This is a genomic window from [Clostridium] hylemonae DSM 15053, assembly GCF_008281175.1.
GTDB classification, from domain to species: domain Bacteria; phylum Bacillota; class Clostridia; order Lachnospirales; family Lachnospiraceae; genus Extibacter; species Extibacter hylemonae.
In genome coordinates, this window is the sequence record NZ_CP036524.1 from 919116 (window position 1) to 976786 (window position 57671).

At 50.5% G+C, this 57671-nt stretch carries 51 protein-coding genes, 4 tRNA genes, 3 rRNA genes and 1 riboswitch (2 of these 59 cut by a window edge); of the genes, 42 read left to right on the forward strand and 16 right to left on the reverse strand.

What is annotated here, in order from left to right:
• The 8 genes from LAJLEIBI_RS04315 to LAJLEIBI_RS04350 form a co-directional block, all read left to right on the forward strand.
• A protein-coding gene (locus LAJLEIBI_RS04315; protein WP_006445047.1) for a sugar ABC transporter ATP-binding protein crosses the window boundary here: on the forward strand, positions 1-578 show its 3' portion. It extends 955 nt beyond the left edge of the window; only the last 578 of its 1533 coding nucleotides appear in the window; its start codon lies beyond the left edge, outside the window; its stop codon occupies positions 576-578.
• Positions 571-1569, forward strand: coding sequence for an ABC transporter permease (locus tag LAJLEIBI_RS04320; RefSeq protein WP_006445048.1), 999 nt, complete (start codon positions 571-573; stop codon positions 1567-1569). The genes LAJLEIBI_RS04315 and LAJLEIBI_RS04320 overlap by 8 nt, the downstream gene beginning before the upstream one ends.
• A gap of 18 nt (positions 1570-1587) precedes the next feature.
• A complete protein-coding gene (locus LAJLEIBI_RS04325; protein ID WP_006445049.1) occupies positions 1588-2574 on the forward strand; it encodes an ABC transporter permease in 987 nt (328 codons plus the stop codon).
• A 22-nt stretch (positions 2575-2596) separates the two neighbouring features.
• Positions 2597-3649, forward strand: a complete 1053-nt coding sequence (locus tag LAJLEIBI_RS04330) for a 2-hydroxyacid dehydrogenase (RefSeq protein WP_006445050.1) — start codon at positions 2597-2599, stop codon at positions 3647-3649.
• A 30-nt stretch (positions 3650-3679) separates the two neighbouring features.
• Complete coding sequence (locus LAJLEIBI_RS04335; protein WP_006445051.1) at positions 3680-5170, forward strand: FGGY-family carbohydrate kinase; 1491 nt, start codon at positions 3680-3682, stop codon at positions 5168-5170.
• A 29-nt stretch (positions 5171-5199) separates the two neighbouring features.
• Positions 5200-6099: a class II fructose-bisphosphate aldolase gene (locus LAJLEIBI_RS04340; protein WP_006445052.1), complete on the forward strand. Its 900-nt coding sequence runs from the start codon at positions 5200-5202 to the stop codon at positions 6097-6099.
• Positions 6100-6118: 19 nt separating this feature from the next.
• Positions 6119-7183, forward strand: coding sequence for a zinc-dependent alcohol dehydrogenase (locus LAJLEIBI_RS04345; protein WP_006445053.1), 1065 nt, complete (start codon positions 6119-6121; stop codon positions 7181-7183).
• A 138-nt stretch (positions 7184-7321) separates the two neighbouring features.
• A complete protein-coding gene (locus tag LAJLEIBI_RS04350; protein WP_006445054.1) occupies positions 7322-8242 on the forward strand; it encodes a sugar-binding transcriptional regulator in 921 nt (306 codons plus the stop codon).
• A 97-nt stretch (positions 8243-8339) separates the two neighbouring features.
• On the opposite strand, the gene LAJLEIBI_RS04355 is transcribed toward LAJLEIBI_RS04350, so the two are convergent.
• The gene (locus tag LAJLEIBI_RS04355) at positions 8340-9896 is read right to left on the reverse strand and encodes an ABC-F family ATP-binding cassette domain-containing protein (RefSeq protein WP_006445055.1); all 1557 of its coding nucleotides are present in this window, start codon (positions 9894-9896) and stop codon (positions 8340-8342) included.
• A gap of 220 nt (positions 9897-10116) precedes the next feature.
• On the opposite strand from LAJLEIBI_RS04355, the gene LAJLEIBI_RS04360 reads away from it, so the two are divergent.
• The 9 genes from LAJLEIBI_RS04360 (at position 10117) to LAJLEIBI_RS04395 (ending at position 18771) form a co-directional block, all read left to right on the forward strand.
• Positions 10117-12198 carry a molybdopterin-containing oxidoreductase family protein gene (locus LAJLEIBI_RS04360; protein WP_006445056.1) on the forward strand — a complete coding sequence of 694 codons (2082 nt, stop codon included), beginning with the start codon at positions 10117-10119 and terminating at the stop codon, positions 12196-12198.
• Positions 12188-12649: a 4Fe-4S dicluster domain-containing protein gene (locus LAJLEIBI_RS04365; RefSeq protein WP_006445057.1), complete on the forward strand. Its 462-nt coding sequence runs from the start codon at positions 12188-12190 to the stop codon at positions 12647-12649. The genes LAJLEIBI_RS04360 and LAJLEIBI_RS04365 overlap by 11 nt, the downstream gene beginning before the upstream one ends.
• Positions 12627-13211: a molybdenum cofactor guanylyltransferase gene (gene mobA, locus LAJLEIBI_RS18315; protein WP_006445058.1), complete on the forward strand. Its 585-nt coding sequence runs from the start codon at positions 12627-12629 to the stop codon at positions 13209-13211. Before LAJLEIBI_RS04365 ends, mobA begins: the two co-directional genes overlap by 23 nt.
• A gap of 1 nt (position 13212) precedes the next feature.
• Positions 13213-14412, forward strand: coding sequence for a molybdopterin molybdotransferase MoeA (locus LAJLEIBI_RS04370; RefSeq protein WP_006445059.1), 1200 nt, complete (start codon positions 13213-13215; stop codon positions 14410-14412).
• Positions 14394-14870, forward strand: a complete 477-nt coding sequence (mobB, locus tag LAJLEIBI_RS04375; RefSeq protein ID WP_006445060.1) for a molybdopterin-guanine dinucleotide biosynthesis protein B — start codon at positions 14394-14396, stop codon at positions 14868-14870. Before LAJLEIBI_RS04370 ends, mobB begins: the two co-directional genes overlap by 19 nt.
• Positions 14857-15606, forward strand: a complete 750-nt coding sequence (locus LAJLEIBI_RS04380; protein WP_006445061.1) for an acyltransferase domain-containing protein — start codon at positions 14857-14859, stop codon at positions 15604-15606. The genes mobB and LAJLEIBI_RS04380 overlap by 14 nt, the downstream gene beginning before the upstream one ends.
• Positions 15607-15691: 85 nt before the next feature.
• Positions 15692-17002 (forward strand): ABC transporter substrate-binding protein, encoded by a 1311-nt coding sequence (locus LAJLEIBI_RS04385; RefSeq protein WP_006445062.1) that lies wholly within the window; start codon positions 15692-15694, stop codon positions 17000-17002.
• Between the two features lie 75 nt (positions 17003-17077).
• Positions 17078-17956 carry a carbohydrate ABC transporter permease gene (locus LAJLEIBI_RS04390; RefSeq protein WP_006445063.1) on the forward strand — a complete coding sequence of 293 codons (879 nt, stop codon included), beginning with the start codon at positions 17078-17080 and terminating at the stop codon, positions 17954-17956.
• Positions 17956-18771, forward strand: a complete 816-nt coding sequence (locus LAJLEIBI_RS04395; protein WP_006445064.1) for a carbohydrate ABC transporter permease — start codon at positions 17956-17958, stop codon at positions 18769-18771. Before LAJLEIBI_RS04390 ends, LAJLEIBI_RS04395 begins: the two co-directional genes overlap by 1 nt.
• Here LAJLEIBI_RS04395 and LAJLEIBI_RS04400 read toward each other — a convergent pair.
• Positions 18754-20427, reverse strand: a complete 1674-nt coding sequence (locus LAJLEIBI_RS04400; protein ID WP_006445065.1) for a DUF4091 domain-containing protein — start codon at positions 20425-20427, stop codon at positions 18754-18756. The two genes, LAJLEIBI_RS04395 and LAJLEIBI_RS04400, sit on opposite strands and share 18 nt — an antisense overlap.
• Positions 20428-20684: 257 nt before the next feature.
• On the opposite strand from LAJLEIBI_RS04400, the gene mutY reads away from it, so the two are divergent.
• Positions 20685-22448 (forward strand): A/G-specific adenine glycosylase, encoded by a 1764-nt coding sequence (mutY, locus tag LAJLEIBI_RS04405; RefSeq protein WP_040436002.1) that lies wholly within the window; start codon positions 20685-20687, stop codon positions 22446-22448.
• A 65-nt stretch (positions 22449-22513) separates the two neighbouring features.
• On the opposite strand, the gene LAJLEIBI_RS04410 is transcribed toward mutY, so the two are convergent.
• The 5 genes from LAJLEIBI_RS04410 to LAJLEIBI_RS04430 all read right to left on the reverse strand — a co-directional run bounded on the left by LAJLEIBI_RS04410 (position 22514) and on the right by LAJLEIBI_RS04430 (position 26140).
• Positions 22514-22936 carry a bacteriohemerythrin gene (locus LAJLEIBI_RS04410; RefSeq protein ID WP_006445067.1) on the reverse strand — a complete coding sequence of 141 codons (423 nt, stop codon included), beginning with the start codon at positions 22934-22936 and terminating at the stop codon, positions 22514-22516.
• Between the two features lie 37 nt (positions 22937-22973).
• On the reverse strand, positions 22974-23642 hold the full coding sequence (locus LAJLEIBI_RS04415; RefSeq protein ID WP_040436004.1) for a phosphatase PAP2 family protein: 669 nt from the start codon (positions 23640-23642) through the stop codon (positions 22974-22976).
• Positions 23643-23743: 101 nt separating this feature from the next.
• Positions 23744-24562, reverse strand: coding sequence for a glycerophosphodiester phosphodiesterase (locus LAJLEIBI_RS04420; protein ID WP_006445069.1), 819 nt, complete (start codon positions 24560-24562; stop codon positions 23744-23746).
• 24 nt (positions 24563-24586) lie between these two features.
• On the reverse strand, positions 24587-25504 hold the full coding sequence (locus LAJLEIBI_RS04425) for a diacylglycerol/lipid kinase family protein (RefSeq protein ID WP_006445070.1): 918 nt from the start codon (positions 25502-25504) through the stop codon (positions 24587-24589).
• A gap of 27 nt (positions 25505-25531) precedes the next feature.
• Complete coding sequence (locus tag LAJLEIBI_RS04430) at positions 25532-26140, reverse strand: TetR/AcrR family transcriptional regulator (RefSeq protein WP_006445071.1); 609 nt, start codon at positions 26138-26140, stop codon at positions 25532-25534.
• Between the two features lie 188 nt (positions 26141-26328).
• Between LAJLEIBI_RS04430 and LAJLEIBI_RS04435 the strand changes: the two genes are divergently transcribed.
• Both LAJLEIBI_RS04435 and LAJLEIBI_RS04440 read left to right on the forward strand, forming a co-directional pair.
• A complete protein-coding gene (locus LAJLEIBI_RS04435; protein WP_006445072.1) occupies positions 26329-28485 on the forward strand; it encodes a Tex family protein in 2157 nt (718 codons plus the stop codon).
• Positions 28486-28520: 35 nt separating this feature from the next.
• Positions 28521-29387 (forward strand): YitT family protein, encoded by an 867-nt coding sequence (locus LAJLEIBI_RS04440; protein WP_040436005.1) that lies wholly within the window; start codon positions 28521-28523, stop codon positions 29385-29387.
• Positions 29388-29406: 19 nt separating this feature from the next.
• Here LAJLEIBI_RS04440 and LAJLEIBI_RS04445 read toward each other — a convergent pair whose 3' ends face one another.
• The 4 genes from LAJLEIBI_RS04445 to nadA are packed head-to-tail and all read right to left on the reverse strand — an operon-like array spanning position 29407 to position 32682.
• Positions 29407-29598 carry an HTH domain-containing protein gene (locus LAJLEIBI_RS04445; protein ID WP_006445074.1) on the reverse strand — a complete coding sequence of 64 codons (192 nt, stop codon included), beginning with the start codon at positions 29596-29598 and terminating at the stop codon, positions 29407-29409.
• A 12-nt stretch (positions 29599-29610) separates the two neighbouring features.
• Positions 29611-30468, reverse strand: coding sequence for a carboxylating nicotinate-nucleotide diphosphorylase (nadC, locus tag LAJLEIBI_RS04450; protein ID WP_334291272.1), 858 nt, complete (start codon positions 30466-30468; stop codon positions 29611-29613).
• On the reverse strand, positions 30443-31762 hold the full coding sequence (locus LAJLEIBI_RS04455) for an L-aspartate oxidase (RefSeq protein WP_006445076.1): 1320 nt from the start codon (positions 31760-31762) through the stop codon (positions 30443-30445). Before LAJLEIBI_RS04455 ends, nadC begins: the two co-directional genes overlap by 26 nt.
• A gap of 14 nt (positions 31763-31776) precedes the next feature.
• Positions 31777-32682: a quinolinate synthase NadA gene (gene nadA, locus LAJLEIBI_RS04460; RefSeq protein ID WP_006445077.1), complete on the reverse strand. Its 906-nt coding sequence runs from the start codon at positions 32680-32682 to the stop codon at positions 31777-31779.
• Between the two features lie 219 nt (positions 32683-32901).
• Positions 32902-33027, forward strand: a riboswitch (FMN riboswitch).
• Positions 33028-33182: 155 nt separating this feature from the next.
• On the opposite strand from nadA, the gene LAJLEIBI_RS04465 reads away from it, so the two are divergent.
• A complete protein-coding gene (locus tag LAJLEIBI_RS04465) occupies positions 33183-33818 on the forward strand; it encodes an ECF transporter S component (RefSeq protein ID WP_040436007.1) in 636 nt (211 codons plus the stop codon).
• 131 nt (positions 33819-33949) lie between these two features.
• Here the strand turns inward: LAJLEIBI_RS04465 and LAJLEIBI_RS04470 are convergent, their stop codons facing one another.
• Both LAJLEIBI_RS04470 and LAJLEIBI_RS04475 read right to left on the reverse strand, forming a co-directional pair.
• Positions 33950-34693: a DUF134 domain-containing protein gene (locus LAJLEIBI_RS04470; RefSeq protein WP_040436008.1), complete on the reverse strand. Its 744-nt coding sequence runs from the start codon at positions 34691-34693 to the stop codon at positions 33950-33952.
• Between the two features lie 105 nt (positions 34694-34798).
• Positions 34799-35170, reverse strand: coding sequence for a VOC family protein (locus LAJLEIBI_RS04475; protein WP_040436009.1), 372 nt, complete (start codon positions 35168-35170; stop codon positions 34799-34801).
• 105 nt (positions 35171-35275) lie between these two features.
• On the opposite strand from LAJLEIBI_RS04475, the gene LAJLEIBI_RS04480 reads away from it, so the two are divergent.
• The 21 genes from LAJLEIBI_RS04480 to LAJLEIBI_RS04580 all read left to right on the forward strand — a co-directional run bounded on the left by LAJLEIBI_RS04480 (position 35276) and on the right by LAJLEIBI_RS04580 (position 54565).
• Positions 35276-35890, forward strand: coding sequence for a YcxB family protein (locus LAJLEIBI_RS04480; protein ID WP_187120306.1), 615 nt, complete (start codon positions 35276-35278; stop codon positions 35888-35890).
• Positions 35891-35902: 12 nt separating this feature from the next.
• Positions 35903-36328 carry a tRNA (adenosine(37)-N6)-threonylcarbamoyltransferase complex ATPase subunit type 1 TsaE gene (gene tsaE, locus LAJLEIBI_RS04485; RefSeq protein WP_006445083.1) on the forward strand — a complete coding sequence of 142 codons (426 nt, stop codon included), beginning with the start codon at positions 35903-35905 and terminating at the stop codon, positions 36326-36328.
• Positions 36316-37020 carry a tRNA (adenosine(37)-N6)-threonylcarbamoyltransferase complex dimerization subunit type 1 TsaB gene (gene tsaB / locus LAJLEIBI_RS04490; protein WP_006445084.1) on the forward strand — a complete coding sequence of 235 codons (705 nt, stop codon included), beginning with the start codon at positions 36316-36318 and terminating at the stop codon, positions 37018-37020. The genes tsaE and tsaB overlap by 13 nt, the downstream gene beginning before the upstream one ends.
• Positions 37017-38051, forward strand: a complete 1035-nt coding sequence (locus tag LAJLEIBI_RS04495; protein WP_006445085.1) for a threonine aldolase family protein — start codon at positions 37017-37019, stop codon at positions 38049-38051. The genes tsaB and LAJLEIBI_RS04495 overlap by 4 nt, the downstream gene beginning before the upstream one ends.
• Positions 38052-38068: 17 nt before the next feature.
• On the forward strand, positions 38069-38512 hold the full coding sequence (gene rimI / locus LAJLEIBI_RS04500) for a ribosomal protein S18-alanine N-acetyltransferase (protein ID WP_006445086.1): 444 nt from the start codon (positions 38069-38071) through the stop codon (positions 38510-38512).
• A 105-nt stretch (positions 38513-38617) separates the two neighbouring features.
• A complete protein-coding gene (locus tag LAJLEIBI_RS04505; protein ID WP_006445087.1) occupies positions 38618-38845 on the forward strand; it encodes a hypothetical protein in 228 nt (75 codons plus the stop codon).
• A 14-nt stretch (positions 38846-38859) separates the two neighbouring features.
• Positions 38860-39765, forward strand: coding sequence for a ribonuclease Z (locus LAJLEIBI_RS04510; protein WP_006445089.1), 906 nt, complete (start codon positions 38860-38862; stop codon positions 39763-39765).
• A gap of 14 nt (positions 39766-39779) precedes the next feature.
• Complete coding sequence (tsaD, locus tag LAJLEIBI_RS04515; protein ID WP_006445090.1) at positions 39780-40808, forward strand: tRNA (adenosine(37)-N6)-threonylcarbamoyltransferase complex transferase subunit TsaD; 1029 nt, start codon at positions 39780-39782, stop codon at positions 40806-40808.
• A 30-nt stretch (positions 40809-40838) separates the two neighbouring features.
• Positions 40839-41564, forward strand: coding sequence for a 2-C-methyl-D-erythritol 4-phosphate cytidylyltransferase (gene ispD / locus LAJLEIBI_RS04520; protein ID WP_006445091.1), 726 nt, complete (start codon positions 40839-40841; stop codon positions 41562-41564).
• 88 nt (positions 41565-41652) lie between these two features.
• Positions 41653-41738 (forward strand) — tRNA-Ser (locus LAJLEIBI_RS04525).
• 196 nt (positions 41739-41934) lie between these two features.
• The gene (locus LAJLEIBI_RS04530) at positions 41935-45369 is read left to right on the forward strand and encodes a collagen binding domain-containing protein (RefSeq protein ID WP_006445092.1); all 3435 of its coding nucleotides are present in this window, start codon (positions 41935-41937) and stop codon (positions 45367-45369) included.
• A gap of 192 nt (positions 45370-45561) precedes the next feature.
• Positions 45562-45651: transfer RNA gene (locus tag LAJLEIBI_RS04535), tRNA-Ser, on the forward strand.
• Positions 45652-45970: 319 nt separating this feature from the next.
• A 16S ribosomal RNA gene (locus tag LAJLEIBI_RS04540) occupies positions 45971-47513 on the forward strand.
• Between the two features lie 90 nt (positions 47514-47603).
• Positions 47604-47721, forward strand: a 5S ribosomal RNA gene (rrf, locus tag LAJLEIBI_RS04545).
• Between the two features lie 51 nt (positions 47722-47772).
• A tRNA-Ile gene (locus tag LAJLEIBI_RS04550) sits at positions 47773-47846 on the forward strand.
• A 31-nt stretch (positions 47847-47877) separates the two neighbouring features.
• Positions 47878-47950: transfer RNA gene (locus tag LAJLEIBI_RS04555), tRNA-Ala, on the forward strand.
• A 372-nt stretch (positions 47951-48322) separates the two neighbouring features.
• A 23S ribosomal RNA gene (locus LAJLEIBI_RS04560) occupies positions 48323-51213 on the forward strand.
• The 16S, 23S and 5S rRNA genes sit together here with 3 tRNA genes alongside, the layout of an rRNA operon.
• Positions 51214-51468: 255 nt before the next feature.
• A complete protein-coding gene (locus tag LAJLEIBI_RS04565; RefSeq protein WP_006441225.1) occupies positions 51469-51981 on the forward strand; it encodes a ferritin in 513 nt (170 codons plus the stop codon).
• A gap of 24 nt (positions 51982-52005) precedes the next feature.
• Positions 52006-52236: a hypothetical protein gene (locus tag LAJLEIBI_RS04570; protein WP_006441226.1), complete on the forward strand. Its 231-nt coding sequence runs from the start codon at positions 52006-52008 to the stop codon at positions 52234-52236.
• Between the two features lie 25 nt (positions 52237-52261).
• Entirely contained in the window at positions 52262-53656 is a 1395-nt protein-coding gene (locus LAJLEIBI_RS04575) for a DUF6612 family protein (RefSeq protein WP_050765437.1), read from the forward strand.
• 189 nt (positions 53657-53845) lie between these two features.
• On the forward strand, positions 53846-54565 hold the full coding sequence (locus LAJLEIBI_RS04580; RefSeq protein WP_006441228.1) for a LytR/AlgR family response regulator transcription factor: 720 nt from the start codon (positions 53846-53848) through the stop codon (positions 54563-54565).
• 126 nt (positions 54566-54691) lie between these two features.
• Here LAJLEIBI_RS04580 and LAJLEIBI_RS04585 read toward each other — a convergent pair whose 3' ends face one another.
• The 3 genes in view from LAJLEIBI_RS04585 to LAJLEIBI_RS04595 are tightly spaced (at most 33 nt apart) and all read right to left on the reverse strand, a layout consistent with a single transcriptional unit that may run on beyond the window.
• A complete protein-coding gene (locus LAJLEIBI_RS04585) occupies positions 54692-55792 on the reverse strand; it encodes a DUF917 domain-containing protein (protein ID WP_006441229.1) in 1101 nt (366 codons plus the stop codon).
• Positions 55793-55810: 18 nt separating this feature from the next.
• Positions 55811-57097 carry a cytosine permease gene (locus tag LAJLEIBI_RS04590; RefSeq protein ID WP_006441230.1) on the reverse strand — a complete coding sequence of 429 codons (1287 nt, stop codon included), beginning with the start codon at positions 57095-57097 and terminating at the stop codon, positions 55811-55813.
• Positions 57098-57130: 33 nt separating this feature from the next.
• Positions 57131-57671, reverse strand: partial view of an amidase family protein gene (locus tag LAJLEIBI_RS04595; RefSeq protein WP_006441231.1) — the 3' portion only. 902 nt of this gene lie beyond the right edge of the window; the window shows 541 of its 1443 coding nt (coding positions 903-1443); the start codon falls outside the window, past its right edge; its stop codon occupies positions 57131-57133.

Consider the following 57671-nt stretch of genomic DNA (forward strand, 5'->3'; position numbering starts at 1 on the left):
CCATAACGAAGTGCAATACGCGGACGATGATTGACCGGGGAATGATCATGACTCCTGAGAAACGGGCAGACGGCATGTTTAAGGCGCTGTCTCTCGTGGATAATATCTGCAATCTGTTTTTGAAAAAAGAACTGGCAGGCAAAGGCCCGGGATTGGTAAAGCAGGGAAAAAGCAGGGAATTCGCGGGGACTGTTCTTTCGGAAAATGATGTTAAATACAATACTCCGGGGCAGTCCATATCCAGTCTTTCCGGAGGAAATATCCAGAAGATAATTATCGGCCGTTCTATCGCCATTGAAAATATCAGTCTTCTGATTTTAGATGAACCAACGAACGGAATCGACGTCGGCGCGAAGTTTGAGATATACCAAAAGGTGCGCCAGCTTACAGACAGCGAAGAGGAGACAAAGCGGATCGGAGTTCTGTTTATTTCATCGGAGATCGACGAACTGTTGAATGTCTGTGACAAAATATATGTATTTGCCGACGGAGATATCATACAGGGCTTTGAACGGAATGAATTTGACAAACAGAATATCCTCAGTGTGGCAGTTAGGGGGAAAAAAATCGATGGGTAAAAATACTTACATAAGAAAGAAGAAAGGGATAAAAGAGCAGTTGTCCAGAGTATTCCTGCTCATTGCGCTCGTGGTGATCGCTCTTATCTTTCAGGCGGTACAGCCAAGGTTTCTCATGCTGAACAATGTGATGAACCTTCTGGCGCTCAGCAGCATTATAGGCGTACTGGCGCTCGGCAATATGATACTGATGGCGGCAGGGGAGATGAGCTTTTCCATCGGAGCCCAGTGTACGGTCATCGGAGCGGTATTCGGGAAGTTTCTGGCAGCCCCGGATTCTAACAATATGTTTCTGGCGTTTCTTATAAGCGTTGCGGCATCGGCAGCTATCGGCCTGTTCCTTGCCTTCTGTACGATCCGGATCGGTGTGCCTACCTTCGTGTGTACACTTGCGCTGGCCACTGTTGTGGACGGATGCTCCCAGCTTCTCAACGACGGGACTACGCTTTATTCCAAGGACTGGCCAGACAGCTTTAATATAATGCAGATGCGCATCGGCGGAATACTCCCGGCAGCAGTGGCCGTATTTCTCGGTCTTGCCGTGCTGACGCACCTCGTCTATGAAAAGACGAGATTTGGCAGGCATCTGTACGCGGTGGGATCTAACCCTACAGCGGCCAACAATTCCGGTATCTCCGTGCCGGGAATGAAGGTGTGGGCGTTTGTGATCAGCAGTGTGTTCTGCGGACTGGCGGGAATGATAGCGGCTTCTTACAACAACAGCGTGTCTCTGACTATGGGCTCAGAACTTTTGATGCCTGCTATCGCGGCCACCATGCTCAGCGCCACGTTCCTTAAGCTTGGCAAATATAACGTTCCCGGGACGGTGCTGGCAGCCATTCTTATGATCGTGATCCAGAACGGCGTCATCAGCGCAGGGTACCCGATCTACGTAAAAGATATCGTGCAGGGGCTCCTGCTGACGGTCGCGGTCGCGATCATCGCGCTGATCAAAGAAGACGGTCTGCCGAGCGTAAAGCTGGAGAGCTGACGGAAGGAGGAACATAAGATGGCGGATAAAAATAGATCAAAGCCGGAATTTTTCGGCGGAATGTTGGCACGGCGCTGGCTGCTGTTCTTTACAGCGGCAACGGCAATTGTATTTGGGATCATCTCTCCCGCGTTCCTGCAGGTCACCAACTTGCTGAATATATTGAGCAACGCCTGCATCGTGGGTGTTATGGGGGTGGGACTTACCTGTATATTTGCGACAGGGGAACTGGACTTTTCGGCAGGGGCGCAGGTGTCTCTGGCGTCCTGTCTGATGGCGGTCATATTAGGAAGGACTTCCTTTCATAATTATATCGGGGCGGTACTTCTTACACTTCTGGTCCTTGGCCTTGTTGGAATATACAATGCATTTCTGCATGTGAAGATCGGGATCCCGGCTTTCATTGCAACGCTCGGGACATCGTATCTTGTCAAAGGAGCGGCAAAAGCGCTTACTAACAGTAAAAATGTAAACAATCTTTCGGCATGGCCGAAGGAGTTCACGTTTATGGGACAAGGGTATCTGTTCGGTATCATCCCGATGCCGGTCGTGATACTGGTGATCGCGGGGGCGCTGATCCTGTTCTATACAGAGTATACGAGGGCCGGAAAATATCTTTATGCGGTAGGGGCAAACCCGACGGCCTGTGATTACATAGGAATAGACGGCAGGATGCAGAAGGTGAAAGGGTTTGTTATCACAGCTGTCTTGTGCGGGCTGGCAGGGATCATGCAGGGGTCTCAGATGAATGCCGCATCCCCTACGCTTGGGGAGAACATGTTTGTCCCCGCTCTGACAACCGTATTCCTGGGCGCCGCCTATGGGAAGATCGGGGTGTTTAATGTGCCGGGGACACTTGTCGGCGCCGTGCTGTATGCTCTGATCAATCAGGGGCTTCTGATGATCACAAGCGAGCTGTGGCTTAAGAATTATGTACAGGGCGGGATGCTTCTGTTCGCGCTCATCATGGTGGTGGTGATTCGGTCAAAAGGACATAAAAAATAAAGAGGCAGGAGGAGAGAAGAAGATGACAAAAATAGTATTTGTATCTGAAGGGCTGATTACAAAACAGGATCTGGAAGTAAGAGGCATTCCTCAGATGTTTGACGAATTTAAAGAATACGGGGTCGAGTATGCGTTTACAGAGGATCTGGGCGCGCTCAATAAAGCGGGCGGGAACATGCGGGAGGCGAATCTGCGGCTGGAGAAAGAAGGGCCGGACTGGGTGGAACATACTCCGCAGTTCCTGGAGTCGATCAGAGATGCGGATATAATCATCATGCATTATTCCGGCGCGGACAGACGGTTTTTTGAAGCGGCACAGCGGTTGAAACTGCTCTGTGTCATGAGAAGCGGAGTAGAAAATGTAGACATGAAAGCGGCCAAGGAGCACGGCGTTACTGTATGTGCATCACCCGGGCGTGCGGCAGAACCGGTAGCTGATTTTGCGGTAACTTTAATGCTGGCCCTGATGCGAAGACTGCCCCGGAACGATATGGGGGGAAAAGGGGAATGGAAGGATTCTGTGATGGGTCTGGAAGGAATGATGAAAAATTCCACGGTAAGCCTTCTGGGATTTGGCGCCATCGCCCGGAAGGTGGCAAAGAGACTGCAGGGATTTGGATGCAGCATCATAACCTACGATCCGTGGGCGGACCCGGAAACAGCAAAGAAAATGGACGTGGAGATAGTAGGCACGATAGAAGAATTATTCCAGAGAGCCGATTTTCTCTCGGTACATGCCAGGCTGACCCCAGAGAATCACGGGATGATAAATGAGCGGCTTCTTACGCTGATGAAACCGACGGCATATTTGGTCAACACAGCGAGGGCCGGCCTGATCGACGAAGAGGCGCTTATAAAGGCGCTGGAAGAACACGTGATAGCGGGCGCGGGCATCGATGTATTTTCGGATGAGCCTCTGCCGGACGGACATCCGTTTCTGAAGCTGGACAACATTATAGCCACACCTCATGTGGCGGGAAACGGCGGAGACTTTATCCTGAGGTCAATAGAAAGTCCGCTCAATGAGATCCGGCATTATTTTAAGGAGGAACCATATTCCTATAAGATGAATTAGTATGGAAGAGCTGTTCTAAAAGGTGAGACGATGGAGAAAAAATATTTTTTAACAATAGACAGAGGACAGTCGGAGATTAAGGCGGCATTTTACACTGTAAATGCGGAGGTCGTCTGTTTGGAGTCGCGCAGGTGCCAGCCGATCAGAAGTCTGAAGCCGGGCTGGGCTGAGCAGGATATGGAACTGATGTGGGAGCAGGCCGCGGCGGCTGTCCGGGAGCTGTTCTGCAAAAGCGGTATCAGCCCGGAGGAAGTGGCGGCAGTCTCGTTCTCCGGACAGGGCGGCGGCAATTTTCTTGTGTCGCAGGACGGGGAAGCCGTATATCCTGGCGTCCTGTCTATGGACAGCCGTCACGAAGAGGTCATGGACCACTTTGAGACTCAAAAGGAGGCAGAGATTCCGAGGACCGCGGCATTTATGCTCTGGCTGAAAGAAAAGGAACCAGAAGTATTTAAAAAGGTCCGGTGGATCCTCGGGAGTAAGGACTGGATCCGGTACCGTCTGACAGGGAAGGCGAATGCAGATATGTCCGACCCGCCGGCACCGGTGGATCTGGATACCGGAGAGTATTTAACCAAGTGTCTGGAAACAGCGGGGATTGCAGAATGTATCACTATGCTTCCGCCTCTCGTATATGCCAGTGAAATATGCGGCGCAGTGACAGAAGAAGCGGCAGAGCTGACCGGACTTGCAGCGGGAACACCTGTTGCGGCAGGCGCCCATGATATGATCGCCTGCTCTATCGGAAGCGGGGGAAATAAACAGGGTCATCTTGCTGTCATTATGGGTACGCTTGGCATCAATATTGCCGTGCTGGACGCAGCGGCAAGGCTTCCGGCAGTACAAGTCCCGGGTGAGAGCTTTCTGTTTGGGGGGATCACAAGGGAAATAAAGACTGTCACCACATCCATCGGAAGCGGATGCAATACCATGAACTGGTTGTTAGATCTGATGTTTTCCGGGGAAGAACAGGAGGCAAAAGAGAAGGGAGTCAGTGTGTTTGAACTTCTGGAGAAGCGGCTGGCGGAAAAGAAAGAGAGCAGCATTGTATTCCAGCCCTATCTGCTTGGGACATTTTACAACAGTTCCGCCAGAGCCGGGATTCTTGGAATGACATCACATACAACGAAAGAAGATATCCTGCTCGCTCTTTTTCAGGGAATCTGCATCACCATGTGCATAGAGATACGCAGACTGGAAGTTCGGACACAAAAGTTTCGGGAAATATGGATGACAGGAGGCGGAAGCCAAAGCAATATCTGGGGACAGATGTTTGCAGATGTGCTGAAGCGCCCTGTGCATATCGGGAAAGACCGGGAGACAGGCTGCCGCGGCGCGGCCATATGCGCCGGTGTGGCGCTTGGATATTATACTTTACAGGACGGATTTCCGGAACCTGTGCGGGAAAAGACTTATTATCCCAGGGAAGAAAAGGCTGCCTGGTATGAAGAACAGTTAAAGCTTTATCAGGAAGCATATGACATGTCGGTTGATTTTTGGAACCGGCAGAAGGAACTGTAAGCGAAAATGAAATACAGGAGGTATAGAGTATGTTAGTGACAATGAAAGAAATTTTAGACAGAGCCAATGAGGGAAATTACGCGGTGCCGGCGCCGGTAGTGCAGACAGAATTAAACGCCCGTACAGCGATCAAGTGTGCGGAAGAGATGAATTCTCCGGTCATTCTGCTTGTCCCGCTCATTTTTGATTATGATGTGGATCTATTCGGAAGATACCTGAAGGCCCTGGCCGAAGCGTCGAAAGTTCCGGTGGCGGTCAATCACGACCACGGTTCGGATTTTGAGTCGGCGGTGGCGTGTATCCGCGCAGGTTTTTCCTCTATTATGGTAGACCGCTCGGAACTTCCTTTTGAAGAGAATGCTGCCCAGGTGAAGGAACTGGTTAAGGTTGCCCATGCGGCAGGCGTCAGTGTGGAAGCGGAGCTTGGTCATGTGGGAAATGCCAGCAATTATGAGGCGGACAGAGATGCGGCTCTGACAGAACCGGAACTTGCAAAACGGTTTATAGAGGAGACCGGGATCGACTGCCTTGCAGTGGCCATCGGTACGGCCCACGGCGCCTATGATAAAGGGCAGATTCCATATCTTGACTACGACAGGCTCGAGGAGATAAAAAAGGTGACGGGAAACTTTCCTCTTGTGCTGCACGGTGGTTCAGGGACTGGTGATGAAGGCCTTAAAAAAGCTGCCAGGATGGGAATCAATAAGGTGAACATCGGATGCGAACTTTTTGCGTCTGCCATTGAGGCCATTGAAAATGCAGATACATCCGGAAGCGGCGCTTATGGTTTTGCCAACATTATAGAAGAAGGGTACGGCTCGCGCCTGAAGCATTTCATCACTATACTTGGATCGGAAGGTATGGCGTGGAAGGCGGACAATACAGTCAGGAGAAAGAAAGTAGAGATAACAGAAAACACTATATTATAAAGCAGAAAGAAGGATCAAGATGAAAGGTTTAGTATTATATGAACGCGGAAAGACAGAGATCCGGGAAGTACAGAAGCCAGAATGCGGTGACAGGGATATTCTTATTAAAGTGGAATCAGCAGCTATCTGCGGCGGTGACGTACATTTTTATAATGGCGCGCTGCCCTGTCTCGGTGAGTATCCTATCATTCTGGGACATGAGTTTGCTGGAACGATCGCCAAGATGGGTCCGCATGCCGACACGTACTGGAAAGTGGGAGACCGGGTCATATCGGAGAATACAGCCTCCGTATGCGGCCGGTGCCCGGCCTGTGAGAAGGGAAACTTTGTGAACTGCCCGGAGAGGGAAACATTGGGATGCAGTGTCGACGGGGCCTTTACGCAGTATGTTAAAATCCCCGGGGATCTGCTGGCAGTATATCCCAACTGTCTGTTCCGTCTGCCGGAAGAGATCCCCATGGAGACAGCGCCGCTGCTGGAGCCTGCCGCCAATGCATATATGGCGGTCGTACAGGAAGGACAGATGATGCCGGGGGAGAACGTGGTAGTGTTCGGAGCCGGCGCGTTGGGACTTTTCAGCGTCCAGATGGCGAAGATAGCGGGGGCTGCCAAGATCATACTGATCGGCATGCCGTCCGATGAGGAATCCCGGTTTCCGTGCGGGCGTAAACTGGGGGCGACCCATACCATTATAAATGGGGAAGGTGTCGATCTTGCGGCAGAGGTGGAGAAAATCTGCGGTATGAGCGGCGTGGCTTTATGTATAGATGCCGCCGGCGCGCCCGCCGTATTAAAACAGGCGGTGGAGATCGTCCGCAATGACGGGATCGTGGTGCGCATCGGTATGAACGACAAGCCTTATGGATATGGTATGAATGAAGTGAATGTCAAATCTGTCAGTATAACAGGCCATATGGGTTACAATACGACATCCTGGAGAAACGTTATCAGCCTTGCGGCAGCAGGCAAACTGGACCTTGCGTCCCTTGTCTCTCACAGATTACCGCTTTCGCAGATCAAACACGGGTTTGAATTACTGAAAGACCAGACGGCGATTAAAATTGTCATAGACCCGGATAATTAAGAAAAGTCAAAGTGTTTCCAATTATTAGGAGATATGATATAATATCCCCAGATATTATGACGGTATAAATAGGCTGCCGCTTTTGAAAATAACAGGAGAGGGAAGAGAGTGAATGAGATGTCCCCGAATCGTTTAGATATGAAAGTTCAGGTTGCAAATATGTATTATAGGCAGAACCTGTCACAGCAAGAAATTGCAAAAGAACTGAATATTTCCAGAACTACTGTATCAAGGATACTGAAGAACTGTATTGATGAAGGAATCGTATCTATTCATATTAAGAATACTTCCATGTATCAATATGAACTGGAAAAGAAGCTGGAGAAGAAATATGGGTTAAAGCATGTCTGCGTGGTCAATGACAAGAATGACAATGAGCTGATACTGAAAGCGATCGGAGAGTCCACAGCAGATTATCTGAAGAACGCAGTCAGCGAAAATGTCCGTATCGGAGTTTCAGCAGGGACGACGATCGCAAGCATAATTTACCGCCTGCAGGCGATCGACCGTTATAACATTGATGTATTCCAGATGCAGGGGGATGCAAGCCACCAGATGAGCAACTGCTCTTCCTTTCTGGCGATCGACCTGGCAAAGATATTAGGGGGGATCCCTCATGCCATGCATGTGCCGCTTCTTGTGCATACAAAGGTGCTGCGTGATCTTCTCCTGGAAGAACCCTTCAACAAAAAGCATTTCCAGGAACTTGCCAATCTGGATATCGCGATCGTGGGCCTCGGACTTCTGGATGCCATCCTTCCTAATACGAGTGATACATGGTACAATTTTACGGCGGATAAGGAGGAACTGCGCAGTAAGAATGTGGTGGGAGATATATGCGGAACCTTCATTGATTATGACGGAAACCTGTGTGACGCAGATATACAGGACCGGACGATCGCGATTCCGTTAGAACAGCTCAGAAAGATACCACACTGTATTGCGGTGGCTTTCGGAAGAAATAAGAAGTATATCGCCAAGGCGGCTATCAAAGGCGGGTATATCAATGTTCTCATGATCGATGAGGGACTGGCATGTGCGCTGCTGGAAGAGGATTGATGTTAAAAATTAAGTAAAAAATATTTGAAGAGATCACAGAGAACGCTGTTATTTAAGCGCTCTCTGTTTTTTTGTCCCATACAATGGACTGGACGGCCTACACGATCCTGGTCGTCCATTTGCTGCAGTCCCAGACATCATTGACAATGTCCTGGTAGAATTCAGGCTCATGGCAGATGAGGAGCAGCGTTCCGCGGTATTCTTTTAAAGCGGCCTTCAGGGCGTCCTTTGCGTCTGTATCTAGATGGTTCGTAGGCTCGTCCAGAAGAAGGACGTTGGTCTCCCGGCCGATCAGTTTGCACAGGCGCACCTTTGCCTGTTCACCGCCGCTTAACACCCGTACCTGGCTTTCAATATGCTTTGTGGTCAGGCCGCACTTGGCAAGGGCGGAGCGTACTTCATACTGAGTGAAGGAAGGGAACTCCTGCCAGATCTCCTCGATACAGGTCCTCTTATTGTTGTGGCCTCCCTCCTGTTCAAAATAGCCCGGAGCTATATTTTCCCCTGTTTCACAAGTTCCGGAAAGGGGAGGGACAAGCCCGAGGATGCTTTTGATCAATGTGGTTTTTCCTATGCCGTTGGCGCCGGTCAGGGCGATTTTCTGTCCCCGCTCAATGGAGAGAGTCAGAGGGGCGGACAGCGGTTCATCGTATCCGATGACAAAATCCTTTAGTTCAAAGATATATTTGCCGGGCGTGCGTCCCGGACGGAAGTGAAATTCCGGCTTCGGACGTTCCGACGCCAGTTCGATGACATCCATCTTGTCCAGCTTTTTCTGCCGGGACATGGCCATATTGCGGGTGGAGACGCGTGCTTTATTTCTGGCTACAAAGTCTTTTAACTGACTGATCTCCTGCTGCTGCCTTTTATAGGCAGCCTCAAGCTGCGCTTTTTTTACCGCGTATACTTTCTGGAATTCCTCATAATTACCGACATACCGGTTCAGCTCCTGGTTCTCCACGTGATAGATGATGTTGACGACTTCATCCAAAAACGGGATATCATGGGAGATAAGGACAAAGGCATTCTCGTATTCGTTCAGATAACGTTTCAGCCAGTTGATATGTTCTTCATCCAGATAATTGGTAGGCTCGTCAAGGAGCAGGATGTCGGGTTTCTGAAGCAGAAGTTTGCCGAGCAGGATACGGGTTCTCTGTCCCCCGCTCAGGTCGGTGACGTCTCTGTCCAGTCCGATTTCCAGAAGTCCAAGTGCACGCGCCACTTCGTCCACTTTTGCGTCGATGACATAGAAGTCGTGCATGGTAAGAGTATCCTGGATGACACCGAGTTCCTCCATCAGACTGTTCATGGTCTCTTCATCCGCGGATCCGAGTTTATCGCAGATATCATTCATGCGCTCTTCCAATGCAAAGAGGTATGAAAATGCGGATTTTAAAACATCGCGTATGGTCATTCCTTTATTCAGCGCTGTATGCTGGTCCAGATAGCCGATGCGGACATCCCTGGCCCATTCTATCTTGCCGGAATCTGGCGTCACTGCGCCGGTCACAATATTAAAAAATGTTGATTTGCCTTCCCCGTTGGCGCCGACGAGGCCGATATGCTCCCCTTTCAGCATACGGAAAGATACATCGTGAAAGATGGCGCGGTCTCCAAATCCATGGGAAAGATGCTCTACAGTTAAAATGCTCATGTTGTTGTACTCCTTTACTGCCGTTTTGAGTGAACGGCAGTATCAATATAACATATTAAAACACGTTCCTCAATATTTTTTGGCTCATAGATACCATCTATATGTGAAGCGGTTGATCGGTATAATCAATTTGACGCTGCAAAGACATGAAAGATATAATCATGATATTCTGGGACAGGTTTGTAACTTTGGCGGTGGCTGAAAGAAAGTAGAGGTAAACATGTCAGAAACAAAAATAGTTAAAACAGCCTGCGGTATCTGCGGTCCCTGCTGCCAGGCAGACGCATATGTGAAGGACAAATTGCTCGTGTCCGTAGAGGGCAGCAGGAATGTGAAAGGCCAGTCCGGTGGATTATGTGCCAAGGGGATGGCGGCAAAGCAATACGTTTATAATAAGGAGCGCCTACTCTATCCGATGAAGCGCGCCGGAAAAAAGGGAGAAGGAAAGTTTACAAGGATCACGTGGGATGAGGCGTATGATATCATAGCGGAAAATCTGCTGAAAGTGAGAGATACATACGGCGCCAGATCGACGGTATTTTATACCGGTTATCCGAAATGGTACCGCCCTGCCCTCCTAAGACTCGCCAATGCATATGGTTCTCCTAACTATTGTACGGAGTCCAGCACGTGTTTCCAGGCGGCGGCGCTGGCGTGGCGCTCCATCTACGGCAATCACATATGCGGGCCGGATCTGGCGCATGCCCGTTCGGTGCTGCTGTGGAGCTCTAATCTGTACCACTCCAACACGGCCATGAGCGGCATATACCAGGGATTGAAAAAACGGGGGGTAAAGATCATTGATGTGGATTCCCGGCGTACGGTCACGGCCAATGACGCGGACATTCATCTGCAGCCTGTTCCGGGAACGGACGGCGCTCTGGCTCTTTCCATGGCCCATGTCATTATAGAAGAAGGGCTGTGTGACAAAGCGTTTATTGACAACTATGTGTATGGATTTGAGGAGTACCGGGAGTATGCGGGCCGTTATACACCGGAAAAAGCAGCGGTCATCACCGGGGTGGATGCGGGGCTGATCCGGAAAGCGGCGAGAATGTATGCGGAGAACGGGCCTTCCGGTATTCTGTTTTCCGCTTCACCTATCGTACATCATACGAATGGCGTCCAGAATTACCGCGCCGTTTTTTCTCTGCCGGCCATCACGGGGAATTACGATGTAGAAGGCGGCAACTGTTCTATGGCGGGAATTACTTCCCCCTGTAATGAGTTTGGGAAGGTCAGACGATATGAGAAAGAAGAAGCGATCGGCCAGAGAGACTTTCCTGTCTGGTTTGATCTGTCCTGCGATGAGGCGCAGTGTACAAGGCTTGCAGACTATATCATGAAGGAAGAGCCTTATCCGGTCAAGGCGTTATTCGGTATGGGACTGAACCACCGTATGTGGCCGCAGCCGGAGTATGTGGAGCAGGCGCTGATGAAGCTGGATTTTTATGTAAATGTGGAATTATTTATGTCAGATTCCTGTAAAGCGGCCGACCTCGTGCTGCCCGCATGTACATCCTACGAGCGAGAGGAGGTCCACTGCCTGAAAGGCGGCCGTTTCTTTTTCTCCAACAAGGCGGTCGAACCTCTGGGAGAGTCTGAAAATGATATTGAGGTCATCATGGAAGTATTAAAGAGGATGGGACTGCGGGACGAAGTGCTGGAGAAGGGATACGACAATTATATGCAGTATATTCTGGAACCGTCCGGATTGACGCTTAAAGAATTGAAAGACAGCCCCGAAGGTTTGCAGGGCAGGCATTTGCGAATGCCGTCCTTTAAAAATTATGAGAAGGAAGCGTTCCGCACGCCTTCCGGTAAGATCGAATTAAAGTCCCTTGTACTGGAACGGTACAAGGACAGCCACGGATATGAGGGACTGCCTGTCTATCGGGATTACAGAAAGGAGACGGCCGTGGACAGGAAGAGATATCCCTTTATTCTGAACACAGGCTGCCGCAGGCCCCAGTACTTCCATTCAAGGGTGTACCGTGTGCCGTGGCTGGACGCGCTGCAGCCGTCCCCTCTTATCGAGATGCATCCGCTGGATGCTGAGAAATGCGGGCTTAAAGAGGGGGATACTGTTATCATCCGCTCTCCGGCCGGCGCAGTGACAGGAATGGCTGCCTGTAATATCAACGGAGATCCGGGTGTTGTATACATGTACCATGGAGACGGCAGAGGGGATGCCAATGAACTTATTGATAAAGATTACCTTGACCCAATATCCGGGTTCCCTGGATATAAGAGTTATTTCTGTAATGTAGAAAAAATGGAGGAACAGCCGCATGAGTTATAAATTCCGATTTGACGAGAAAAAATGTACCGGCTGCTTTGCATGCCATACGGCCTGCCTGGATGCCCACTATGGGCCGGGAGAGGAAGGCATAAGCCTCCGTTCCATAAAAAGGATCGTGGCGGAGTCAAAAAGTTTTCAGAAGGATGTCTGCCCGGGCTGTATACACTGCGGCGCCTGTGCGCGGGCCTGTCCGTGCGGCGCGCTGTTAGCGGACGAAGACACCGGGATTGTACTTGCAAGGCGGGCTCTCTGTTCCGGCTGCAGGGCATGCGAGAGTGCCTGTCCGGTGCAGGTGATCCGGTTTGACCGTGAAGGGAAGATCGTGAAATGCGACGGCTGTCTTACACGGCTTAAAGCGGGCCGCGAACCTGCCTGTGTGCGGGCATGCCCGACGGGGGCTGTGACGGTGGAAGAGGAAAGGGAATCCGATGAAAGAGAAACAGATGGATAATACACTGGCCGGTTATATTCTGGCCGGAGGAAAAAATACCCGCATGGGCGGCAGAAAGAAACTGTTTCTAAAGTACCGGGGAAAGCAGTTTTATTTATGGCTAAAAAATGGCCTCAAGGCTGCCGGCGCGCTGTATGTGTCTGTGGAGGAGTATGCGCCGTATGAAGGCCTGGACGCGGTCCTTGTAAAAGATATATATAAAGGTACCGGTCCCATCGGCGGAATCTGCACGGGGCTGAAATTGTGCCAGGAGGACGCTCTTCTCGTGGTGCCATGTGATATGGTCCCGGTACCGGACCGGCTTCTTAAGGACCTCATGGAGATATACAGAAGAACAGGGAGACCGGTCTGCCCGTCGGCGGGAGACCGGCTGCTGCCGCTTCCGGCAGTATACAGTAAAGAGATGCTGCCTGCAGCGGAGGAGCTCATAGCAGAAGGAAACTGCCGGCTGTGCGGCTGGTGGGAAAGAAGCCTCGCCGGCTGTGAGATTCTTCCGCTTGAGCATACAACCGTGAATAATGTGAATACAAAAGAGGATTATAAGAGGCTGGAGGGTCAATAGGTTGGTTACATTAGAAGAAGCGCAGAGAATACTGAACGCTCACGTGAAACAGACAGAAGGGACAAAGGAGTGCAGCCTGTCGGAAGCTCTTGGAAGACGGATCGGGGAAGATCTGGCGGCAAGGACGGACCAGCCTCCGTTTCCAAGGTCACCTCTGGACGGTTACGCAGTACGCGCCGGGGACATCCGGGGGGCCTGCGCGCAAAACCCCGCGGTACTTAATGTGGCAGGAGAACTTCCGGCAGGTGTTCCCGCTGTACAAAGCCTCGGCCCGGGACAGGCGGTGAGAATCATGACCGGCGCTCCCATACCTGAAGGCACGGATGCGGTCATACGGCAGGAAGATACGGATTATGGAGAAGAGAAGGTTCAGATATACCGTTCTGTCAAGCCATGTGAGAATATCTGCTTTCAGGGGGAAGACTATAGAGCAGGAACCCATATCATCCGAAACGGCGAGCGGATGGATGCGGTGAATATTGCGCTGGCGGCCGGCATGGGATACGAGAGAGTAAGAGTGAGGAAAAAGCCGGCTGTGGCAGTGCTCACGACAGGCAGTGAGCTGCAGGAGCCGGGCAGGCCGTTAAGGCCCGGAGCGGTCTACGATTCCAACCGGTATCTCGTGGAGGCAAGACTGCGGGAGTGGGGCATTACGCCGTTCTATGCGGGAAGGATAGAAGACGACGCAGGAAAGGCGGCCGGCTGCCTTGCGCGGATAAGTAAGGAAGCGGACCTGATCATCACGACCGGGGGAGTGTCAGTGGGGAAGATGGATATTATGCATGATGTCATAGAACGCCTCGGCGCCGAAAGGCTATTCTGGAGAGTGAAGCTGAAGCCCGGTTCCCCCGCCATGGCGTCCGTATATGAGGGCGCCGTGATCATCAGCCTGTCCGGCAACCCTTTCGGGGCGGCGGCCGGCATGGAGCTTCTTGTGCGGCCTGCCCTTTATCATATGACAGGCGACAGCGCGCTTGCCCCTGTGCGGCAGCAGGCTGTCATGGAAAATGGGTTCCCTAAAAAAAGCGGCAGCAGGAGATTTGTCAGGGCGGTGTGGGCATCCGGTATGGTCCGTGTACCGGAGGGATCGCATTCGTCCGGCTCGCTCAGTTCTATGAAGGGCTGCAACTGCCTGATCGATATTCCGGCAGGCAATGAAGGATTGTGTAAAGGAGACAGTGTATGGATAATACTGCTGTAGGCAGACCGTATATATACGCGGTCAGCGGATTTAAAAATACAGGAAAGACGACGTTGATCACGAAGCTCATACCGGAGCTTAAAAGCAGGGGATATAAGGTTGCGGTGATCAAACATGACGGACATGACTTTGAGCCGGACGTACCCGGCACAGACAGCTTCAGACACCGCATGGCCGGCGCCTTCGGAACAGCTGTATATTCTTCCGGAAGAATGATGGTCACGAAAGAATGTTCCGGTGTCACGGAACATGAGATCGTACAGGCATTTCCGGAGGCAGATATTATTCTGCTGGAAGGCCTGAAAGACAGTACGTATCCGAAATACATCTGTGATCATCCCCGTAACATACCGGATGTAAAAGCGGTCGCAGATACGATAGAAAGTAATATGAAAATCACGAGGAAAGAGGATACAGGAGACGGTCATGACGAAAAAGGAGTTAATGGAAGGAATTAAACTTCCTGCGGACGCTCAGCGTATCGTTGAGACGTACGATATGCAGCGGGCAGAGTATATCAGTTGGAAGGAGTTATTTTACCGCGATACAGAGCGTTTTCTCGGCAAGAGCCGCGAAGAAGAGGGGACGGATCAGCTTCTGCTGTATCTCTACGTTTCTTTTGCCGCTGAACGATATGAACAATTTAAAAAACGGGGGATAACAGACAAGGTATATTTTGATACGTTTTATGATTTTACGATCTGGTACCGCTGTTGTCTGAAGAGACGAGGCGTGAGAGGACTGATGGAAGAAGGGTGGCTGAGCCTGCCGCTTCAGATGCGTATCTTCCGGCTTGGAAGGCTGCAGTTTGAGACGGGGGACGGTGTGCTTCACGTACATATTCCGGAGGGAGAGCCGCTGGCGGAGAAGGCCTGCGACGATTCGTTCTCTCAGGCGGACAAGTTCTTTGACGCGTCCTATACGATGTACGACTGTGACTCATGGCTGTTGTCTCCGAATCTGTCCTGCGTACTGGATGAGGAAAGTAATATCATGAAGTTTCAGAAGCGTTTCCGGATCCGGAAGGTGACCTATCCGTACCGCCAGGCGGAGGAGCGTATCTTTGGCGAAGTCCTGGCTGACAAAGAAAAGTACCCTGAAGAGACCAGCCTGCAGAAGAGGGCCAAAAAATATGTGCTGGCGGGAAAGGACCTTGGAATAGGGTACGGTGTCATTTATAGACAACACCAATAAAGACATGTGAAATATCAATTTGTGATTATGGCATGGCGATTATATACTGATAGAGTAATAATTTGTTATTTTATGGGAGGTAATTATGAAGATACGAAAGAGATCAGCGGCAGCGATTGCTGTAGTTTTGTGCCTGTCCTTACTGGCCGGCTGTTCAGGCGGTGATAAAAAGAGCGGGTCTTCTTCAAAAGAAGACGGCAGGACGACCCTTACATTCTGGTGTCACGACAATGAACCGTGGGTAAAAGCGTACAAGGAGATGGCTAAAAAGTTTGAGGAGGCCAATTCGGAGTATAAGGTGGAGGTACAGGAGTATCCTTACGAAGTGTATAATGACAAGATCCAGACGGCGCTCACTTCCAGTACATCCGGGCCGGATGTGATCGCAGTGTGGGGCGGCATGGCTCCGAATTTTATCAAGTCTGATGCCTTATCAGAAGTTCCGGCGGATCTGTCAAAGGAAATGGATGAGGATTATATGGAGCCTACCGTGGGCATCTATCAGAAGGACGGCAAGTATTATGGCGTGCCGATGGAATTTAACCTGGAATACGGCGGAATGATCGTAAACAAGAAGCTGTTTAACGAAGCGGGCATTGCCTATCCGGAAACGTGGGAGGAACTTCGCAGGACGTCAAAGGAAGTGTCTGAGCAAAACGGGGATATCGTTGAAGTGAAGGGGTTCGAGATGATAGATACCGATGCGCTTATCTGTAACTATCTGGCGATGATCCTGCAGCAGGGAGGACAGTACCTGCAGGACGATGATTCCGTCAACTTCGCGACACCGGAAGGCATAGCGGCAATGAATGAGATTCTCAGCATGGTGAAGGACGGAGAATGCGACCTTGAGAATCTGACGGCGGATGAATATTGCTATAATGACGTCTATCAGGACAAAGGTTATATGTCATCGGTAGGCTCCTGGGCCATCGGTGAAGGTACAGACTCTTATGACCTGACATACGGGGAAGATTTTGAGTATGTACAGGTTCCCCAGTACGGCGAGAAGATGGCGTTCGCGTCTGAGACAGGGTGGGGCATCATCGTGCCGGAAAACGGTAAGAATAAAGATGCCGCATGGGAATTTGTCAAGTTCTTCAGCCAGCCGGAAAATCTGGTACAGCACAATATCGCCTGCAACCAGCTTCCGCCGAGAAAATCGCTTCTGGACAGCGAGGAGTATAAAGAAGCGATGCCAAATGTCACATTCCTTCTTGATATTCTTCCGAGCGGACAGTGGATGGGACCTTACAACACTTCTGATATGAGAGATGTATTTAACCAGACGTTTATAGACCTTTGCCAGTCCGATGACCCGGATGTGGAAGGCGCTTTAAAAGAAGCATCTGAGAAGATCACGAAAGAGTGCCAGATCGGCTATTCCATGGATTAGGAAAGGGGCGGCAGAGAATATCCCATCGGGATTCTCTGCCCTTTTTGCGTCGATAATGAAGAAGGAGTCCGTTATATGAAGAACAATCGGTTTGTGGCGGCAGTATTAGTGCCAAGTTTCCTGTTTTTATTTATATTTACTGCGTTCCCGGTAGTTTATGGCCTGGGAATTTCTTTTTTTGACTACAACCCTGCAAGTGCGCAGAATATCTTCCTTGGTCTGGAGAATTACAGACGGCTTGTGCAGGATGAGGTATTCTGGCAGGCGGTGAAAAATACGGTGTTTTTCGGCGCGGCTGCGGTGTCTGCCAACATCATCATAACGTTGTTTCTGGCTAAGATCATATCGGTACTTCCGTGGAAGAGGTGGAAGACCTTTTTCAGGACGATCCTGTTCATTCCGTGTATCGCCCCTGTTGTAGGTACGTCAATGGTATGGAAATATGGGATCCTCGGAACAGACGGAGGCATTCTGAACCGGATCGCGGGATTCTTTGGCATGGCGCCCAAAAACTGGTTTCTCACTACACTGCCGCTCATGCTCCTTATTATCGTGTATACACTGTGGGCAGACATCGGTTACAACGTGGTGCTTTTTACAGCCGGCATAGAAGGAGTGCCGAAAGAATTTGACGAGGCGGCTGCCATTGACGGGGCAGGTCCGGTGCGCCGGTTTCTCTCGATCAAGCTGCCGCTGATGGGCCGTACGTTTGCGTTTGTCGCGATCATGACCATGGCCAATTATTTCCAGATGTTTGCGCAGTTCCGTATCTTCGCTTCAAAAGGGGGCATGAACAACACGGCCATGGTACTTACGAATTACGTGTACAGGACAAGCTTTATCAGTTTTGACATGGGATATGCGTCCGCCATTGCGGCCGGGCTGTTTGTGATCGTGTTTGTGGTGGCGATGATCCAGAATAAGATGATGCGGGCAGATTGGAGTTATGAATAATGAAGAAAAAATACCATTATATGATCGTTACGTTTCTCGGACTGTTTTCGGCGGCCATGATGTATCCGATGGCGTGGATGCTGATGATCTCGTTTAAGTCGAACGCAGACATCCGCACGAACAAGACAAAGTTTTTTCCGGAGGAGTGGACGCTGGAAGGGTATAAGACCGCGTTTGAAAAGGCTCCCATCGGGCATTGGTTTGCGAACAGCATATTTATCACGATATTTATTACGGCAGCGGTCATAATCACGAGTACACTCATAGGATTTATATTTGCAAAATATCAGTTTCGCTTTAAGAAGCTGCTGTTTGTCCTGCTTCTTGCGACGATGATGGTCCCTCCTCAGGTGACGATGATCCCAAGGTATCTCATGGTTCAGAAGATGCATCTGTTCAATACGAAATGGGCTCTGATCGTCCCGGCGCTCGTGAGCGCGTTTTCCATCTATCTGGCCAGGCAGTTTATCGCGGATGTGCCGGACAGTCTGTGTGAGGCCGCAAAGATGGACGGGGCCGGGCCGCTCAGAATATACTGGAGTGTGATCCTGCCCAATATAAAACCAGCGGTCGGCTCCATCGGCATCTTTACGGCGATGGCAAACTGGAATGATTATCTGAATCCGCTGCTCATGCTGAACGACATAGACAAAATGACGCTGCCGCTCGGGCTTGTCATCTTCGACAGCCAGAGGACGGTGGATCTGTCCGCCACAATGGCCGCGGCAGCGATGATAATGATGCCTATGATCGTCATATTTATCCTGTTCCAGAAGCAGTTCATCAAAGGAATGACCTTAAGTGGTATGAAGTGATGATCGTGAGGCGATCTCCCTGTTGATCCTGCTGCGGAGCTGGATGAGATACATATCTGACTTCGGGTACCGTTTGAAAGTCAGCGGTTCCGCCAGGCTTTCCTCAATGAGTTCCATGACATACTCCCTGCTTGTGAGAGATTCCAGCAGCCGGCACGCCCGCAGGTCGCAAAGTCCTTCGTAGTGGACCATCATACGTATGGATTCTTCCGGCCTGCCGTCTTCGCCCGGATAGACGAGGAAAGGGTCTCCGGCAGGAAAGCCGCCTCCGGCGTCTGTCGTCTCGTAAGGATTGATGTGCTCCAGGGAGAACTGGCTGTTGTAAAAGTTGTAACCCCAGTGCAGTATCCCGATGATATCATACTTGTATAACTGAAGTCCGTAGATCCGGTTGCGCAGTGACGGCATGGACATAAACCGGTTGCTCACTTCGAGATACTGGCCGACACAGTAGTACGTCCACATATCGGTGAGCCCGTGCTCCAGGAATTCATCGATCTCGTTATTTCCGGGGATTGGCTTGTCGACGAGCCCGTGGCGGTAGAATTCATAACTGGATAATGCGTCAAACGTGTGATACCCTTTCAGCAGGTCAGCCACAGACTCTTTGGCCTGCCGGTATGTATCCAGATCGTCCGGCCGTGGTTCGTCCGACAGATGGAAGTAGGTGACCGTGTCAATGCCCCACTCCTTAAGCCTGGCGGTCAGCTCAGGCAGAAAGGCGTGCAGGAACCGGGTGTATTCCCCGACTGCAGGCGTATGCCAGCCAAATATCTTTTCTTCTTTTCCGTTTACATCCGCCATGATCTTTGGCGGATATTTTGCGCCCCACTGTGAAAACAGATGACACATTTCAAAATATTCTATGCCGCATTCGAGGCAGAGGTCTACCCAGCGTTTCAGACGGCTGAAATCGAACCGGTACGTCCCGTCGTCCACTGTGATACCGATAAGCTGCACCGTTGTTCTGTCTCCGCCGAAAGCGGTGTCAAGTGCAGGCGTAAATAAGGGGGTCAGCATCATATTGCAGCCCCGGTCTGTGTATTCCAGGAAGAAGTTTTTCAGTATAGCCCAGTGCTCTTCGGAGAATACGGGTACGTGGTAATAATCAGCGAGACAGTCGGCGTGCAGCCATTCCGTGTGCATGATCTTCTGTTTTGGCAAAGCGACATCATATACAGTGACAGAAGCCGCGGCGCTGCACAGTACCTCTCCCTCTTTTACGAGGGCGATCTCGACAGGGTAGACGCCCGGCGCCGTCTCTTCAGGCACTTTAATATCGAGCCAGAGGCTTCTCCACATACCGGGGAAGATGAATGTGGTATTGTCGGATAACTCTCTGAGCAGATCAGGGTACATACCTGATGTCGTCCTAAGATAGTTGTCGTCTGTCTCCGGATTGCAGGCGCGCCCCACAGGAACATTCAGTACATTGCGCACCCGGATGCAATGTTTGAGCGGGGAATGGATGACGACCTCGGCCGCTGTCTTGAAAAAGGTGCCGGATGCAGTGCAGGCGGCCTGAAAGGATACGGTCTCTCCCTTGAGCGTACTTAACAGAAGGCATTCCGGCTGATAGACAGGAGTCTCGTCGGGGAAGACCTTTGCAAGTGAGCTGAGCAGTTTTATTTCATAGGATGGTGTCTGTGGATTCATTTGGCTGAAGCCTCTCTTTCTTTTTTAGTCTCTGTCAGGCAGATCGCTTATGAGCATATTATACCATGCCTTTTGGCATGTTTCGGGGCAAACGGGGGATTTATATATAGAAAATGATGATATACATATAGAAGATAACTATGCAAATTCAGGAAGAATATGATTGTGTATTGGCGGGACCGCGCGGTCTGTGCTAGAATGGAGTGCGTAAGTCTAAACGGAGCAGTCTGAAGAGAAAAAAGCAGGAGAGTGATCTTATGAAGTACGAACGGATACAAAAGGGAACATTTCAGGAGCGCCCGAACCGTTTTATCGCACATATAGAAATCGATGGGAAGAAGGAGACGGTCCATGTCAAGAACACAGGGCGCTGCGCGGAACTGCTCACACCCGGAGCGGAAGTCTACGTGCAGAAGTCGGACAGCCTTGAGCGCAAAACAGGATGGGATCTGATCAGTGTGAAAAAGGGAGAGCGGATGATCAATATGGACTCCCAGATACCGAACCGGATCGTAAAGGAATGGATGGAAGAAGGCCATTTTGTAAAGGACATAAGCCTCATACGCCCGGAGTATACGTACCGGAACTCAAGGATCGATCTGTATGTGGAAGCAGAAGAGCGGAAGATTTTAGTGGAAGTAAAGGGAGTAACACTGGAGGAGGGCGGCGTGGTGCGCTTTCCGGACGCTCCGAGCGAGAGGGCTGTCAAGCATGTGGAAGAGCTGACGGAGGCTGTGAAGGAAGGGTACGAAGCGTATGTGTTCTTTGTCATACAGATGAAGGACGTGCGGTATTTTACTCCGAACATGGATACGCACCGTGCGTTTGGCGAGGCGCTGCGCAGGGCGGCCAGGGCCGGCGTCCGTATTGTGGCGTATGACTGTGACGTGGAAGCGGACCGTATTGCCATAGCCGGAAACGTACCGGTCATTCTCGGGGAACCGCTCCTTTATGAGCTGGCCCGGCCTCTCATCAGCTGGTACCGGGAAAACAGGCGTGACCTGCCGTGGAGAGAACAGCCTGACGCGTATCATGTATGGGTATCGGAGATCATGTTGCAGCAGACGAGAGTAGAAGCCGTAAAGCCATATTATGAGCGTTTTCTGAAAGCGCTTCCCACGGTCCGCCATCTGGCTGAGGCAGGGGAAGATACACTTCTGAAGCTCTGGGAAGGGCTTGGGTACTACAACAGAGTGCGCAACATGCAGAAGGCTGCGCAGCAGATTATGGTGGATCACAACGGAACGTTTCCGGACACATATGAACAGATTCTTTCACTGAAAGGCATTGGAAGTTATACGGCAGGCGCTGTCAGTGCATTTGCGTTCGGCCTTCCAAAACCAGCCGTAGACGGAAATGTGCTGCGCGTCGTATCCAGAATTCTGGCAAGTGAAGAAGACATTATGAAGCAGAGTGTCCGCGCGGATATTGAGAGGAAGCTGGAAGAAGTGATCCCGGCAGACGCCGCCAGTGACTTTGACCAGGGACTGATCGAACTCGGCGCCATCGTATGTCTGCCGAATGGGGAACCGAAGTGTATGGAATGCCCGGCCCGGAGTCTCTGCAGAGCCCGGAAGCTTGGTATAGAGAAAGAGCTTCCGGTGAAGAAAAAGCAGAAAGCCCGCCGCGTCGAAGAGCGGACGGTGTTTATCTTCCGGGACGGGGAGAATGCGGCGGTGAGAAAACGGCCGGGCAGGGGGCTGCTTGCCGGAATGTATGAGTTCCCCAACGTAGAGGGAAAGCTCACGGAAGCGGATGCGCTGAACTACAGCAGGGAGATCGGACTCTCCCCGCTCCATATCAGGAGTCTCGGGGAGGCGAAACATATTTTCAGCCATGTGGAGTGGCATATGACGGGGTATCTCATACGCGTGGATGAACTGGAAAATTCCTGCACGGAAGATTTTCTGTTCGTGCATCCGGATGAGGTGCAGGAGAAGTATCCTGTGCCGGCGGCATTTGAACAATATACGGCATATATCAATATACGGCTCGGACAGGACAAATACAGGGCCGAATAAGGCAATAAAACAGACTGCGGTGTACGCAGTCTGTTTTTATACGGAACATTCCCGTTTGTATGCTGTTAGAGTCTTTCGTTGTTTCCGCGCATGAACTTATACTCTGCTACAGAGCGGTCAAATCCTTCGATATGCACGTAGAACCATTTTACAATGTTTTCTTCTACTTTTTCTACGAAGGCCTCTGACGGACCTTCCTCTTCCTGAAGCATCTCCTGGAGTTCATTGATCGTCTGCTTAAATATTTCATGCTGTGCCTTGTGTTTCTCATATCCCGGATACTCTATATCCTGCTGGAGCTGTTCTTCCGCTTTGAAATGGTAGTCCGTATAGTCTGACAGATAATCAAGCGTCTTGATGGCTGTCAGTTTCTCGTTGCCGCTCTCGCAGCTTTCGAGCAGTCCGTTCATTCTTTCGATCAATTCTTTGTGCTGAGTGTCGATCATTTCATTTCCTGTTACCAGGTTTTCACTGAATTCTGCATACATAATAATCTTCTCCTTTTTATTGTGTTAAGCCGTCCGTTCAGACAGGCTGATGGGAAAGCTTTGGCGCTTTTTTCTCCTGGGTCACATACACGAGCGGATAGATGACGCATGCCATCGCTGCGGCCGCGATCACATCAGTCACGGAGTGCTGTTTCAGGAACATGGTAGATAAAATAATTAAAAATGCCATGATATAAGTAGCGTACTGTACTGTTTTGTGTTTCTTGAGCGCGCTGCTGTGTGATACGGCAATGGTAACTCCGATGGAGTTAAACACGTGGATACTCGGCAGAACGTTGGTGGGAGTATCCGTCGTATAGAGTCTCTGCACCATATGTACAAAGACGTTGTCTCTCTCGAAAACGACCGGCCTGAGATTCAGGCCATTCGGGAACAGTGTACATATGATGAGAAAAATGGTCATTCCTGTAAATAAAAACGCTGTAAGCTGGTAAAATCCCTTTCGGTCGGTAAAGAAAAAATAACCGATCGCCAGTGCGATAAAGAAAAACCAGAGCACATAGGGAACAATAAAGTATTCCACAAAAGGAATGTAGTCGTCCAGCGGAGAATGTATCACATAAAAATGACTGGTCACATGATTTTCCAGGTATATAAACCACGGCATATAAATAAACGCGTACAAAAATACCCATGCGTGCCTGTATTTTTTAATAAAATACTTTACCTTATCCCAGGCTTTCATTCTTATTACCCCTTTTACTTTTTCAGCCAATAAAATATATTCTTGGTTCAACACGGATTATAACATGAAAAAAAAGAATCAACAACAATGTTCATTATTTGTTAATAATTTTCATTCTGTTTTTCAAATATCTGCATGTCGTAGCAGCGTATGCCCTCCTCGAGCGCGGCTTCCGTGCGCAGCGTCCAGACGGCGACAGGGGTATGTGCCAGGGCGCGCAGGACGGACACACTGAAAGCCGGGAGGTCTGCCAGCTTGTAGGAGATAAAGTCGGGACGGCCGAGAGCGTTGGTGAGAAGGTGGCGGACCATGAACCGCAGCACCCACGGTTCCTTGCTTTTCTTTTTGGTCAGATTGTCCGACAACTGTCCCCGCAGCACTTTTGGCGCATGAAGGCGGAACCACCGTATACCCATCGTGTTGAAGGACTGGACGAGAAAGGGACCCTTATAATTCTTAAGCGCGTCGTATAAGGCAGAGCAGATGGCGGTGGACGACGAAGGGATCTTCATCTCTATGAGCAGCGGTACCTGTCCGTTTACAAGGGAGAGAACATCCGTGAAAAGGGGAATATGTTCCTTCGTGTCCAGCAGGTGGTATCTGCCCAGTTCTTTATATGTGAGATTTTCCACAGATTCACTGCTTTTGCAGACGCGCATCAAGTCGTCGTCGTGGAAGACAGCCAGCTTTCCGTCGCGGGTCAGATGCACATCCAGTTCGATCCCATATCCTTTTTTCACGGCAGCACGGAAGGCCGGCATGGAGTTTTCCGGTATGCCCCGCGCCGCACAGTGATATCCGCGGTGCGCAAAAAGGGTATGTTCAAAACGCTCCATCTGCTCCCTGGCGGAGGTGCGCGGCCAGACGAGATAAAGATAGAGTATGACGATGAAGATGAATATTACAAGTATGAGATACATGGCGGCAGCGTCCTTTTCTATGATTTAAGATAAGATGATCCTCACTTTCTGCGGCTCCAGTGAAGCGGACATATGTCTTTGAAGAAAGATAGGTTCTCCGTCTGTGTGGACGGGAAGCGCGGTCTCACTCACAAAATCCACTTTTCTGCATGTGAATATGTGGATCCCCCTGAAGCGGACGTGGCGGCCGCTAAATGCAGTGGGAAGAAGAGCGAGCGCTTTCAGCTTGGGCATATTGGCGATCACGATGACATCAAGGATATCGTCCGACGGGTCTGCGGCGGGGCAGAACTTAAAGCCTCCGCCTTCGTAACGCTGATTCATGGCAGCGGCAAAATAGACAGATTCAAATTCCATCTTCCGGCTGTCATCGAGCGTGACGGTCATTTTCCGCGGCTTCAGAGACATCATGAGACTCAGCGCGACTCCTGCGTAGGACAGTTTGCCGAGTCCTATTTTGTTTAAGAGCACTTTCAGCCGGGAGACCACGACCTGATGGCAGACACCGGCGTCGAATCCGATGCCGGTGCTCACGGCAAAGCGGCGCTTTTTCTCCTGGTAGGACATGGTCCCTACATTAATATATGTATATTTGGACGGCGTCAGAATATGCGAAAGCGCGGTCAGAGCATCCGTGGACAGTCCAAGACCGCGGGCAAAGTCGTTGCTCGAGCCGATCGGAATATAACCGAAGGTCACCAGACTCAGATCGGCGATCCCGTTCATGACTTCGTTGACCGTGCCGTCTCCGCCGAGTACGATGAGCGTATGTGCTTTCAAGTCGCTGGTCAGCTCTCCTGCGATGGCGGAAGCGTGGCGCTGGTATTTCGTAAAATATACTTGGTAATCTGTGCCGCGTTCTTTTAAGGAACGTTCGATCTCTGCCCAGACTCTGTGTCCCAGTCCGGAACGGGCATTCGGGTTAACGATGAAGGTATACATAGCAGCCTCCTGAAGTATTGGGTAAGTTTACAGGGCTCCGTCCAGATAGGTTTCCAGTGAGCGGCGCATATTGCCCTCAAAATCTGCGCTGCCGTTTTTAAGGCACCATTCAAATACATTGCCGATCACGATCATCCGGATATCGGTTGTGATCTCATCCAGACTGAGACGGGGCGTGACGACCCCCGCCCGGACCGCCTTGTCCAGGTAGTTGCGTACCGTCACGATCGGATAGGGGCGTTCCGTGCGGATCAAAGGGTTTAAAGACTGGTTTTTTGGCGTATAATAATTAGCCATAAACTCCACGCCCAGTTCCCGGCAGTAAGTCACATAGTTCAGATATACATGGACGATGGTGGTCTTCGCTTCAGCCGTGCTGGCCGGGAGATCGAGGTAATCAGGGTTGATGCTCGGCTGCTCTTCGATATAGTAGGAGAGCAGATCATCTTTTGTCTTGAAGTGATGATAAAAGCTGCCGTTTGAGACGCCGGCCTCCTCACATATGTTTTTGATGGAGAGAGCTTCATAGCCCTGTTTTTTCAGGATCGACTTTGCGGCGCAGAATATGCGGGCCTTTGTTTCCTTCGATTTGAGCTGCTGTTTGGACAGCTCCTGTGTTTCATTTATCTCATTCATGGTGTAGAATAATCCCTTCTTAGAATATATGTATGTCCTGGTCCAAGTATAGCATAAGAGTCCTGTTTTTACAATGAAACAGAGTGAACTCTGTATTGCAAATAAAGCATAGGTGCGGGTTGAAATGCGCATTCTTTTCGATTACAATATAGCATAGCGTTTATTTAAGATAAAGGGGAATACAGTGAATGGATATTAATCAAAAAATAACAGAAGAGTTGGGCGTCAAGAGATGGCAGGTGGATGCTGCGGTCAAGCTGATCGATGAAGGCAACACGATTCCGTTTATCGCCAGATACAGAAAGGAAGTGACCGGAACGCTGGATGACGAGCAGCTCCGCCGGCTTTTTGAACGGCTCACTTATCTGCGCAGTCTGGAGGAAAAGAAAGAACAGGTACTTTCAAGCATCGAGGAACAGGGAAAGCTGACGGATGAGTTAAGGAGGCAGATACTGGCTGCGGAGACACTCGTCGTCGTAGAGGATCTGTACCGCCCATACCGCCCGAAAAGGAGAACACGGGCGACGATCGCCAAAGAGAAGGGACTGGAGCCGCTGGCTGACCTTATTATGCTTCAGAAGCTGGAAGGTCCGCTGGAGGAAGAGGCAGCGCTGTACGTAGATGTGGAAAAGGGCGCCGGCACGGTGAAGGAAGCGGTGGACGGCGCGAAAGATATCATAGCCGAGCGCATATCCGACGAGGCAGACTACCGTATATGGATACGGAAGCTTACGTTCCAGAAGGGACGTATCGTATCTGCGGCAAAGGATGAAAAGGCAGAATCTGTATATGAGATGTATTATGATTTTGAGGAGCCCGTCGGCAGACTGGCAGGACATCGTGTGCTGGCGCTCAACCGCGGGGAGAAGGAAAAGTTCCTGACGGTCAAGGTTGAGGCCCCGGAGGAAGAGATCATCCGTTATCTTGAAAAGAAGACGATCGTTTCGGACAACCCGTATACAGCTCCGGTGATCAAAGAGACGGTGGAGGACAGTTACCGGAGGCTGATCGCGCCTGCGATCGAACGTGAGATCAGGAATGATCTGACAGAGCGGGCGGAAGACGGAGCCATCCAGGTGTTCGGGAAGAATCTGGAGCAGCTTCTCATGCAGCCTCCGATCGTGGGCCGGACCGTGCTCGGCTGGGACCCGGCGTTCCGCACAGGCTGCAAGCTGGCTGTGGTGGACCCGACCGGCAAGGTGATCGGTACGACGGTCATCTATCCGACCGCGCCGACAACACCGCAGAAGATACAGGCGGCCAAGGATCTGCTCAAGAAGATCATCAAGAAATATAACATATCGCTCATATCGCTCGGCAATGGGACGGCATCGAGAGAATCGGAGCAGGTCATCGTGGAGCTTTTGAAAGAGATACCGGAAAAGGTACAGTATGTCATTGTAAACGAGGCCGGCGCGTCTGTCTATTCCGCCAGCAAGCTGGCATCGGAGGAGTTCCCGAAGTTTGACGTGGGGCAGCGCAGCGCCACTTCCATCGCGAGGAGGCTTCAGGATCCGCTTGCGGAACTCGTTAAGATAGATCCGAAATCCATCGGCGTCGGACAGTATCAGCACGACATGAATCAGAAGAAACTGAGCGAGACGCTCTCCGGCGTGGTAGAAGGCTGTGTGAATAAGGTAGGAGTGGACCTGAATACAGCATCGGCCCCGCTGCTGTCCTATATCTCGGGAATTACAGGGACGATCGCCAGGAATATTGTCACCTACCGGGAAGAGAACGGTAAGTTTACAAGCCGCACCCAGCTGCTTAAGGTGGCCAAGCTTGGCCCGAAAGCATATGAGCAGTGTGCAGGATTTATGCGGATTCAAAATGGGGATAATCCGCTGGACGGCACGAGTGTACATCCGGAATCATACGAGGCGGCAGAAAAGCTGCTCAAGAAGCAGGGATTCTCCACAGAGGACATCAGAGGCGGCAAGCTTACCGGCCTGTCATTTACGATCAAGGATTACGGGAAACTGGCCGGGGAGCTCGGCGTCGGCGAGATCACACTCAGGGATATCGTAAAAGAGCTTGAAAAGCCCGGACGGGACCCGCGAGATGAGATGCCAAGGCCTATTCTGCGGACGGACGTGCTGGAGATGAAGGATCTGACGGAAGGGATGGTCCTTAAGGGCACGGTGCGCAATGTGATCGATTTCGGCGTGTTTGTCGATATCGGAGTACATCAGGACGGTCTTGTCCATATCTCTGAGATCACGGATAAGAAGTTTATCAAGCATCCGCTGGAAGCAGTCAGTGTCGGAGATATTGTGGATGTGAAAGTAATGAGCGTAGACCTTAAGAAGAAGCGGATCCAGCTGACGATGAAGGGTATATCTTAAAGAGGCTCAGGAAAGTGTCATTGGGGGAAATGAAAATGAAGAAAAATATGAAAATTGTACTTGGGGTGTTGGCAGGCAACGCGATCCTGGCACTGGCCGTGGCGGCGTTTGTTGTGCCTCATGGGATCATCATGGGCGGGGCGACCGGTATCGGCCTTGCGGTAACCCACTATGTGCCGTTAAACCTGTCAGTCGTGATCTTTATCGTAAATGCCATATTGTTTGTACTTGGCGCGTGTATGCTCGGCAGAAAGTTCGCGCTCACGACGATCATCAGCACGTTCGTGTATCCGGTGTTTCTGGAGATCGCAAGAAAGATACCTGGTGTGGACAGTCTGACGGATAATATACTGCTTGCAACTGTCTATGGAGGGCTGCTTCTCGGCCTTGGGATCGGGCTTGTCGTACGGCAGGGAGCGTCCACGGGAGGCACGGATATCCTGGCGCTTGTGCTGAACAAGTTTCTGCACGGTCCGGTGGCGGTGTTCATGTATATTGTAGATTTTACCGTGCTCGGAGCGCAGATATTCTTTTCGGATTCGGAGCAGGTACTGTACGGTGTTCTGGCTCTTATGCTGATGACGATGGTCATGAACAGGGTAGTGCTTTTCGGACAGACACAGATACAGCTTTTTATCATATCGGAAAAGCATGAGGAGATCAGGCAGAGAATACTCAAGGATATGAATGTAGGCGCTACGATGGTCCATATTGAGACCGGGTACGGGAAAGAGCAGCAAAAAGGCGTGCTCTGTGTCATCCCCCACCGGAAGCTTTATGCGGTGAATGATACGGTCAGCAGGATCGACGACAAGGCATTTACGACGATCACACAGATAAAAGAGGTGAAAGGCCGCGGCTTCACCATGGAGCGTGTGAGCTACCATGGAGAAGACCGTTAGACCGCGCCATTCCTGCGCGTCAATTCTGTTCTAATCTGAGATATCCGTTTGTGGTGGCGATGATCGTATGGTTCGCGGCGCGCAGCAGCGCGATGTCCTGTACGATGACCTGCCGGCTCACTCCGAAGTGTGAGGCGAGCCGGCTGCCGGTCACAGGCGTGCGGTCTGAAAGCATATCTAATATATTTTCCCGTCTTTCCTTTCCTGTCATGTGATGGGCCTCCTATTCCCGAACCGGAGTCAAATTCTTCAACGAGATATCCATGATAGGGGCAGAGTGGGTCAAAGCCCCGGAGGAGACATAATCTACACCGATCTCCCGGATCTCCTTCAGCCTGTCCAGCGTCACATTGCCGGAACACTCGGTCTCTGCGCGGCCTGCGGCTGCTGCTACTGCCTGTTTCATCGTCTCGTTATCCATGTTGTCCAGCATGATGATGTCGGCGCCTGCATCCAGTGCCTCCTTGAGCATATCGAGGTTCTCTACTTCCACTTCGATCTTGCGCACGAAGGGCGCGTATTCTTTTGCCATACGGACCGCTTTGGCCACGCCGCCCGCGGCTCCGATATGATTGTCTTTGATCAGTATCCCGTCGGAAAGATTATATCTGTGGTTACATCCGCCGCCTACCTTGACTGCGTATTTTTCAAAAGCCCGGTTATTCGGTGTTGTTTTTCTCGTATCCAGCAGTTTTGTGCCCGAGCCTTCCAGTTCTCTTGCCAGCTGGTTTGTGAATGTGGCGATTCCGCTCATGCGCTGCAGATAATTGAGGGCAGTGCGCTCGCCGGAGAGGATGGCCCTTATATCACCGGTGACGATTCCTATGATCTGTCCTTTTTTAACCGGGTCCCCGTCTTTACATTCCGTCTCGAACAGGGCGGTCTCATCTAAGAGTTCAAACACACGCCTGAAAACGGGGAGACCGCATATCAGGCCGTCTTCTTTGCAGATGAGTTCGGCCCTGCCGGGACAGGCGGCGGGCATCACCGCGTTTGTGGTCACATCCTCACTCGTAATGTCTTCTTTCAAAGCATTTAAAATGTATTCGTCTATATTAATTTTCATCGTTACACCATTTATCATAAAATTGTTCATCCCTTCTTTTGATTTCGTTCAATATCAGTTCCCTGTCCTCCCTGCGGCGCGCCTCAGGATCTGCATAGGCAGTAAGGCCGGTAAAGACCGGAGCGGGAGGATGGGGGATGCTGTCGATGCGGGAGGCGAGATATGCGGCGCCGCGTCTGGCGAAGACGAGACTTTCAAGCAGTGAATTGCTCGCCAGGCGGTTGGCTCCGTGTACCCCGTTGCACCCCGCCTCGCCGACCGCAAACAGATGACCGCAGGATGTGCGCGCGAAGGAATCTGTACGGATCCCGCCCATAAGATAATGCTGTGCCGGCGTGATAGGGATCCTGTCCTTCGACAGGTCGTACCCTTCTTCAAGGCAGCGTTCATATATATTCGGGAAGCGGTGTATGATCTGTTCTTTCGGCATATGTGCCAGTGATAAATACACATAAGGAGAATGAAACTTGTCCATCTCCCGGCGGATGGCCTCCGTCACCACGTCTCTTGGCTTCAGTTCGTCTACAAAGCGCTGCCCCGCGGGATTCAGGAGAATGGCCCCTTCTCCCCTCACAGACTCTGAGATCAGAAAACGGCGGCCTTCTCTGTGGGAATAAAGCGTTGTAGGATGGATCTGTATATAGTGGATGTTCTCCAGTTCGATGTTGTGCCTCAGCGCGAGCGCCAGGCTGTCCCCGGTTATATGGCGGAAATTGGTGGAATTGGCAAAGAGCCCTCCGAGTCCGCCGGTTGCGAGAAAGACGGCTTTGGAAGACACCGTAGTTATGGCTTTGCCTTCCTGCCGCACAATGATCCCGGCGCAGCGTCCCTCCTGCAGAATAAGGTCTGCCATAGCCGTGTGAGGCGCGATCGTTATGTTGGGCCTCTCTCTGGCGCAGGAGATGAGCTTCCCTGTTATTTCCTGCCCTGTGACGTCCTTGTGATAGAGGATGCGGCATACGGAATGGGCACCCTCTTTCGTGTAAGCCAGTTCGTCTCCGCGGTGTTCAAACTCCACACCGAAGGAGATGAGCCTGCGGATGATGTCAGGAGACTCCTGTATCATGATCCGCACCGCTTCTCTGTTATTTTCATAATGTCCCGCCCGCAGCGTATCCTCAAAGTAGCTGTCATAATCCTCGTCGGATCTGAGGACGCAGATGCCGCCCTGGGCGAGGTAAGAGTCACTGTTTTCCACGTCGTCTTTTGTTATCATGAGAATGCGCAGGTGTTCCGGCAGGGACAGGCCGGTAAATAGCCCTGCCGCGCCGGTGCCGACAATGACGACGTCATAATATGGTTCGATCATAGTACACTTCCTTATCACTGCGCCAGTTCCAGCATGCGTTCCAGCGGCCGGGCTGCCTTTCTCCTTGTCGCTTCGTCAAGCTCAACGGCGTGCTCCATATGCTCAAGGGCAAAGGCGACTTTTTCAAGGGTGATCCGCTTCATATCGGTACAGCACTGGTGTCCGTGCGCCGGATAGAAGCGCTTCCGGGGGTTCCTGTCTCTCAGTTCCTTGAACACACCACCCTCGGTACAGATGATAAACTCATCGCAGCTGCTCTCGGAGGCATATTTGATGATGCCGGTCGTGCTTCCCGCGTAGTCTGCCAGAGCCACAGCGTCCGGCGTGCACTCGGGATGGATCAGAACGAGAGCGTCCGGATGCGCCTCCTTCGCATTGCGGATGTGGGCGGCAGTGATATCCTTATGTACATGACAGTAGCCGTCGTTAAAGATGAAATGCTTGTCCGGCAGACCGGCGGCGATAAACCGTCCAAGGTTGGCGTCCGGTATAAAATAGATATGTTTGTTCGGCAGGGCGCTCACGACATCCATCGCATTGGCGGAAGTGACGCATACGTCGGAATATGTCTTGAGCAGGGCGGTGGAGTTGATATAGCAGACAACGGCCAGGTCGTCGTACTCTTCCCTGCATTTCTGGATCTTTTCAATGTCCGCCATGTGGGCCATCGGACAGTCGGCCGCGGCATCCGGCATGAGAACTGTCTTGTCTGGATTAAGTATCTTGGCGCTCTCCCCCATGAAAGAGACACCGCAGAACACGATGACGTCTGCATCCGCAGAGGCGGCGGCTTTGCTCAGGTAATAGGAGTCGCCTATATGATCGGCAGCCTCCTGTACATCATCATTGACGTAATAGTGCGCAAGGATGACAGCGTTTTTTTCTTTTTTTAATTGTCTGATTCGTTCTAAAGTAGTCATAGTCCGCTCCTTCTTATGTACCCGGCTGCGACGGTTCCGGGCAGATTCAAAACATACTATTACACAAAAAGAAATATATGTCAAGTCAAGTGACAAGACATATGACAAAACAAAGATGAAACGCGGTCTGAACATCGTATCATATACCGGATACTTAATATTTTTGAAAAGACTTGTATAATACAGAGCGATGGAGTATAATATTCTCGAATTGAATAGAAATTCTTCAGGGGTCGGGTGCAATTCCCAACCGGCGGTAAAGTCCGCGACCCGCGCCAGCGATGGCACGGCTGATTTGGTGCGATTCCAAAACCGACAGTAAAGTCTGGATGAGATGAAGAAATGTGCAGCAGTGACTGTTGAATGTAGTAAGGACCCCGGTTTAGCCGTGGTTTTTTTGTTTTCACGGGAACATGCATCCTCTGTTGCTGCCGCCATAGTTCCATGAAGATTTTCTTTCTTTGAAACAGAATTTAATAAACGAAAGGGAGAGAAAGAAAATGAGTACAGATGTAATGAATAATGTAAATGCAAGGACAAAGACAAGAACAAAGGTGAGAACAATAGCCCAGGTCGGTATGCTCGGGGCGATAGCGACCGTTTTGATGCTTTTTGAGATACCGCTTCCTTTTGCGCCGGCATTTTATCAGATCGACTTCAGCGAGGTGCCGGTACTCATAGGGTGCTTTGCCATGGGACCGCTTGCGGGAGCGGCTGTTGAATTTATCAAGATCATGCTGAACTTTGCGATAAACGGAACGATCACCGCCGGAGTGGGAGAGGCTGCGAACTTTCTTATCGGCTGCGCGCTCGTGATTCCGGCAGGACTGATCTACAGAAGGAAACGTACGAGGACAGGGGCGGTTGCCGGAATGGTGTCCGGAACAGTGATCATGACAGCGGCAGGCTGTTTTCTGAACGCTTTTATTCTGCTGCCGGCGTATGCAAAGGCGTTTGAGATGCCGATAGATGCCCTTGTGGGAATGGGCAGCGCCATCAACAAAAGTATCACGGATCTGTTCACTTTTGTACTGTTTGCAGTGGCGCCGTTCAATCTTCTGAAAGGCGTGCTCGTTTCCATGATCGTACTGCTCATTTATAAGAAGATCAGTCCGATCTTAAAGATGAATATGTAAGCCGCAGTCTGTTCTTGTTATAAATAATGCGCCGATTTGTAAACTTAAGATCAGGATGAAAAAAAGGAACACCTTTCTGCCGGTGTTCCTTTTTCATGTGCATTGTTCTGTTCTGCCGGTCCGGCTGATCTTCAGTGGTTCCCGTGTTCTTTGCAGCCATGGCTGCCGCACTTGTGCCCTTCTTCACCGTGATGGTGGCTGCACATCGTATCCGGGTCATAGGACAGTGTACCTGCAAGGAATGACGCTGCCTGCGCGTCTGCCTCTCCGACGGCCCCCGGGTACAGGTCGATGCCTGCCTCGGACAGCGCGTTTCTCGCGCCGCCGCCGATCCCTCCGCAGATAAGCACGTCTACGTTTAGATCAGACAGGAGGGCGGCGAGCGCCCCATGTCCCTGACCGTCTGTGCTCTTTACTTCAGAAGAGATGATCCTGCCGTCTTCTGCTTCGTAGATCTTAAACTGTTTTGTGTGGCCAAAATGCTGAAATATCTGTCCGTCTTCGTATGTCACTGCAATCTTCATAATATCAGCTCCTTTATCATCGTTTATTTTCATATGCCGGCTACCGGAATATCCGTCCCGGCTGTCTGCGCAGACGGTATAATCGCCGCCGCTGATATCGAGATATGTCCCCTCGACGAGAAAGCGCGCCAGCTTTTTGCGTGCCTGTGTGTAGAGAGACTGTACGGTAGCCCGGCTTACGTGCATCTGCACCGCGCACTGTGCCTGTGTCATGCCGCTGTAGTCCATGAGGCGGATCGTTTCAAATTCTTCCACGGACAGATTGATGCCGTTTCTTGGACTTCCCGATGCCGTAAAGTGAAGGCAGCGGGGTATGCTGCCGACGCGGCGGGATTTGCCTGGTCGTGCCATTGGATACTCCTTTCGCCGCCCAACCGCTTATCATACGGAAGGGGTGTTATCATTATATTACGATGATTATTGACATATGTCAATAATAAAACGGACAATATGATATTATTCTCCGCACGGACAGATCTCGATCCAGTAACCGTCGGGGTCCTCTATAAAATATATACCCATCTCTGTGTTTTCAAAGCATACGCAGTTCATTTCTTTATGGTGCGCCAGCGCCTTGTCAAAGTCGTCCACACGGAATGCGAGGTGTGATTCGTTGTCGCCCAGGTTATAAGGGCGGTCCATGTCGCGCAGCCACGTGAGCTCCAGCAGGTGGGGTGTTGTGTTATCTCCCATAAATACGAGTCTGAAGCTGCCGTCCTCCGCCTTTTTTTCCCGCGTTACCGTAAGTCCGAGCGCATTTTTATAGAAATCAACAGATTTCTCAAGGTTCAGGACATTGATGTTATTGTGATAAAATGTAAACTTCATATAGTAATCCTCCTTTGATTCATTGATATGCAAATAAGTATATCATTAGTGGCAGAAGAAAAAAAGATGTGTTATACTGTTTCAAAAGGACAGGGGGTACAAAAGATGTCTGTGAAAGTAGAAGTTAAGCTGGATGCGGAATCCATGGCGGATTTTATGATCTATCATATTTACACTAGCGGCGCGGGTGTCGCCGCGCTTGTGCTCGGAATGCTGAATGTGGGGCTGACGATCGCCTTTGTCATGCGGAGGCAGTTTCTGCTGGCAGTCGTGTTCTTTCTCTTTGTGCTCCTCGTATTTGTAGTATTTCCTGCATTTATAAGAAAAAAAGTGGTGAAGCAGATGCAGAATTCCAGACGTCTTGAGGAGACGGTGACATATGAGTTCATGGATGACGGAATTATGACGACTACAACGGAAGACAGCGGAAAAGCTTCATGGAGCAAGTTCAAGAGAGCTATATCGAGAAAGCAGATCATCTTTTTGTATGATGCGCAGAAGCGCGCGATCATTCTGCCCGTCGCGCAGCTCGGGGACAAATACACGGATATCGTAGATATGATATTTGCCCATATGCCCGCGCCTGCGGTCAGGATCCGCCGGGCGGACGGCAAGAAGATGAAGGCGGCAGGTCCGTCGAGAAAAGCGGAGAAGATGAAAGCAGAAGTGAATGAGAATGAGACCCGGGAACCGGAAGAGGGGAAAGGACCGGAGCAGTAGAAGGGGAATGCAATGATATCAGTAAGTTACAGCGAGAAAGACACATATGAACTTGGGCGCAGTATGGGAGAAAAAGCCTGCCCGGGCAAGGTCTTTACTTTGATCGGAGACCTGGGCACCGGAAAGACCGTTTTCACGAAAGGGCTTGCGGCAGGGCTTGGCATTAAGGAACCTGTCAGCAGTCCGACTTTTACGATCGTGCAGGTATATGAAGAAGGGCGTCTGCCCTTCTATCATTTTGATGTCTACAGGATCGGCTGTGTGGAAGAGATGGATGAGATCGGATACGAGGATTATGTCTATGGAGACGGAGTGACTCTGATCGAATGGGCGGATCTGATCGAGGAGATTCTTCCTGAACATTACACGGAGATCAAGATTGAAAAAGATCCGGAAAAGGGATTTGATTATCGGAGGATTGACATATGCGAATATTAGCACTAGACAGTTCGGGGCTGGTCGCCAGCGTCGCTGTTGTCGGGGAGGAGCAGACGGCGGCGGAATATACGGTGAATTATAAGAAGACACATTCTCAGACGCTTCTGCCCATGCTCGATGAAGTGGCCAAAATGATCGAGCTGGACATGGATACGATCGATGCCATCGCAGTGGCGGGCGGGCCGGGATCCTTTACCGGACTGCGGATCGGTTCGGCCACAGCGAAGGGACTGGGGCTGGCGCTTCATAAGCCGCTCATACATGTACCGACGCTGGAGGGGCTGGCGTACAATCTGTACGGGACGGCGGGGATCATATGTCCGATCATGGACGCGAGAAGGAACCAGGTGTATACGGGCCTTTACAGGACGGAGCATACGTTTGAAGTGGTGGAAGACCAGATGGCCGCCGCGGTTGAAGAACTGGCCGCCCGGCTCAATGCCGCCGGTGAAAAGGTCACGTTTTTGGGCGACGGGGTGCCTGTGTACAAAGAAATGCTGGAAGAGAAGCTGACTGTTGAGCATTATTATGCGCCGGCGCATATGAACCGGCAGAGAGCGGCCTCCGTCGGAGCGCTCGGTATGAAGTATCTGCTGGAAGGCAGAAGTGAGACTGCGGCTGAACACCGCCCGGATTATCTCAGAGTGTCCCAGGCGGAACGGGAGAGGAAAGAGAGGTTGAAGGAATCATGATTATTTTTGAATGTGACTATACGGAAGGTGCCCATCCGGAGATCTTGAAGAAAATGGAAGAGACAAATTATGTGCAGACACCCGGATACGGTGTGGACTGCTACTGTGAGAGCGCCAGGGAGAAGATCAGAAAAGCCTGCGGCTGTGAGACGGCGGACGTACACTTTCTCGTCGGGGGCACTCAGGCTAACTTTACGGTCATCAGTTCGATCCTCCGCCCGTTCCAGGGTGTGATTGCGGCAGAGAGCGGACATATCAACGTGCACGAGACAGGGGCGGTGGAAGGTACCGGCCATAAAGTCCTGACGCTTCCAAGTGAGGACGGAAAGATCACAGCGGCCCAGGTACGCCGGATGTATGAGGAGCACTGGGACGATGTGACCCACGAGCACATGGTGCAGCCGGGCATGGTGTACATTTCCCATCCGACAGAGAACGGGACGCTGTACAGCAAAGAGGAACTGAAAGAATTATATGAGACATGCAGGGAGCGGGATCTGCCGCTTTTTCTGGACGGCGCCCGTCTCGGGTATGGAATCGCGTCTGAGGCATCTACGCTGACGCTCAGGGACATAGCGTCACTGACAGATGTATTTTATATAGGAGGTACAAAAGTGGGAGCTTTGTTCGGGGAGGCAGTCGTTATTGTCGATCCGGCGCTTAAGAAGGATTTCCGCTATATGATCAAGCATAACGGCGGAATGCTTGCGAAAGGGAGACTGCTCGGCATTCAGTTTGACACGCTCTTTACAGACGATCTGTATTACAGGGTGGCGGAGCATGCGGACAGTCTTGCCATGCGTCTGAAGAAAGCATTTCAGGAGAAAGGATACGGCCTGCGGTACGATTCCTATACAAACCAGCAGTTCCCGGTCCTTCCGAACGATCATATGGAAAAGCTGGCAAAGGACTATTCTTTCAGCTTCTGGGAGGCTGTTGACAAAGAGCATACGGCGGTCCGGTTCTGTACAAGCTGGGCTACGAAAGAAGAAGCGGTCTTGCAGCTGATCGAGGATATACAGAATCTGTAGGATAGGAGGCGGTCTACATGGTTACAGTACGGCAGATCGGGGAACAGGATATTGAAAAGATAGCCGGTCTGGAACGGGAAATATTTCCCGACAGCTGGAGTTATGAAGCGCTCTGTGACACATACGGGCAGAACAATTCGGTATTGTTCGGGGCCTTTGACGGCGACAGGCTGATCGGTTATCTCATTGTATATTATGTGCTGGATGAAGGCGAGATCGCAAGGATCGCCGTGAGAGAAGGCAGCAGGAGAGAAGGGGCTGCCGGGCATATGCTGCTTGCGCTTGAGAGCTTCTGCGAGGAAAAAGGAATTACAAAGCTGCTGCTGGAAGTGCGGGAGAGCAACGAGGCGGCCATCGCTTTTTATAAAGATCACGGTTTTGAAGAGGACGGCGTGCGCAAGGGGTACTACGCTGATCCGGCGGAGGACGCGGTGCTCATGAGCCGCGGGCTTGGCAGGTAATTGACAGTTTTAACAGCAGTTCCCACTAGGAACAGCGGCGGCAGTCCGTTATAATGTAGGCGTAGCAAAGAGAAGTCGAAGTGATGTACACACAGGAGGAATTGTATGCGCCAGTATGATGTTCAGATAAAAGAAACAAAAGATTTACAAAAAATTATTTGCAATAAATGTGGAAAAGAGATCATCATTTCCAAAGGGGTCCCCCAGGAGGATTATCTTGAAGTGGAGAAACGATGGGGATATCAGTCCAATAAAGACAATCAGGTGGATTGTTTTGACCTCTGTGAAGACTGTTATGATGATTTTGTGAAAGGATTTAAAATCAAGATTTAGAATAGGGGTATGTTATGTTAGATGTATGTTTGTTGGGAACCGGCGGCATGATGCCGCTGCCTTACCGGTGGCTGACAGCGCTTATGGTGAGATATAACGGCAGCAGTGTGCTGATCGACTGCGGGGAAGGCACGCAGATCGCGATCAAGGAGAAGGGCTGGAGCTTTAAGCCTATTGATGTTATCTGCTTTACGCATTATCACGGAGACCATATCAGCGGTCTTCCGGGCCTGCTTCTGACGATGGGCAACGCGGACCGGACGGAGCCGCTGACGCTCATTGGCCCGAAGGGACTTGAAAGAGTAGTTAATGCACTCAGGGTGATCGCGCCTGAACTGCCGTTTCCTGTCAAATATATTGAGATCACGGAACCGGAACAGACATTTGAGATGAACGGCTACCGTCTGAAGGCGTTCCGGGTAAACCATAATGTCCTATGTTACGGATATACGCTGGAGGTTGACAGAGCAGGCAAGTTCGATGTGGACAGAGCCGGCGCCGCAGGTATTCCGCAGAGATACTGGGGTATACTGCAAAATGGAGAAAATGTGGAGGATAACGGCACAGTCTACACACCCGACATGGTGCTCGGACCTCCGAGAAAGGGAATCAAGCTGACTTACTGTACCGACACGAGGCCGACGGAATCCATTGTAGAAAATGCAGCCGGTTCCGATCTGTTCATATGCGAGGGGATGTACGGTGAGAAGGATAAGCTTAAAAAGGCGAAAGAATATAAGCATATGACGTTTTACGAGGCGGCCCGGCTTGCGAAAGAGGCAGAGGTGAAAGAAATGTGGCTCACCCACTACAGCCCGTCGCTTACGCGTCCGGAGGAGTACATGGATGATGTGCGCGCCATATTCCCGAATGCGGTGGCAGCCAAGGATAAGCGGACGGCTGAACTGACATTTTCATAGGCAGAGGAGATATTATGAGTGAAGAGAAAGACATATTAATTCTTGCAATAGAAAGTTCGTGTGATGAGACAGCGGCAGCCGTAGTGAAAAATGGGCGGGATGTGCTGTCTAATGTCATTTCCTCACAGATCGACCTCCACACACTGTACGGCGGCGTTGTGCCTGAGATCGCATCCAGAAAGCATATAGAGAAGATCAATCAGGTGATCGAAGAAGCGCTCCGGGAAGCCGGAACAGCCCTGGAGCAGATAGATGCCGTCGCAGTGACGTACGGACCGGGACTTGTAGGCGCGCTCCTCGTAGGGGTGGCGGAGGCGAAAGCGATCGCCTACGCGGCGAAGAAGCCGCTCGTGGGAGTTCATCATATTGAGGGACATATTGCGGCTAATTTTATTGAACATAAAGAACTTAAGCCTCCGTTCTTTTCTCTCGTCGTGTCAGGGGGACACACACATCTTGTGAGAGTAAAGGATTACGGAAAATTTGACATTATCGGACGTACACGAGACGATGCGGCCGGGGAAGCCTTCGATAAGGTCGCGCGGGCTATCGGTCTTGGGTATCCGGGAGGGCCGAAGATCGACCGGGTGGCAAAAGAAGGAGATCCTGATGCGGTCGCGTTTCCAAGGGCGCATATGGAGGATGCCCCCTATGATTTCAGCTTCAGCGGACTTAAGTCGGCGGTGCTGAATTACATCAATGGATGCCGGATGAAGGGGGAGACATACAGCCAGGCGGATGTGGCGGCCTCTTTTCAGAAGGCGGTCACAGATGTGCTTGTGGAGAATGCGATGCGCGCGGCAAAGGAATACCACATGGATAAGTTCGCCATAGCGGGCGGCGTTGCTTCCAACACCGCGCTGAGAGCGGCCATGGAAAAAGCCTGTGAGGCGGAAGGGATCGAACTTTACTATCCGTCGCCGGTCTACTGTACCGACAATGCGGCCATGATCGGAGCGGCGGCGTATTATGAGTACAGGAACGGTACGAGACATGGCTGGGATCTGAACGCGGTTCCGAATCTAAAACTTGGGGAAAGATAAATTTTAGTACAGTCAGAGGAATGTGAGCGTATGAAGGAAAAGAAAAGGTGTACGGCTGTTGTGCTGGCGGCGGGGCAGGGAACACGTATGGGGACGTCTGTCCAGAAGCAGTATCTTAAACTGGAGGGAAGGCCTCTCGTCTATTATGCTTTAAAGACATTTGAAGAGTCTTCTGTCATCGACGATGTGGCGCTCGTTGTTGGCGACGGACAGGTGACGTATGTCCGCGAACAGATCGTCAGGGCATATGGTTTTACGAAGGTTTCTGCTGTCGTGGAGGGCGGAAGGGAACGCTATGATTCTGTCTATGAGGGACTGAAGGCGGCTGTGTGCGCAGATGACGGAAAAGTGAAGGACGGTTATGTCTTTATACATGACGGCGCAAGGCCATTTGCCGATGAGGAGATGCTGCGCAGGCAGTATGAAGCGGTTGTGAGATACAGAGCGTGCGTGGCCGGGATGCCGAGCAAGGATACGGTGAAACTCGTGGACGATGACAATTACGCGGTGAAGACACCGGAGAGAAAGTATGTATGGACAGTGCAGACGCCTCAGGTATTTGAAAATTCTTTGATAATGGATGCATATTCTATGATGATGGGGGAAGACTGTGAAGGGATAACAGATGACGCCATGGCGGTAGAGAGGTATATGCATGTGCCGGTGAAGCTTGTGGAAGGATCATACAGGAATATCAAGATCACGACACCGGAAGACATGGAGGTTGCGCATGCCTTCTTGAATGGAAAAATTTGAAAATCTTCAGATTTATATATTGACGATAAAATATATGTATGATAAAATGCATATTGTCGCTGAGAAAGCGCGGCCAAATTGAATATGTGGAGAGGTATCGAAGTGGTCATAACGAGGCGGTCTTGAAAACCGTTTGTCCGAGAGGGCGCGTGGGTTCGAATCCCACCCTCTCCGCTCTGGAAAGCAATGCCGGGAATTCCGTAATGGAGTTTCCGGTTTTTTTGTGCTGTGATATTTTACCTGCAGTGCAACAGCACAATATCTTGTATATTTCCGTAAAAACAGTACCAAAAAAGTTGAGTATATAGACGCGCGTTCCTGGTTGTATTAAATATAACTTATATACAATATAAAAGAGGAGCGTAAATATATGTGGAAAAAGGGGAGAATCATATGTATATGTCTGCTTGCCGTACTGGTTAGTCTGGCGGGCAGTACAACACTGCATGCCGACGGACCGGCTGAATCCGTCCAGACGGGATTTTTTACCGGGGTAAAGGCCGTGGATAAGGATGGAAACGATATTGCAGCGCTAAAAAATGTAGAGCGGGGAACGGAAGTTTATCTCGTCTATCACTATGAGATTCCGGCAGGAGGATATGAGACCGGGAAGGAATATACTTTTTCGATCCCAAAAGAAATCCATATGGAGGACGGCACGGTATTTCCCGTAAATATGGGAGATAAGCAGGTAGCGCAGGGCACGGTCGGTTATGATACCGCGCAGAATACCAACATAGTCCGGCTTGTGTTTTCCGATACAGACGCTGTACAGGAAGGCGTGGAGGGCGATATATGGATGGGTGGAACACTTTCTGAAGATGAGATTCCAAATGAGGGGAAACAAGAGATAGACTTTGACCTTGGACTGGCCGATGGCTCGGACAAGATAACGGTAGATTTTGCTATTGACAAACAGACCGCTGACGTGTCCCTGACAAAGCAGGCCGGAACTCCCAACCTTGGAGAGCTTACGATACCGTGGAAGATAACACTTAAAGTGGAGAGCACAACTCCGGCTGACCTGCCGGTCACGGGCCTTGTGATAAAAGATACCCTTCCGGAGGGACTGGACTTCGACGAGACAGATCCAGATTCTTACAGTTGTGTAAGTGCAGCTGGCACGCCGGTAACAGGCGGTACGATCGAAAAGAGCACCGGTGGGCTCATCACTTACACGTTCCCAGACGGCTTTTCTGCCGCTATGGGGAACGCTTACACGCTGACATTAAAGACGTCTTTTGAATTGGGCATATTTGGCGGAGGAAAAGATGCTGTAAAGTTTACAAACAAAGCCGAGGCGGCTTATGAGTTTATCGAAGAGCCATATAAAAAGGATGATGACGGGAACAGTGTGGAGAATAAGGAGACAAAAAAGGTGGTGACAGCAGCAGTGACTGCCGGCACGACGATCAACGGAGGCATACTCGATAAGAAGGGGGTACTTGCCGGGGCCGGCGTCCGGGAGATAAACTGGTCGGTCACGGTCAACAGCAATGATCTGGGCATTGAAAATGCCCGGATAACGGATACGATACCGGCCGGGCTTACGATAAAAGGCGGCGCCGGCGGGATCACGATCCGTGATAAGGATGGGACAGATGTGACCGCATCATTTCCCGGCGCTGTCACAGTTACGGGCCAGAACATTGCGGTCGTGCCCGGCACCATAAATGAGAAATATACGATTCATTATACAACGATGATCGCAGATGAATACTATGACGAAAATAAGACAGAGACATTTAAGAATCATGTTGAATTTACCGGAGGTCCGGGGCCGGATCCGGCCATATCAATATCAAAAGACGCTTCCGTGAAGGTAAACAATGCACTTATAGCAAAAACAGGCAGTTACAGCAGAAAGGACCATACCATCACATGGACGATCACGCTGAACCAATATGAAAGTGCTCTTGCAGATCCCATTCAGGTAGAAGATATCATTCCCGACGGACTTACTCTCGTGACAAAGGGCAGTGATTTTGCGCCGGCAGATGATATTCATGTTACAAAGGGGACCGGTTCGGGCATTACATTCCGGTACGATAAAGACAGCCGCAGGCTTACGGGTGAGATAACAAAGAGTATATCAGAGGCAGTGGAATTTCAGTTTCGTACGACGGTGGATGACGCAAATATCTGGGCGGTCAACGGCTATAGGAGCAAACCGTTTCACAATGAGGCAGTCATTAAAATCGGCGGACATGAATATCCGGTCTCGTCTGATCCTGAGATCATAAGTGAGATGTTTACAAAGGCAGCCGGTTCCTATAACAGTGCGGCAGGTGAGATCGAATGGCAGCTTACGTGTAATCAGAATGAAATGCCGTTTCACAATGCTTATATAGAGGATGTGATTCCGGACGGCCTGGAGTATGTGGCGGGAAGTCTGAGCCTTATGGCACCGGCAGGACAGCAGGTGTCGGAGTCTTACGACAGGGCGTCAAAAACATTGCGGGTCGGTCTGCCGGCTTATGTGGATAAGCAGTACACGGTGACATTCAGGACTAAAATAACAGACAGCGGGTTTCTGACAGCGAATGCCACAAAGAAATTCAGCAATCTGGCCGTGCTGTATGGCGACGAACTGCCTGCGCCGATCAGCAGCAAAGCGGAAAAAGAAGTGACGGGCTCTGTACTTTCTAAAAAGGGTGAGGTAAAGAGAGATCCTGCCGGAGTAAACTATCTGGAGTGGTCCGTGACAGTAAACAGCAATAAGACACAGTTGAATAAACCTGTCATTGCAGACCCGCTGTCAACAGATCCAAAGCTGGAGCTTGACCCATCGTCTGTTAAACTCTATGAAGCTGATGTACAGCCGGACGGTTCTGTCAGCCGGGGGAATGAAGTGGCTGTGACGAGAGAGAATATTACATATGATCTGACAGACAATGTTTTCAGGTTTCATTTCCTGAAACCGATCGACCGGGCGTATCTGCTTGTGTTCCGCACAGATTTTGGTGACGACGCCAGGAATAAGGAGGTTGTCAATCAGGTATATTATGAAGGCTCGGAGGCGGACCAGGAACATTCAGGCACGCATTTGAAAATTGCGGGAAGCATTGCGGGGGGAAGCAGCAGCATTCCAAAAGGAAATATCGCGGTAAAAAAATACGCGGACGACAAAGTGACAGTTCTAAAGGACGCAGTGTTTGCCGTATATAACGATTATGTTACTTATACGATGAGACCTACGGATATCAATGGGGAATCTGATCTGCAGCAGATCAGAACGGGAAGTTACAGCATCAAAGAAGTGACGGCGCCCGAAGGGTATGTCCTTGACAATACGGAGCACAGCGCTGATATAGGAAAAAACAGTACATTTACTTATGAGGCATATAATACACAGATAAAAGGCACGCTTGAACTGACCGTCCGGGATGACAGTAAATACGCAAAGCCCGCAGGGGGAGTGAAGGTAGAAATCTATGATAAAGATGGGACTCTTATTGCAGAGAAGATCACGGACACCACTGGCAAGATCACAACAGATGATTTGAAGTACGGAGAGTATTATTATAAGATAGTGGAGGCGCCTGCAGGGTACAAAATCCCGGGCGGAACATTTCCGTTCCGAATAGAGGAAAATGGTCAAGTTATCAAGGCAGAAGTCCTCATCCACTTATCGGAATCTGACCAGGCGGTACCTCATACCGGTGGAGCGGGCAGCGGGAAGGGATCGGAAGCGTCCCACGCAAAGACGGGAGACAACACAGGCGCGGCAGCGTATATACTGCTGCTGGCCGGCTCTGCTTTGTGTATCGTTCTGGCGCGGCGTTCCCGGCGTTTAATAAGATAGAGACTGAGTAAGTTCAGGGTGCAGCTTCATAAACTGAAAAAGGCAGCATTGACTTCCGCGAAGGCGGGCAGTCAATGCTGCTTTTTGCGGAATAACAGGCATTTTGCAAAGATGTGCAGAAAATTTGAAAAAAAGAGAAAAAATACTGGACAAGAATAAGAAATTCGTGTATATTATTTTACGGACACTTTTGGAGAAGTACCCAAGCTGGCCGAAGGGGCTCCCCTGGAAAGGGAGTAGGTCGTTAATAGCGGCGCGAGGGTTCAAATCCCTCCTTCTCCGTTAGGTTGCCGTTCACATATTCTTGTGTTTTTGATTTGGAAAAATCATAGATATAGTAAGAAAGAAAAAAGAGTAAAAATAACTCGAAAAAATCTTAAAAAATTACTTGACATAAACACAAGATAAATGATATTATGTTTGGGCTGACCCAAACGGGACAGGCAATCAAGAACCTTGATAATTAAACAATAGACAACAACCCTGAAAATTTCTTAAAAGAGAAAAATTCAGAACGGACATCAAAAAAAGATGTCAACCTAAAAACAGTAATAACGGGATAGGATTAGCTAGTAGTTAATCCTGACCGCGATTAAACACTTTTAACGAGAGTTTGATCCTGGCTCAGGATGAACGCTGGCGGCGTGCTTAACACATGCAAGTCGAACGAAGCAATACTGTGTGAAGAGATTAGCTTGCTAAGATCAGAACTTTGTATTGACTGAGTGGCGGACGGGTGAGTAACGCGTGGGCAACCTGCCTTACACAGGGGGATAACAGCTAGAAATGGCTGCTAATACCGCATAAGACCTCAGTACCGCATGGTAGAGGGGTAAAAACTCCGGTGGTGTAAGATGGGCCCGCGTCTGATTAGGTAGTTGGTAGGGTAACGGCCTACCAAGCCGACGATCAGTAGCCGACCTGAGAGGGTGACCGGCCACATTGGGACTGAGACACGGCCCAAACTCCTACGGGAGGCAGCAGTGGGGAATATTGCACAATGGGGGAAACCCTGATGCAGCGACGCCGCGTGAAGGATGAAGTATTTCGGTATGTAAACTTCTATCAGCAGGGAAGAAGATGACGGTACCTGACTAAGAAGCCCCGGCTAACTACGTGCCAGCAGCCGCGGTAATACGTAGGGGGCAAGCGTTATCCGGATTTACTGGGTGTAAAGGGAGCGTAGACGGCATGGCAAGTCTGAAGTGAAAGCCCGGGGCTCAACCCCGGGACTGCTTTGGAAACTGTCAGGCTAGAGTGTCGGAGAGGCAAGTGGAATTCCTAGTGTAGCGGTGAAATGCGTAGATATTAGGAGGAACACCAGTGGCGAAGGCGGCTTGCTGGACGATGACTGACGTTGAGGCTCGAAAGCGTGGGGAGCAAACAGGATTAGATACCCTGGTAGTCCACGCCGTAAACGATGATTACTAGGTGTCGGGAAGCAAAGCTTTTCGGTGCCGCAGCCAACGCAATAAGTAATCCACCTGGGGAGTACGTTCGCAAGAATGAAACTCAAAGGAATTGACGGGGACCCGCACAAGCGGTGGAGCATGTGGTTTAATTCGAAGCAACGCGAAGAACCTTACCTGATCTTGACATCCCGGTGACAAAGTATGTAACGTACTCTTTCTTCGGAACACCGGTGACAGGTGGTGCATGGTTGTCGTCAGCTCGTGTCGTGAGATGTTGGGTTAAGTCCCGCAACGAGCGCAACCCTTATCTTTAGTAGCCAGCATTTGAGGTGGGCACTCTAGAGAGACTGCCAGGGATAACCTGGAGGAAGGTGGGGATGACGTCAAATCATCATGCCCCTTATGACCAGGGCTACACACGTGCTACAATGGCGTAAACAAAGGGAAGCGACCCTGTGAAGGCAAGCAAATCCCAAAAATAACGTCTCAGTTCGGATTGTAGTCTGCAACTCGACTACATGAAGCTGGAATCGCTAGTAATCGCGAATCAGAATGTCGCGGTGAATACGTTCCCGGGTCTTGTACACACCGCCCGTCACACCATGGGAGTCAGTAACGCCCGAAGCCGGTGACCTAACCGAAAGGAAGGAGCCGTCGAAGGTGGGACCGATAACTGGGGTGAAGTCGTAACAAGGTAGCCGTATCGGAAGGTGCGGCTGGATCACCTCCTTTCTAAGGAAAAGAAGAAGTAGGGGTTGTTGTTTATTGTTTAGTTATCAAGGAAAAGAGCTTTTTTAAGCCTTCAAAAGTTTAAAAAGGACTGCTGGTGGCGATGCGCCTGGGGGAAACACCCGTACCCATCCCGAACACGATGGTTAAGGCTCAGGCGGCCGATGGTACTGCACTGGAGACGGTGTGGGAGAGCAGGTGGCTGCCAGCTTTAAAAAAGAAAAAGAGGCGGAAGCCTTTTTTAGATAAAAGACCAGAGAACGGGCTTATAGCTCAGCCGGTTAGAGCGCACGCCTGATAAGCGTGAGGTCGGTGGTTCGAGTCCACTTAAGCCCACTTAAGTTTTAAAAAAGAACAAAGACCAGACGGGGGATTAGCTCAGTTGGGAGAGCGCCTGCCTTGCAAGCAGGAGGTCACGAGTTCGAATCTCGTATTCTCCATTTGATGCCCACGGCGTCACATGCCGCGCATCAAGCATGTACCTTGAAAATTGCATACAAAGAAATAAAGATTAAATATCTTATTTAATCAAGACATCCGAGGTAATGAAAGACTTGCTGGACGTTACGTCCGGTGAGAAAACATTATTTATATTCGAGACAACGAATCAAAAAAACAAACCTAAGAAACCAACGCATATCACGCTAGATATGTGTAGCTGGAAGGTGGACGAAAGCCCCTCGGGAACAAAGTTCCCTCAGTGATGTTTGCTTCGCAAATATCACCATCTGCATGAAAATGTCCTTAGGAATGCGAGCATTCCACGGCCATTATCATACATCTGGGCTGCTTTCTGAGCTATTCAGCACGTTGGTCATGCTAAAAAGAGCATATGGTGGATGCCTTGGCACTAAGAGCCGATGAAAGACGTGATAAGCTGCGAAAAGCTTCGGGGAGGAGCAAATATCCTTTGATCCGGAGATCTCTGAATGGGGAAACCCAGCTGAGGAAACCTCAGCTATCCTTACGCCAATCCATAACGTAAGGAAGGGAACCCGGTGAACTGAAACATCTAAGTAGCCGGAGGAAGAGAAAACAACATGTGATTCCGCAAGTAGCGGCGAGCGAAAACGGAAGAGCCCAAACCAGGGTGCGTGCACCCTGGGGTTCGGACCGCACAATTGATTCAGGAAGAGTAGCAGAACGGTTTTGGGAAAGCCGGCCAGAGAGGGTGAAAGCCCCGTAAGCGAAAGTCTGACTGACATGGCGGTATCCAGAGTACCACGAGACACGAGAAACCTTGTGGGAACGCGCGGGGACCACCCCGTAAGGCTAAATACTCCTTAGTGACCGATAGCGCATAGTACTGTGAAGGAAAGGTGAAAAGGACCCCGGGAGGGGAGTGAAAGAGAACCTAAAACCATATGTTTACAAGCTGTGGAACACCCTTATGCGGTGAACCGCGTACTTTTTGTAGAACGGTCCGGCGAGTTACGCTGGCTGGCAAGGTTAAAGACTGAAGGTCTGGAGCCGAAGGGAAACCAAGTCTTAATAGGGCGAATGAGTCAGTCAGAGTAGACCCGAAACCGGGTGATCTATCCATGTCCAGGTTGAAGTTGCCGTAAAAGGCAATGGAGGACCGAACCCACATCCGTTGAAAAGGGTGGGGATGAGGTGTGGATAGGGGAGAAATTCCAATCGAACCCGGAGATAGCTGGTTCTCCTCGAAATAGCTTTAGGGCTAGCCTCATACAAGTCTTGCGGAGGTAGAGCACTGAATTTCCTAGGGGGCGTCAAAGCTTACCGAAGAATATCAAACTCCGAATGCCGCGTAGATGATGTATGGGAGTCAGACTGCACGAGATAAGTTGGGTAGTCGAAAGGGAAAGAGCCCAGACCTGCAGCTAAGGTCCCAAAATGTGTGTTAAGTGGAAAAGGATGTGGGATTTCAAAGACAACTAGGATGTTGGCTCAGAAGCAGCCATACATTCAAAGAGTGCGTAATAGCTCACTAGTCGAGAGGTCCTGCGCCGAAAATGTCCGGGGCTGAAACACACTACCGAAGCTCAGGGATGTACGAAGTACATCGGTAGAGGAGCATTGGATGCGGGAAGAAGCAGTACCGTAAGGAGCTGTGGACTGCATCGAAGAGAGAATGCCGGAATGAGTAGCGAGAGGAAGGTGGGAATCCTTCCGGCCGAATATCTAAGGTTTCCAGAGTAAAGCTGATCTGCTCTGGGTAAGTCGGGGCCTAAGGCGAGGTCGAAAGACGTAGCCGATGGACAACAGGTTGAGATTCCTGTACCACGATATAACAGAACTGTGGGGACACGTGTGGAAAGCATAAGCCGGGAATGGAAAGACCGGCGCAAGCGGGGTAGGCGTACATCAGGCAAATCCGGTGTGCAAACCAAATCCGTGACGCGTACCGAACTTAAAGTAGGGAAGTATGTGAGCCATGCGTCAAGAAAAGCCGCTATCGTTTATATCGTGCCCGTACCGTAAACCGACACAGGTGGATGAGGAGAGAATCCTAAGGCCGACGGGAGAAGCATTGTTAAGGAACTCGGCAAAATGACTCCGTAACTTCGGGAGAAGGAGTGCCAGAGAGATCTGGCCGCAGAGAATTGGCCCAAGCAACTGTTTAGCAAAAACACAGGTCTATGCAAAACCGAAAGGTGAAGTATATGGGCTGACGCCTGCCCGGTGCTGGAAGGTTAAGGGGAGAGGTTAGCGCAAGCGAAGCTTTGAACTTAAGCCCCAGTAAACGGCGGCCGTAACTATAACGGTCCTAAGGTAGCGAAATTCCTTGTCGGGTAAGTTCCGACCCGCACGAAAGGCGTAATGATTTGGGCACTGTCTCAACAATGCACCCGGTGAAATTGAAATACCAGTGAAGATGCTGGTTACCTGCGCCAGGACGGAAAGACCCCATGGAGCTTTACTCCAGCTTGATACTGGGATTCGGTATTGCATGTACAGGATAGGTGGGAGGCGAAGAAGTGATGACGCCAGTCGTCACAGAGCCGCTGTTGGGATACCACCCTTGCAGTATTGGATTTCTAACCATCAGCCGTGAACCGGCTGGGGGACAATGTCAGGTGGGGAGTTTGACTGGGGCGGTCGCCTCCGAAAGGGTATCGGAGGCGCTCAAAGGTCCTCTCAGAATGGTCGGAAACCATTCGCAGAGTGCAAAGGCAAAAGAGGGCTTGACTGCGACACCGACGGGTGGAGCAGGTACGAAAGTAGGACTTAGTGATCCGGTGGTATAAAGTGGGATTGCCATCGCTCAACGGATAAAAGCTACCCTGGGGATAACAGGCTTATCACTCCCAAGAGTTCACATCGACGGAGTGGTTTGGCACCTCGATGTCGGCTCATCGCATCCTGGGGCTGAAGTAGGTCCCAAGGGTTGGGCTGTTCGCCCATTAAAGCGGTACGCGAGCTGGGTTCAGAACGTCGTGAGACAGTTCGGTCCCTATCCGGCGTGGGCGTAGGATATTTGAGAGGAGCTGTCCTTAGTACGAGAGGACCGGGATGGACTGGCCGCTGGTGTATCTGTTGTTCTACCAAGAGCATGGCAGAGTAGCCAAGCCGGGACGGGATAAACGCTGAAGGCATCTAAGCGTGAAGCCCCCCTCAAGATGAGATATCCCTGCGCAAGCAGTAAGACCCCTTGAAGACGACGAGGTAGATAGGGCAGAGGTGGAAGTGCAGCAATGTATGGAGCTGACTGCTACTAATCGGTCGAGGGCATGACCAAGAGCGAAGAGAGCGCGGAGTCAGGAATGACGGAGGCGCATCTCGAAGCGAGAAGGTGGATAGGTAATGGATGTAATATTTATTTCTTGTATGCAGTTTTGAAGGTACATACTAATATCGTGGAAGAACAATGCTGATAGCATTGTTTTTTTATTATTTGAGAACCCGGAAAAGGACACTGCACATAATATACAGTTGAAATGAAAAATCAGAGAATGTATAATAGAAACAGAGCAACAGTAAAGGAGGAGCATATATGTTAGATAAAAAAGTAGTTGAGCTGATCAATGATCAGATAAATAAGGAGTTTTATTCTGCATATCTGTATCTTGAGTTTTCTAATTTTTATTTTGATATGGGACTTGAAGGATTTGGAAACTGGTATAAGGTACAGACGCAGGAAGAGAGAGACCATGCGATGCTGATGATCCAGTATCTTCAGAATAACGGAGAAAAAGTAGTTTTACAGACGGTAGACAAGCCGGATATACCGCTTGGCGATGCAAAGGGTGTACTGGAAGAAGGGCTGAAGCATGAACGATATGTGACAAGTCTGATCCACAACATTTATGATGCCGCGTATTCCGTTAAGGACTTCCGTACAATGCAGTTTTTGGACTGGTTTGTGAAAGAACAGGGAGAGGAAGAAAAAAGCGCTGAGGATCTGATCAAAAGGTTTGAGCTGTTCGGGGAGGACGCAAAGAGCCTCTATATGCTGGACAGTGAACTTGGAACAAGAACTTACACGGCGCCGTCTCTCGTACTGTAAGCGGCCGGAACGTGTGCTTACTGATTGACGGATCACAGCGTCCTTCGGAACAGTCAAATACAGAACATAACCGTCAGGCCAAAACAGTCTGACGGTTTTTTATACTGCAATAAAGGAACTGCCAATCTCTTACATATATGGTATAATATCTGTAACTATCTGATAAGCTGGAAGGTACGGGAAGCTGTCTGGAATCTGCCGGACAACGCCGCCGCAAAAGTGATCGTGGAAGACGACAGATATGTGCTGGCTTAAAAGATATACTGAGGAGGGAAAAATTATGAAAAGAAAATTATTAGTATTTGGGTTATTGGTGTCACTTATTCTAACAGTAGTTCTGGCCGCGGCGGGGTGCGGGAAAAAGGCAACGCCTGAGAATCTGCTGGCAGATGTCAACAAGAATATAAAAGAGATCAAGTCTGTGTCAGCCAATATGAATGTTACAGCCGAGATGTCGGTGGATTCTAAGACAGCAGGCATTGTCATGGACATGGACATTGATTCGACGAGAAAGCCGGCGGCGACACATATGAAAGGAAGTCTGAGCTTCAAGGCAGATGGTTCCGATATGAGCACGGACGTGGAAGTGTACGCTGTAGAGGAGGATGATGAACTGGCGGCATATACGTACGCGAGAGGAGAATGGTCTAGGACAGGCAGCGATAATGTAGATAACGCACTGGATGAAAATGTATTCAAAGCGATCTCAAAAGCCCATGCGTCATTTGAAAAGAAAGATAAGCTCGTTGAGGTGAACGGCAAGGATTGTTTTGAACTGGAGGGAAAGGTAAAGGGGAAGGTGCTGAATGCGGTGATCGGGGAAGGCATGCTGAATTCCTTCGACCCGTCAGGCAGTATGATCGACGAAGAAGAACTCGGTAAGAAGACGATACCTTGTACGATCGACATTTATAAGGACAAGGTCCTTCCGGCCAGAATACACGTTGATCTCAAAAAGGTAGCCGAAGAGATCTATGCAGATGCGTATGACAAGCTCGAAGTTAAGGACTATTATGTTGAGATCAACTATCTCGGATACGATGAAGTGGAAAAAATAAAGGTGCCGAAAGAGGCCAGGGAAGCGGCAGGAGGCAGCTCACCGGACTTTGATGACAATACCGGCAGTAAAGAGAAAGGGAACGGGAAAAAGGAGAGCAGTCCGGCCGGGCAGAGCAAGGAGCTGAAAGACGAATGGAACAGCTATACGGTACAGGTGAACGACAAGGTACTGACACTTCCGTGTAAAATAGAAGATCTGGAGGCGGCCGGTCTGTCTATGGACACAGTTAATACCCCGGAGGATTACATTGTCAATGCAGGTGAATACGAACTCGCCTTCTTTGAAGATAATAACGGTAATTCCATTATGGTTGACATGGTCAATCAGACAGACAGCGCCTGCAAAGTGAGCGAGTGTCTTATAGGAGGCATACAGGCAGATAAATATTCGGTTGAAGCCGGAGAGCTGTCGGTCATATTCCCGGGCGGTATTCAGATAGGAGATGATGAGGCAAAGGTACTCAGTAAATACGGTGAGACGGATGATGAATACAAGGGTGAGAGCAGCAGTGACTATTCATGGTATGACGATGGAAGTTACGAGAACAGATGCCAGATAATAGTGGATGCCAAAGAGAAAACTGTGAGTCAGATGACACTCATACGGCATGAATAGAGAGAGAACGGTACGCTGAATGTTAAAAAGGTCCTGTGCAGGAGGAGTGCACAGGACCTTTTTGAAACCGTTGCGGTTCACTGCATGTTGATTAGTAGTTTTGCACCTTATTGTATATTTCTCCGCCTTGTGTTATAGTGTGAATGGAAAATAAAATGCTGTAAATGAATCTTTGTAAAGGAGGAGAACATGAAGATAGCAGTCTGTGAAGATAATGTAAAGGAGCGGGAGCTGCTTTGTGAACAGATAAGAACGGCCATGGAACTCAGGGATGTTAATGCTGAGGTTGAAATATTTGAAACTGCAGAGGAACTTCTGAAGGCTGCGGAGAAAACTTTCTTCTCCATGTTCTTTCTGGACATACTTCTGCCGGGGCTTTCCGGTATGGATGCTGCGCTGAAGCTCAGGAGAGCAGGCAACTATTCACCGGTAGTATTCACTACCGTCACAAAGGACTACCTGGCCCAGAGCTACAGCGTATGGGCGGCGCATTATCTAGTTAAACCTATTGAACAGAGAGATATGGAAGAGGCATTTTCACGCGCGCTCAAGATGCTGGAGGGTACGGAAAGAAAGCTGGAACTTACGGTTGCCCGGCATACCGAGCAGATCCCTTATTCAGAAATCTATTACGTAGAAGGAAACAACCGGAACTGTATCGTGCATACACGTACCGGTACACATACTCCGTACACTTCTCTTCTGGGAATCGTTGAGAAGCTTGATGACAAGCGGTTCCTGCACTGCCACCGCAGATATGTCATCAATCTGGACCATGTTCTTGCGGTACAGCGGAGCAAGGTCGCCATGCGGGATGATGTGCTGCTGCCCATCCGAAGGGGGGAAGCGGAACAGATCCGCCGCGCATGGGAGGACAGGAGATTTGAGATCGTGAACGGAAGAGAATGATGCCCGCAATGTATCCGGATCACAGGCGGTCATACACAATGGAGCTGCTGCATTGGCAGAGTTGTTTCTCTGCTTTATGTGGCAGCTCCATGCTGTCTGTTCCTCACTGTCCGGAAGGATCATTTCTTAATCAAATGGTACGTGTTCCACGTTGTCAAGACCGATGTTGCGAAATACATCGTCCCAGCAGGAGAATCCCTCGGGAATACGGTACCACGGTTCCGCGGCTTTGATGCCGATAATGGCAAGCTCCATGCCGATTTCCAGTTCATCGTTTGTGATGCCTTCTCCCCGTTCCAGATGGATCATACCGATAGAATCGGGGGCGGTCAAGAGTAATTTTCCGGTGGAATCCTCCCGGAGCGCCAGATTTTCATTCTGGACTAGGAGTGTGTATGTCCCTTCTCCGGTGTCCACAGTCGTTCTGCCGAAATCGAATCCGTCCCGGCACACCCATTCCTTTTCCGAAATCTTTCCCTTACATAAGAATTTACCGTCAATTACTTTCAGCACCTCCTCCACAGGATCTGTCCGGTCTTCCTTCGCCCGCAGCAGTGCTTTTCCCGTCTCCTGCAGGCTTGCTGCCGAACCGGCCACCAGACATTCCCTGCAGCCTGCTTTATCAAGCGGCGGGAGGCAGTACGCGATCAGAATGTTATTGTAGGCGACCACAATGCTTCTTCCGATCAGCTCCATCGCGGCAGTATCACACGGATCCGGTGTCTCGATGACCACGCTTTCCCCGTAAATGGATGCGTATACAAGTGGACTGACCGGATGTCTGTACACACACGTTAATATATTGCTGAGCGTCGGGACCGACCGGCCGCACGAGTCTGCATTTAAAAGAGGCAGGCCTGCCTGCGAGGCAACCTTAAGAAAATAGGGCAGCTGGATACAGTCGTGTTCCAGCGTATACAGATATCCTATCTTTTTTCCCTTTGCCTCCATCAGTTCCTGCATTTTACGCAGCGCGATCATACCATCTCTGGAGTCGTGGCAGACCGCTGCGTCTGTAGAGACAGGGCCCAGTTTTCCTACTGTTACGGCATAGAGATCTTCGTCCATCTCATCTACGTCGACCAGTTCGATCTCAATTGGCTTTTCCCTGTCGATCCGTTCGATCTCCTCAAGCGCACAGCGCAGGGGGTAGTCTCCCCCGTCGCTTCTGAGCACGGCTCCGTGACACATTTCAATAAAATCCTGTTTATGTAGTATACGTGACATAAGTTTTTCCTCCTTAAATTAAACAATATCGCGCCGGGGTTCTTTTCGGTCCGTCAGTTTCATTGCCGCATAGTAAAGTACGCCGGATACGACAATGCCGTTTATGGTAGCAAAGCCGAATGGGAGAAACAGCGCCGCCAGCACTCCGCAGACGAGACATACAATACCGGTCCAGTGAAAGCCGGGCCGTTCTTCCCAATTTTCCACCTTACCGCGCTTTAAGATCCAGTAATCGGTGATCATGACACCTGCTACCGGTGGGATACAGCCTGCCATCAGATCCAGAAAATTTGTAAAATAGTTCATGATACCAAACACAGCGAGTAAAATACCTACGATTCCTGCGATCGCAGTTGCGGCCGCACGCCTCTTTCCGGACAGATGCAGCAGACTTGTGATCGCCAGGCCGCCGGTGTAAGCGTCGCAGGCCATTGTTGTCCACGTGGCAAGAACAAGAATAAGCAGACCAATGACCGGCAGGCCCAGCTTGGCGATCAGAATGGAGATGTCAGATTCTCCGGTCGCCGCCCCCATGATAGAACCGGCGATAAAGAGGAAGAGACAATAGGGGATGATACCTACGACAGCGGCAAGACAGGAGCTTTTCCTGTCCCGGCAGAACCGGTGGTAATCAGGCGAGATCGTACTGCCGACCGCCTGCATGCCGAATACCATGGCGACTCCCTCCGCAAGACTGACAGGCTCCACCGGGGAGGATCTGACCAGATCCAGAAAGGATATGTCCTGCAGACATGTAACAATGCCGTATATACAGAGCAGAATAAGCGCGGGAACGGCTATTATGTTAAGCTTCGAGATGATCTTCTCTCCGAGAATAGAGACGGTCAGCATGATAATGCCGAGAATGATAATGGTGGCCTCCCGGTTCCAGTGAATGTTATTCAAAGTCAGTATCTGGATAAAGGACTCTCCCGCGATCTGGCAGTCGCTGCCTGTCCAGCATATAAGGGTCGTGGCCAGTATAAAAGAAATAATGATGCCGGCCCCTTCCCGTCCGAATGCGGAGCGGGCCAGTACGACGGTGGGAAGTCCGGTGTCAGTTCCCTCCATGCCCTGCAGGCAGAATACGATCGATAAAAGTACGGTGCCGATGATCACGGCGAGGATCATTTCCATAAAGGAAAGACCTTTGATCATCAGGGCTCCTACCATGATCGTCGGTACACAGATAGAGCTTCCGGCCCAGATAAAAGATGTTTTCCACCAGCCGTGGCGTTCTCCGGGCGGTACAGGTTTGAAAGCATCTTCCTCGAATAAAGAGTTTTTTTCTTGTTCACTGTTCATTGCTAAAACCTCCTGTCTTTGTATTATAAAGCTTCATCTATCAAAAGCAGGCGGGATCCGCCGCTTAGACACTTGTTCGTATCCGTAGGCCGCCGTCAGAATCTTTCCTTCCTGGAACGCGCCCGCGTAAAAGGATATGCCGGCCGGAACGCCGCTTCGTGACAATCCCATGGGGACCGTTATGGAAGGATAACCTGTAATTGCCGGCAGGTTGGAATAACAGGGACTCGTTATCACATCCAGTTCATATTGGCTCAGACAGGTGTCGAGCGCGGCCTGTCCTTCTTCTATGGCCCGGAATTTCTGACTCCAGTAGCTGCTCTCCACGAGACGTCCCGTCGTCTGTTCCTGCGCCAGAAGCAGCAGATCCTGTCCATACCTCAGCGCGGTCTTTGCATGGCGCTGATTGTACGCGATGATGTCGGCAAGGGAACGGCATTGTCCGGCCGCGTAGCGAGAGAGATAAAAGTTGAGCGCTGTTTTAAATTCATACAGCATAGTTGCCTGTCCTAAGATACCGCTATCCATTCCCGTAAACGCAATGTCGCAGTCTACAAGCTCTGCGCCTGCCTGC

Bases quoted from the DNA above. Each gene is read 5' to 3' on its own strand.
- LAJLEIBI_RS04585 (WP_006441229.1), bottom strand. From the start codon at position 55,792: ATGTCACGTATACTACATAAACAGGATTTTATTGAAATGTGTCACGGA.
- LAJLEIBI_RS04495 (WP_006445085.1), top strand. From the start codon at position 37,017: ATGATTATTTTTGAATGTGACTATACGGAAGGTGCCCATCCGGAGATC.
- LAJLEIBI_RS04575 (WP_050765437.1), top strand. From the start codon at position 52,262: ATGAAAAGAAAATTATTAGTATTTGGGTTATTGGTGTCACTTATTCTA.
- LAJLEIBI_RS04410 (WP_006445067.1), bottom strand. From the start codon at position 22,936: ATGTATGCAGAATTCAGTGAAAACCTGGTAACAGGAAATGAAATGATC.
- LAJLEIBI_RS04350 (WP_006445054.1), top strand. From the start codon at position 7,322: ATGAAAGTTCAGGTTGCAAATATGTATTATAGGCAGAACCTGTCACAG.
- tsaE (WP_006445083.1), top strand. From the start codon at position 35,903: ATGATATCAGTAAGTTACAGCGAGAAAGACACATATGAACTTGGGCGC.
- LAJLEIBI_RS04425 (WP_006445070.1), bottom strand. From the start codon at position 25,504: ATGTATACCTTCATCGTTAACCCGAATGCCCGTTCCGGACTGGGACAC.
- LAJLEIBI_RS04330 (WP_006445050.1), top strand. From the start codon at position 2,597: ATGACAAAAATAGTATTTGTATCTGAAGGGCTGATTACAAAACAGGAT.
- LAJLEIBI_RS04360 (WP_006445056.1), top strand. From the start codon at position 10,117: ATGTCAGAAACAAAAATAGTTAAAACAGCCTGCGGTATCTGCGGTCCC.
- LAJLEIBI_RS04510 (WP_006445089.1), top strand. From the start codon at position 38,860: ATGTTAGATGTATGTTTGTTGGGAACCGGCGGCATGATGCCGCTGCCT.
- tsaD (WP_006445090.1), top strand. From the start codon at position 39,780: ATGAGTGAAGAGAAAGACATATTAATTCTTGCAATAGAAAGTTCGTGT.
- LAJLEIBI_RS04590 (WP_006441230.1), bottom strand. From the start codon at position 57,097: ATGAACAGTGAACAAGAAAAAAACTCTTTATTCGAGGAAGATGCTTTC.
- LAJLEIBI_RS04365 (WP_006445057.1), top strand. From the start codon at position 12,188: ATGAGTTATAAATTCCGATTTGACGAGAAAAAATGTACCGGCTGCTTT.
- LAJLEIBI_RS04470 (WP_040436008.1), bottom strand. From the start codon at position 34,693: ATGGCACGACCAGGCAAATCCCGCCGCGTCGGCAGCATACCCCGCTGC.
- rimI (WP_006445086.1), top strand. From the start codon at position 38,069: ATGGTTACAGTACGGCAGATCGGGGAACAGGATATTGAAAAGATAGCC.
- LAJLEIBI_RS04415 (WP_040436004.1), bottom strand. From the start codon at position 23,642: ATGAAAGCCTGGGATAAGGTAAAGTATTTTATTAAAAAATACAGGCAC.
- LAJLEIBI_RS04480 (WP_187120306.1), top strand. From the start codon at position 35,276: ATGTCTGTGAAAGTAGAAGTTAAGCTGGATGCGGAATCCATGGCGGAT.
- mobB (WP_006445060.1), top strand. From the start codon at position 14,394: ATGGATAATACTGCTGTAGGCAGACCGTATATATACGCGGTCAGCGGA.
- LAJLEIBI_RS04580 (WP_006441228.1), top strand. From the start codon at position 53,846: ATGAAGATAGCAGTCTGTGAAGATAATGTAAAGGAGCGGGAGCTGCTT.
- LAJLEIBI_RS04395 (WP_006445064.1), top strand. From the start codon at position 17,956: ATGAAGAAAAAATACCATTATATGATCGTTACGTTTCTCGGACTGTTT.
- LAJLEIBI_RS04530 (WP_006445092.1), top strand. From the start codon at position 41,935: ATGTGGAAAAAGGGGAGAATCATATGTATATGTCTGCTTGCCGTACTG.
- LAJLEIBI_RS04400 (WP_006445065.1), bottom strand. From the start codon at position 20,427: ATGAATCCACAGACACCATCCTATGAAATAAAACTGCTCAGCTCACTT.
- LAJLEIBI_RS04475 (WP_040436009.1), bottom strand. From the start codon at position 35,170: ATGAAGTTTACATTTTATCACAATAACATCAATGTCCTGAACCTTGAG.
- LAJLEIBI_RS04340 (WP_006445052.1), top strand. From the start codon at position 5,200: ATGTTAGTGACAATGAAAGAAATTTTAGACAGAGCCAATGAGGGAAAT.
- LAJLEIBI_RS04465 (WP_040436007.1), top strand. From the start codon at position 33,183: ATGAGTACAGATGTAATGAATAATGTAAATGCAAGGACAAAGACAAGA.
- ispD (WP_006445091.1), top strand. From the start codon at position 40,839: ATGAAGGAAAAGAAAAGGTGTACGGCTGTTGTGCTGGCGGCGGGGCAG.
- LAJLEIBI_RS04505 (WP_006445087.1), top strand. From the start codon at position 38,618: ATGCGCCAGTATGATGTTCAGATAAAAGAAACAAAAGATTTACAAAAA.
- LAJLEIBI_RS04420 (WP_006445069.1), bottom strand. From the start codon at position 24,562: ATGTATCTCATACTTGTAATATTCATCTTCATCGTCATACTCTATCTT.
- LAJLEIBI_RS04385 (WP_006445062.1), top strand. From the start codon at position 15,692: ATGAAGATACGAAAGAGATCAGCGGCAGCGATTGCTGTAGTTTTGTGC.
- LAJLEIBI_RS04430 (WP_006445071.1), bottom strand. From the start codon at position 26,140: ATGAATGAGATAAATGAAACACAGGAGCTGTCCAAACAGCAGCTCAAA.
- mutY (WP_040436002.1), top strand. From the start codon at position 20,685: ATGAAGTACGAACGGATACAAAAGGGAACATTTCAGGAGCGCCCGAAC.
- LAJLEIBI_RS04325 (WP_006445049.1), top strand. From the start codon at position 1,588: ATGGCGGATAAAAATAGATCAAAGCCGGAATTTTTCGGCGGAATGTTG.
- LAJLEIBI_RS04565 (WP_006441225.1), top strand. From the start codon at position 51,469: ATGTTAGATAAAAAAGTAGTTGAGCTGATCAATGATCAGATAAATAAG.
- tsaB (WP_006445084.1), top strand. From the start codon at position 36,316: ATGCGAATATTAGCACTAGACAGTTCGGGGCTGGTCGCCAGCGTCGCT.
- LAJLEIBI_RS04320 (WP_006445048.1), top strand. From the start codon at position 571: ATGGGTAAAAATACTTACATAAGAAAGAAGAAAGGGATAAAAGAGCAG.
- LAJLEIBI_RS04435 (WP_006445072.1), top strand. From the start codon at position 26,329: ATGGATATTAATCAAAAAATAACAGAAGAGTTGGGCGTCAAGAGATGG.
- LAJLEIBI_RS04455 (WP_006445076.1), bottom strand. From the start codon at position 31,762: ATGATCGAACCATATTATGACGTCGTCATTGTCGGCACCGGCGCGGCA.
- LAJLEIBI_RS04380 (WP_006445061.1), top strand. From the start codon at position 14,857: ATGGAAGGAATTAAACTTCCTGCGGACGCTCAGCGTATCGTTGAGACG.
- LAJLEIBI_RS04440 (WP_040436005.1), top strand. From the start codon at position 28,521: ATGAAGAAAAATATGAAAATTGTACTTGGGGTGTTGGCAGGCAACGCG.
- LAJLEIBI_RS04355 (WP_006445055.1), bottom strand. From the start codon at position 9,896: ATGAGCATTTTAACTGTAGAGCATCTTTCCCATGGATTTGGAGACCGC.
- LAJLEIBI_RS04390 (WP_006445063.1), top strand. From the start codon at position 17,078: ATGAAGAACAATCGGTTTGTGGCGGCAGTATTAGTGCCAAGTTTCCTG.
- mobA (WP_006445058.1), top strand. From the start codon at position 12,627: ATGAAAGAGAAACAGATGGATAATACACTGGCCGGTTATATTCTGGCC.
- nadA (WP_006445077.1), bottom strand. From the start codon at position 32,682: ATGACTACTTTAGAACGAATCAGACAATTAAAAAAAGAAAAAAACGCT.
- LAJLEIBI_RS04345 (WP_006445053.1), top strand. From the start codon at position 6,119: ATGAAAGGTTTAGTATTATATGAACGCGGAAAGACAGAGATCCGGGAA.
- LAJLEIBI_RS04335 (WP_006445051.1), top strand. From the start codon at position 3,680: ATGGAGAAAAAATATTTTTTAACAATAGACAGAGGACAGTCGGAGATT.
- LAJLEIBI_RS04445 (WP_006445074.1), bottom strand. From the start codon at position 29,598: ATGACAGGAAAGGAAAGACGGGAAAATATATTAGATATGCTTTCAGAC.